Below are 45,331 nucleotides of genomic sequence, written 5' to 3' on the forward strand. Positions count from 1 at the left end.
GAAGGGATGGTATCCGTTAGTATAGAAATTATTTATCTGATCAAAATCATTTTGGACGACGCACACCGATGTAGTGTTTTTTCCAATAGCTGTTTTTAAGATTGGAGACCAATACTTTACCGGTACGTTGGCTGGGAGCGTGAACGAATTTATCATTATTAACATAAATTCCGACATGAGAAAATGACTTGCCGTTAGTATTAAAAAAAACCAGATCACCGGAATGCACGTCATTTTTGGGGATCTGTGGCAAAGATAATGCCATATCTTTTACTGTGCGCGGCAAGGTTATGCCCTGTTTTTCGTAGACATGTTTAACAAAGCCACTGCAATCAAAACCGTCTTCAGGTGAGCTTTTACCATAACGATAAGGCGTACCTCGCAAGCTTAGCGCATAAGTGATCACTCGCGACTGGTTTTGAGCGGCAGGCTTTATTTCAGGAACGCTGGCGCAACCGGAAAATAAAATAACGACTGCCGGCAAAAGCAAACGAATAAAAACTTTGTTGGTGGACGTATTCATAAACCGGTTTTAGTCGCCGTTACAATAACCATTTTTGCTTGAGTTTTTGTTTGTTCAATGCCAGCCACTGAATGGCAATAATAGGAATTGCCGACTCTATTTTATTGTTTTCCAACATAAAATAGGCTTCATCAAAATCAACGGCGCGCACTAATATATCCTCGTCTTCGTGATCCAGTCCATGAATGCCGCCAATATCAGTGCTGTCTACTTTGCCACAAAACAGGGTGATTCGTTCTGCAGCTCCACCCGGTGTCGTGTAAAACTCATTAATGACCATCAATTCCTGAATTTCGCAGCCGGCTTCCTCCAGTGACTCCCGGTAAGCGACTTCTTCTGCGGTTTCACCTTCTTCAATGGCACCGGCAACAATTTCCACGAGCCAGGCTCTATCGGGTTGCAAAATGGCACCGGCACGGAATTGTTCGATTAATATCACTTTATCGGCATGGGGGTCATATAACAGTACCGCAACGCAACTACCGCGCACAAAAACTTCACGACTTATTTCAGCACTCCAGCCACCGGCATACAAGGTATGTTTTAAGCGGTATTTTTCCATACGGAAAAACCCCGAATAAACGGTTTCCTTATCGATAATCTCAAATTGTTTGGTCATTATTTTCCTTGGTATTCTACTTTATAAATAACACCCAGTTTGTCATCACTAATCAACAAACTGCCATCCGGTAACGTTAACATATCTACAGGACGTCCCAACACATTACCTTCTTTGGTTAACCAGCCACTAATAAAGTCCTGTTCGGAAACGGGTTTACCTTTATTAAACCTGATTAAATCAACGCGATAGCCTTGCGGTTCAGTTCTATTCCAGGAGCCATGCTGTGCGACAAATAACTGGTTTTTGTATTCAACAGGAAATTGTGTGCCTTGATAAAACCGTAAGCCTAACGGGGCAATATGGGCTTTAAATTTCCATACCGGAGCGGTAAATTGTGAACATTTTTTATCGGCCGCTAATTCAGGATCAGGAATGTTGCCACCATGACAATAGGGATAGCCAAAATGATCACCTTTAACAGACCATTGGTTAAGTTCATCGGGTGGCGTATCTTCACCTAAAAGATCCCGGCCATTATCGTTAAAAAACAACGTGCCCGTTTCCGGTTGCCAATCAAAACCAACGGTGTTTCTAATACCCTTGGCAATAATTTCAAAATCACTGCCATCAGGATTTAACCTGACCAGCGAGGCATAAATATCTTTTTCAGGATTACAAATATTGCAGGGCGCACCAATGGCTGTGTACAACTTGTTATCAGGACCAAAACGCAGATATTTCCAGCCGTGATGTTTATCAGAGGGAAATTGGTCATAGATAACAACGGGTTTGGGAGGCTTGGTTAACTGCTTGGTAATGCCATCAAAACGGATAATACGATTGATTTCTGCGACATAAAGTGCACTGTCCTTAAATGCGACGCCATTGGGCATCCTTAAATTGCTGGCAATAACATGGTGTTGTTCAGCTATCCCGTCATTATTGCTATCTTGTAGTGCATAGACGCTGCCTTTTGCACCTGTGCCGACAAAGACGACGCCATTATCACCCAAGGCTAGACTGCGTGCATTGGGTACGTTATCGGCATAAATGGATATTTTAAAGCCTTCGGGTAGATGCAGTTGTTTTAATACGGCCTGATGATCACCGGATTCTGCAAAAGCCAAACAAGTATTAAGTAAAAGTAAGGAAAGTAGCGTGGTTTTAAAAAAATACATGACAATGATCTTAATAAATAGACTTTGCTATATATTATCATTCTTATGAGGGTTGGAATGTGTTATTAAATCCCCATATTAGATCGAACATCAACTTATCTGAGGCTATTACCATGATGCGAATTTTTCTTTTTCTGGCGACCAATATTGCAATAATGGTTGTTGTCAGTATTATTTTTAATTTATTGGGCTTAAGCGGTACTTTGGATGCACAAGGCATAGATCTTAATCTTAATGCCTTATTAGTTATGTCAGCGGTAATCGGCATGACAGGTTCAGTAATTTCTCTGGCGATGTCAAAATGGTCTGCCAAACGGGCGATGGGCGTGCATGTTATTGAACAACCGCAAAATCAGACTGAACAATGGTTACTGGATATTGTGTCTAAGCAGGCACGCCTTGCCGGAATCGATATGCCTGAAGTAGGTATTTTCGAAACCCCTGAAGCTAATGCTTTTGCTACCGGAATGAATAAAAACAGTGCGCTGGTAGCAGTCAGTACCGGTTTACTGCAAAATATGAATGCCGATGAAGTGGAAGCTGTAGTGGGCCATGAAATGACCCATGTTGCCAACGGCGATATGGTTACCATGGCTTTAATGCAAGGAGTGGTAAACACTTTTGTATTCTTTTTTGCAACCATCATTGGTCACTTTGTTGATCGTGTTGTCTTTAAAACCGAGCGAGGTTATGGGCCTGCTTATTACATTACTCAAATGGTTGCACAAATTGCCCTGGGTTTTCTGGCGTCAATGTTGGTTATGTGGTTTTCTCGTTATAGAGAGTTTAAAGCCGATGCCGGTGGTGCAAAATTGGCCGGTAGTGAAAAAATGATTGCCGCTTTACGTGCTTTGCAACGTGGACAAGAGGCGCAAGATTTGCCCGGACAATTAGCGGCTTTTGGTATTAATGGCGGTGGCGTAAGCCGATTGTTCATGAGTCATCCACCATTGGAAGAGCGGATTGCTGCTTTACAAAACAATCGTTAAGTCATTTGATTTGGTATTTTACTAACCGCGAACGTTAAACTATTTAAAAGATTATCACCACGAAGAGCACGAAGAAGTAAACTTTCGTGCCCTTCATACTGACGCGTGACGTGGGTTGCAGTCCAGTACACTCATGTCTTGAAAACTATTGCGATTTTTAACTGTTTAGGTCAAGTTTGCAAACCTCGACCGGCATGGTTGCAGCAATAAAAAAAGCTCCGTTAATCTGTTTTAAGTAATATGTCCTGAATATCCGCGCTTTAAATTATTCATTTGTAACCAGTTCGCGTAAAATCAAGCGCTATAAAACTATAATAATTATCTCAAGGAACACCATGAAAAATATTCTTTTCTTAAGTCTATTGTTGTCTGCCGGAACTGCTTTTTCTGATGATGCGAAAAATGAGTGGCATAACACTACCTTATCAGATGCCACTATTGAAAAAATTCAGGCGGTTAAATATGAGTATAAAAAGTGTGTTGGCGGTGAAATGCAAAAATCAGTCTATCAGAAGCAGGACTCACGCCAGGCGACTGATGCCATTATGAAGCAATGTGAAGCTAATTTAGCGAAGATGCGTGAAGTCTATGCTGAAGCAAAAGTGCCGGAAGTTATTGCCGATCGACATTTAAAACAAGTGCGCACACAAACTACGCGCGATGCTTTGCAAGGTATGATATTTTCTGAGGCATCGCGTAAAGCGGGCAATCAATAATAAAAATAGAGGTTCTTTTAATGAATATGATTTACGCAATTGATTTATCGCTTAAACCTACCACCTTTGATTTATGGCATGTCTGCCTGGCGGGTACCGTAGTTTTATTAGCCCTGATTCTTATTGTATTGCTGCTTACCATGCTCGTTAGCTTGGCGCGCTGTAAGAAAAAGCCCGGAGTACAACCCGTCCAACAAGCTGCGCCAACTCCCGCTCCCGAACCTGTCGTAAAAATCGTGGAGAAAATTGTCGAAGTTGAAAAGCTTGTTTATGCACCGGCACCGGCACCGGAGCCTGTGATATTAAAAGAATCTACACCCGATGCCGCATTACAACTACTGGGACTACTACAAAAAGAAGCACGTTTTATCGACTTTATTAAAGAAGATATTACTTCCTACAACGATGCAGATATTGGTATTGCTGCACGCGTTGTTCATGAAGGCTGTAACAAAGCAATTAACGAACACTTTACACTGGCACCGGTTCGTAGCGAGCAAGAAGGTGAAAAAATCACTCTGCCACAAGGCTTTGATGCCGCTGCAGTGCGATTAACCGGTAATATTGTCGGTTCGGCACCTTTTACGGGAACGCTGATACATAAGGGTTGGCAGGTAACGAGCATCAGACTGCCAAAATTAACTCAAGGCCATAATGCCGCTATTCTTGCCGCAGCAGAGGTTGAGTTATGAGTTTGTTTGGGCATATAAAAAAGCAGACAGACAACAAAGAAGAAGCGGTGAGCCAAAAAGTTTCGGCAATACCTGTTTCAGAGCCTTATGCCGATGATAATAAAGATTCGGCAGGTTTTGGTAATGGATTGTTCAACACAGAGCCTCAAAACCAACAGGTCGATAATTCTGTTGATGAAGATTTTTCTGCGTCAGAATCTTCCTCGGAAACAGACATAAAAGAAACCAGTCAAGACAATGTGTCTTTAGCCCCCAAGCGTTTTTCAGTCGGTATCGATTTAGGTACGACCCATTGTGTTTTGTCATATGCCGAGATTACCGATAGTGACGATGGAGAATTTTCCCAGCAGGTCATGGCAATACCGCAGTTAACCTCGCCAGGTGTAGTTGAAGACAGTTTTCAGTTACCGTCATTCTTATATCAGGCCCACCAGGCAGAGCTTGCCGAAGGATCTACGTCCTTACCTTGGAATGTAAAACCGGATTATCTGGTCGGTGAAATAGCCCGTAATTTGGGTAGTAAAACGCCCATTCGTCTCGTATCCAGTGCCAAAAGCTGGTTATGTCATGCCGGGGTAGATTGTAAATCACCGATACTGCCAGCAGATGCGCCCGATGAAGTAGAACGCATTTCACCGTTTCAGGCAACCACGGCTTATCTGCAACATATCCGTGATGCTTGGCAAAGTCTGCATCCTGAGGCACCGTTGGACAAACAGGATTTGGTGATTACCGTACCTGCCTCGTTTGATCCGGCTGCTCGTGAATTGACTGTTGAATCGGCACGCGCAGTCGGTCTTGATCAAGCAATTTTATTGGAAGAGCCCCAGGCGGCTTTGTATAGCTGGATTGAAAAAAGTCAGGGTGATTGGCGTAAACAAGCGACGTGCGGCGATATTATCCTGGTTATTGATGTTGGCGGTGGAACCACTGATTTATCGTTGATAGCGGTTACCGAGAAAGATGGAAATCTCGAGCTTACCCGTGTTGCTGTAGGCGATCATATTTTACTGGGCGGCGATAATATGGATTTGGCGCTAGCCTATACCGTTAAAGCCAAGCTGGAACAAGATGGAAAACGCCTGGAACCTTGGCAAATTCAGGCTTTAACCCATAGTTGCCGGGATGCTAAAGAAAAAATCTTTAATTCAGCTGATATTGATAATATTCCTTTGGTAGTTGCCAGTCGTGGTTCGTCTTTAATGTCTGGTAACCTGCGTACTGAATTAACCCGTGAGGAAGTCAATAGAGTACTGGTTGAAGGTTTCTTGCCTAAAGTAGCGGTTAGTGAGAGACCGGTAAGTCGTACCCGTACGGGTTTAAGAACGACCGGCTTGCCTTATGCGCAGGATGCAGGGATTACGCGTCATTTAGCGGCTTTTCTGACCAAACAGCAAAATGCTACCGACGATCTTAACGATATCAACCTGCCGGAACATGCGACCTTTTTGCATCCCACTGCCGTCTTGTTTAATGGTGGCGTGTTAAAAGCCAATGCACTGGCTGAGCGATTAATGGAGGTGTTAAATTCTTGGTTAGCCGCTGAACAAGCGCCTGAAGCGCGCTTGTTAGCTGGTGCTGATCTTGATTTGGCCGTTGCACGAGGTGCCGCTTATTATGGTTTTGTACGAAAAGGCAAAGGTGTGCGTATTAAAGGTGGCACGGCTGCTGCTTATTATGTCAGTATTGAAAGCTCGATGCCTGCTGTACCGGGTATGGCTCCAGACATTGTAGCTTTATGTATTGCGCCCTTTGGTATGGAAGAAGGGACACGCGAAGAATTGCCGGATGATGAATTCGGTTTGGTGGTAGGCGAACCGGTACGGTTTCGTTTCTTTGCTTCCACTACCCGTCGTGATGATAAAGTGGGCACTCGTCTGGATTATTGGACGAATGAAGAGCTGTCAGAACTGGATGAACTGGATATTACTTTGCCGGAAGAAGGCCGTAGATCCGGTGAAGTTGTCTCTGTACATTTGTGCGCAGCGGTAACCGAAGTGGGTACACTGGAATTACAAGCGATTTCATTAAAAGACAGTAGCCGCTGGAAAATTGAGTTTGATGTCAGGGCAGGGGATTAAAGCGTATTAATGGATGTCCTTCATCCTCGAAAAAATCATTTGATCCATTAAATACATACATCACAATTTATCGGGTTACGCTGTCGCTAACCCGATTTACGCGGTTGTAATGACAATAAAGTGTAAGTCGAAGAATAAATGACGCCTTATTTAACCGCCGGATTCTTGGAGTCGCTATAATGGTAAAAGCTCAGTAATAGCTGTCTGCCATCAGTATTTAACACTACTATGTGTTTGTAAAAATATTCGGATTCCACGCTATAAAATCTTCAAACAGAAAGTTCAACGCGGAAAATCTCCTATCGATTGCTTCTATGGTTTTAAATTGCATATGATTGTTGATGATTGTGGTGAAATTTTGTCCTTTTCGAATACAAAAGGTAAAGTTGATGACCGGAAACCGGTGTCAAAACTGGCTAAGAATCTGATTGGCAAGATTTTTGGCGATAGGGGGCTATGTTTCTGAGCTATTGGGAACTGATGGCGTTGAATTAATTACAACACTCAAAAAAATATGAAGCCTAAAATTATCGCCGCTTTTAATGCAATTTTACTGAGAAAACGCATTATTATTGAAACTATCAATGATTATCTCAAAATATTTTTCAGCTTGAGCATTCCTGGTAGCGTTTTTGCCGGTTAACATATTCATAATTACTCGATATCAAAATGTACTTCATTGCGACGAAGAAACGGCAAAGTCCAAGGTGGGTCATAAGCGGCAGAACGAGAGGGAGAAATAATTTTGTAATCGTGATTGGTTAACCAGGTTACTAATTCATCCGACTTTATTTTAATGCCTTGTTCAGATAACCCTCCCGAATATTGAATTACAGCGACTTTTTTTTCAGGTATAGCTTTAATTAATACCTGAGCATCTCCGGGTATCGGTGCTGTTGCTAACGTATAGTCTTTGGGAAGTACAAAAGCCATTAGCCAGACTTCGTCCGATTTTTGCTGAAGGACAGGCGCTGTCATGGCCATTTTTTCAGCTGATTGTTCCTGAAGAACCGGTGCTGTCATGCTTAATTTTTGCTGTTTTTGGTTGTTACCAAAAATATACCCGGCAAGGCGTTTAAATCCCTCATTACTGCTGTTTTTATAATCGCCAGTAATTTCGGTTTGAGCCACAACCAGAGCGGGGTAGTGTCTTATTTGGATGTGTCCGTAATCATTAAGCACTTGATAATTTGGCTGATCTGCAGTTCGTACACCAAACAGACTACAGCCGGTGAGGAAAAGGGTAGTTATAACAGTGATCAGTTTCTGCATTGGATATCCATGTGAAGGTTGTCAATCAATTTAGCACTAGCGGACTTTGAAAAATCATTATAATCCGCGAAGTGAATTTCAAGCCACTGTTGTTTATCGAACAATAATACAGCGTAGAGAAATCCGTTAAAATAGTTTGTAAAAGTAGTTTTTAGATGATTAGAAAATGGATAAAAAGACAAGTATAAAATGTACAAGTTATAAAATTACCATTCCTTAATAGCATTCTTGTTTATATTGCCCTACTATGACAGATTTTTAGCTACAGCTGATCGGCATTAACTCAAGTGACAGAATTGGAATCATTTTTTAGCGATAATGGCGCGTTATCGACCGTTATATCAGGTTACCAGCCACGCTCGGCTCAGCTTGAAATGGCGACAGCCATTGCTGATGCAATTAAACAAAAGCAGAATCTGATAGCAGAAGCGGGAACCGGAACGGGTAAGACGTTTGCCTATCTGGTGCCCGCTATTTTATCCGGCAAAAAGGCTATTATCTCGACCGGAACCAAAAATCTTCAAGACCAACTGTTTAATAAAGATTTACCGGTTATTCGTAAAGCCATAAAAACGCCCTTTATTGCTGCGCTGCTAAAAGGCAGAAGCAATTATTTATGTACCTATCGACTACAAAATGCACTAACGTCCAGTTTGGGATTTAGTAAAGAAGATGCGCTCGCCTTAGGTAAAATAAAAGCTTGGGCGCAACGTACCAAAGCGGGTGATATTTCTGAAATGTCCGGTGTTACTGAAGGTGATCCGGTTTGGTATCAGGCAACATCTACCCAAGATAATTGCTTGGGACAGGATTGCCCTGATTATGCTGAGTGTTTTTTGGTTAAGGCACGTAAGAAAGCTCAGGAAGCTGATGTCCTGGTGGTTAATCATCATTTATTATGTGCCGATTGGTCACTTCGAGATGGCGGTTTTGGTGAGTTATTACCCAATGCCGAAGTGGTTGTTATTGATGAAGCCCATCAATTAGCCGAAACCGCATCCAATTTTTTAGGGATTAATATCGGTGCCAAGCAATTGAACGATCTGGCGCAGGATGTGCTGGTGGAATATTACAAAGATGCGACTGATATACCGGCTTTGCGTACCGCCTGCGAAGATCTGGATCATGAAATTAAAGATTTGCGCTTGGCTTTTGGCATGGAGCTTAAGCGGGGCGAGTGGCAGGATATTGAAAATAACCCAAAAATATCGGGTGGATTAAATGCGGTTAAAGAGCAATTACAGCGTTTGACTGATCAATTAATGCTGGCGTCTGTTAAAACCAAAGCCTTGGACGCCTGTTTTAAACGTGCAGAAGAGATGGTTCAGAAGCTGGATTTAATTCTGAATGATCATAGTGGTAAATGGATACGCTGGTATGAGATACATAGAAAAACTTTTACGTTAAGTCTTACGCCGTTGGATATTGCGGCAGAATTTCATGGTTTTATGCAACAACACAAGGCAGCATGGATTTTTACCTCAGCGACTTTAAGTATTGCCAACAAGTTTGATTATTTTGCCCATAATCTCGGGCTTAATAATGCCGCCAGTGAAAGCTGGGGCAGTCCTTTTGATTATCCTAATCAATCTCTCTTTTATCATCCTAAAGGCTTACCACAGCCAAATGACCCAAGTTTTATTCCCATGATTGTTGACTTCGCCTTGCCTGTGTTGCAGGCCAGCAAGGGCCGGGCATTCTTTTTATTTACCAGTCATCGCGCTCTTAATCAAGCGGCAGAAATACTGGAAAAAAAATTAACTTATCCCTTGTTGATTCAGGGCAGTCGGCCTAAGGCGCTGTTGTTGGAACAGTTTAAAGAAGCCGGGAATGCCGTTTTGTTAGGGACATCCAGTTTTTGGGAGGGCGTGGATGTCAGAGGGGAGGCATTATCCTGCGTTATTATTGACAAGCTTCCTTTTGCATCCCCCGGTGATCCGGTGTTAAAGGCGCGTCTGGAAGCGATGACACAGCAGGGCAAAAATCCGTTTTTTGAATATCAACTGCCTACTGCGGTGATTGCCTTAAGGCAGGGTATCGGTCGGTTGATTCGTGATGTCACTGATCGGGGTGTATTGATGGTATGTGACCCACGCTTATTAAAGCGATCTTACGGGCAGTTATTTTTAGACAGTATTCCGGCCATGAGACGGACGCGCGATATAACGGATGTACAAGCATTTTTTCAAGAAGAGAAGCAATCATGAAATTATTGGCAGTAGAAACATCAACTGAAGCTTGTTCAGCCGCATTAATTATTGATGGTGTTGTCAGTGAGCGTTTTGAATTGGCACCTAAAGAACATACCCGACTGATTTTGCCGATGATAGATGAATTAATGTCAGCAGCAGGGTTAAAACCGCAGCAACTTGATGCGCTGGCATTTAGTTGTGGCCCGGGTTCGTTTACCGGCGTTCGGATTGCCACTGCGGTGATTCAGGGTATAGCTTTGGGTGCTGATTTACCGATAGTGCCGGTATCGACTTTGGCGGCAATCGCCCAAGATTTTTTTGATAAAAATAATGATAAACCTCTACGCGAAAGTTTAAAGATAGCACCGACAAATTGCAATCTTGCTTTTACGGCAATGGATGCCAGAATGGGCGAGATATTTTGGGGAGTTTATCAACGTAACGAACAGGGTTTTGCCGAATTGATAGGCAAAGAATCTGTTACGACTGCGGTTGATGTCGAGTTTCCCGATTTGATCGGTGCCGGTGTTGGTTCAGGATGGGGGGTTTACCATGATGAGTTAATGGCTCGGTTGGCCGGTCGGGTTAGTTACTGCGAAATCGACAATCTACCCAGAGCTGGTGCGATTGCAATATTAGGCGCGCAAGGCTTTAAGCAGGGTCTGGCAGTTACGGTTGAACAAGCAATGCCGGTTTATTTACGCGATAAGGTCGCAAAAAAAGAATCAGAGCGATAAGTTGTATGCATTGATGGTATTTAAAGTGGTATTTAAGTATTTTTACCGTTATGGCAAGTGGTGAAAAGATTTGTACATTGGACATATTCTGCACAGGAAGTCGCGTGGGGGTTGCGTAACTAAAATCTATAGGTATAATAGCGGGCTTGAAGTAATAAAACTTCAGGCGCGTAGCTCAGCTGGTTAGAGCACCACCTTGACATGGTGGGGGTCGTTGGTTCGAGTCCAATCGTGCCTACCAACATTAAAGCACTGCTAAAGCGGTGCTTTTTTTATTGTAGCAACCAGAAAAATATAAACATGCCCGTAATTACTCTTCCTGATGGTTCCCGTCGTGAGTTTGACCACGCTGTTACAGTAATGGATGTCGCTCAATCCATAGGTTCAGGATTGGCCAAGGCAACCCTGGCTGGTCGGGTTAATGATGTATTAGTCGATGCCAGTACCTTAATTGACCAGGATGCTACTTTAAAAATTATTACCGCAAAAGATGAAGAGGGTGTTGATGTCATTCGTCATTCCACTGCACATCTATTGGCGCAGGCCGTAAAACAATTATTTCCTGATGCACAAGTCACTATTGGGCCGGTTATCGAAAACGGCTTTTACTATGACTTTGCCTACCAACGGCCGTTTACGCCTGATGACCTGACAGCTATAGAAGCAAAAATGCAGCAGCTGGTCTCTGAAGATCATGCGATTAGTCGCACGGTATTAGGTAGAGATGACGCGGTAAAGTTTTTTAAAGGTCAGGGTGAAAGCTATAAAGCCGAACTTATCGAGTCTATACCGGCAGATCAGGATTTATCTCTTTATCAGCAAGGTGGCTTTACTGATCTTTGTCGTGGTCCACATGTACCCAGTACCGGTAAAATAAGCGCTTTTAAATTAATGAAGATTGCCGGCGCTTACTGGCGTGGTAATTCTGACAATGAAATGTTGCAGCGCATATACGGTACGGCATGGGGTGATAAAAAAGAATTACAGGCTTATTTGCATCGTCTGGAAGAAGCAGAAAAACGTGATCACCGTAAGTTGGCAAAAATACTGAATTTGTTTCATACCCAGGAAGAAGCGCCCGGGATGGTATTTTGGCACGAGAAAGGCTGGATTATTTATCAACAGATTGAGCAATTTATCCGTGAAAAATTACGGGTAAACGGTTACGGCGAAGTTAAAACGCCGCAATTGGTAGATCGATCCCTTTGGGAAAAATCAGGTCACTGGGATAAATTCGGTGCCATGATTTTTACAACGCATTCGGAAAATCGCGATTATGCGATTAAGCCGATGAATTGCCCGTGTCATGTGCAAATTTATAACCAGGGCATTAAAAGTTACCGCGATTTACCTGTTCGCATTGCCGAGTTTGGTTCTTGTCATCGTAATGAACCATCAGGTACATTGCATGGGCTGATGAGAGTCAGGAATTTTGTCCAGGATGATGCGCATATCTTTTGTACAGAAAGCCAGATTCAGGACGAAGTATCAACTTTTATTGATATGTTGTTCTCGGTTTATAAAGACTTTGGCTTTGAAGAAGTCATTATGAAATTATCGACACGTCCTGAAAACAGGGTGGGTGATGATTCGGTCTGGGATAAAGCAGAGAATGCCTTGGAACTGGCGCTGAACAACAAAGGTTTGAAATGGGATTTACAGCCGGGTGAGGGTGCTTTTTACGGGCCTAAAATTGAATTTTCTTTAAAAGACTGTATTGGACGAGTTTGGCAATGCGGTACGATCCAGGTTGATTTTTCCATGCCGGGTCGCTTGGGCGCAACTTATATTGCTGAAGATGGTTCCAAACAGGTTCCGGTTATGCTCCATAGGGCCATACTGGGTTCGCTAGAGCGTTTTATCGGTATTTTGATCGAAGAATACGCTGGAACCTTTCCTGTTTGGCTAGCTCCCGTACAAGTTATGGTGATTAATATTGCTGGCCGACATGCAGAATATGCGTCTAAAATCATGAACGATTTAGAGCAACAAGGCATCAGGGCAAAAATAGACTTGAGAAATGAGAAGATCGGGTTTAAAATTCGCGATCACTCTATGCAACGGGTGCCGTATCTTGTCATTATTGGTGATAAAGAGTTAGAAGATCAAAATATTACGGTACGTACGCAAAAAGGTGAAGATTTAGGTAGTCTGTCAATCAGTGAATTTGCCGAACGGCTAAATCAAGAGATTGCGGACAGAAAATAATAGTATTTTTGGAGGATTAGGGTATCGCTGCTAAAAAAGATGAAACGCGCCTGAATGATGCAATCACTGCAAGAAAAGTGAGGGTAACAGGTGCTGAGGGTGAAGCATTAGGTATTATCTCGCTGGATGAGGCCAAACAGATTGCTTATGCAGCAGACTTGGATTTAGTAGAAATATCGCCAAACGCGGATCCACCCGTTTGCAAGATAATGAACTACGGCAAATACCAGTTTGAGCTTAATAAAAAACTTCAAATTGCCAAAAAGAAACAAAAGCAAATCCAGGTTAAAGAAATTAAATTCAGACCCGGTACTGACGAAGGCGATTACCAAGTTAAGTTACGCAGTTTGGTTAAATTTCTTAACGATGGTGATAAAACCAAAGTTACCGTACGTTACCGTGGTCGTGAAATGGCGCATCGGGAAATCGGTATGGATTTGCTAAAGCGTATAGAAAAAGATTTGGAAGAAATAGCCATTGTCGAGCAGTTCCCAAAAATGGAAGGCCGACAAATGATTATGGTTATGTCACCAAAAAAGAAAAAATAACTACGACTAAATCACATTGTTCGCACAGTTTATAGCTGTTTATCAGCGCTGTGCCAACAATGGTAATAATTGTCGAGTCGTTGCCTTGCAACGTCTCTGCACAAGGTAGCAAAGGATATGCTATTTAAAGGCATCATTTATGATGCCGGTAATTCTTCAGGGCCATGCATTTTGCCTTGTCGGGTTATATCTCAGGGACTTTTTTTATATTATTGGAGCAAACAAATGCCAAAAATAAAAACTAACCGTGGTGCTGCCAAGCGTTTTAGACGCACTGGCAATGGCGGTTTTAAGTGTGGACAGTCGCATCGTCGTCATATTTTGACCAAGAAATCGACTAAAAGAAAAAGACAGTTACGCTCGCCCGCAACTATTCATCCATCAGATGTGCGCATGGCCGCACGTATGATGCCTTACAGTTAATAATAGAGGAGAATAGGAATGCCTAGAGTTAAACGCGGCGTAACAGCCAGAGCAAGACACAAGAAAGTATTAAAACAAGCAAAAGGTTACTATGGTGCCCGTAGTCGGGTTTATCGTGTAGCTAAACAAGCGGTAATCAAAGCGGGTCAATATGCGTACCGCGATCGCAAACAAAGAAAACGTCAATTCCGCGCCTTGTGGATTGTCCGTATTAATGCTGCTGCACGCATGTATGGAATATCTTACAGTCGCTTGATCAATGGCTTAACAAAAGCCAATGTAAAGATTGACCGTAAAGTTTTAGCGGACATCGCAGTACGTGACATTGAATCATTTGGCAAAATAGCAGAAATCGCTATAGCCAATCAAAGTCAGCCTTAAGAAAGACGCAGTTTTTCATTTCTGAGGCATCTTTATGATGCCACTCGTCTCTTGTAAAAGAGGCGAGTGTTTCAGGATCGTTATCCTGAAACTTATTTAAAAATTCTCCTACCCCTAATCAAAGCGAGCAGTGCAGTGTCGGCTATCCTTGAAGAGATTCTCGCGCAGGCATTACAAGAGCTTGCGGCAGTAAATGACCTTAATCAATTCGATAAGGTTCGTGTCCACTACCTTGGTAAAAAAGGTTTGTTTACCCTACAGATGAAAGAGCTTGGCAACCTTGAGCCCGAGCAGCGACGATCTGTTGGACAAATAATCAACCAAGCTAAAGATCAGTTTCAGCAACAGCTGGAAACTTGCAAAAATCAGTTGGAAAATGTCGCGTTAGCTGAAAGACTAGCTGGCGAGCGTATTGATGTGAGCTTGCCTGGACGCGGTCAATCAGTGGCAGGATTACATCCTGTGACTACAACGCTTCGGCGTATTTCTAAAATATTTGCCAGTGTCGGCTTTAAAGTGGTTGAAGGTCCTGAAATCGAAGACGATTATCATAACTTTGAAGCGCTTAATATTCCCAGTTCTCATCCGGCCAGGGCAATGCATGATACGTTTTATTTTGACGCCCATACGCTCTTAAGAACACATACATCCCCGGTGCAAATTAGAACGATGGAATCCGAACAGCCGCCATTAAAAGTGATTGCGCCTGGTCGGGTTTATCGTTGTGATTCAGATATTACGCATACCCCCATGTTTCATCAGGTAGAAGGCTTTTTGGTTGATACCGATGTCAGCTTTGCCGACTTGAAAGGTGTGGTTTACGAATTTCTTCGCGCATTTTTTGAAAAAGATATTCAAGTACGTTTTAGACCTTCTTACTTTCCCTTTACCGAGCCTTCTGCGGAAGTTGATATTGAATGCGTTATGTGTAATGGCGAAGGCTGTCGCGTATGTAGTCAAACCGGATGGTTGGAAGTGATGGGTTGCGGCATGATTCATCCCGAAGTTTTTAAAGCGGTTAATATTGATAGTGAACAGTACGGCGGCTTTGCTTTTGGTATGGGTGTCGAACGTCTCGCAATGTTGCGCTATGGCATTAATGATTTACGGTTGTTTTTTGAAAATGATCTTAAATTTTTAGAGCAATTTCATTAAGTTGTTGTTACACAGGAAAACTTGAATCATGCAAATTAGTGAAGCCTGGTTAAGATCGTATGTTAATCCGGCAATAAGTACCGAAGAACTGGTTGAACAGTTAACGATGTCAGGACTGGAAGTTGGATCTGTAGAGCCCGCCGCTGCAAAATTTAGTGGTGTTGTTGTGGGTGAAGTCATGTCCATGCATCAGCATCCTGATGCCGATCGCCTGCGTATTTGTCTCGTGGCTGTAGGTCAGGCAGAGCCTTTACAAATTGTCTGCGGTGCAAGTAATGTCCGTGTTGGCTTAAAAATCCCTGCGGCGTTAATCGGTGCCATCCTGCCGGGCGATTTTAAAATAAAAAGATCAAAGCTGCGTGGCGAAGAATCCTTTGGCATGTTGTGTTCAGAAAAGGAATTGGGGTTGGCGACGGATGCCAATGGTTTAATGGAGTTGGCCGACGATGCCCCGGTTGGCGTTGATATTCGTGATTATTTATCACTTGATGATAATATTATCGAAGTTGATTTAACGCCTAACAGAGCCGATTGTTTATGTGTTGAAGGTTTGGCGCGTGAAGTCGCGGTGCTAAACAAGATGGATTGGACCACCACTCAAATTGACAGCGTCACCATTGGCTGCCAAGACGTCTTAAGCGTATCAGTAGAAGCGACAGAAGCCTGTCCTCGTTACTTGGGGCGCTTGATTAACGGCGTCAATGCTCAAGCGGTAACGCCACTCTGGATGCAGGAACGTCTGCGTCGTTCAGGCTTAAGAAGCCTCGGGCCTTTAGTCGATGTTACTAATTATGTATTGATAGAACTGGGACAGCCTTTGCATGTATTTGATACGGCAAAGCTGTCTGGTGGTATTACCGTCCGTTTGGCTAAAGCCGATGAAGCTCTAACATTGTTAAATAATCAGGTTATTAAACTTGATAATGAAGCTTTGGTTATTGCCGATGACAAGCAAGTTCTGGCACTTGCCGGTATTATGGGTGGCAGTGATTCTGCTGTTAATAACGATACCCGGTCAGTATTTTTGGAATGTGCGTTCTTTGCACCTCATGCGATAGCTGGCAAAGCCCGTCGATTTGGTTTACATACCGATTCGTCACATCGTTTTGAGCGAGGCGTTGATGCTACTTTGCAATTAAGAGCCATTGAGCGTGCTACGCAATTAATCATTGATATTACTGGCGGCGAGCCAGGTCCTATTACCGAGGTAACAACTGACGTGGCTTTGCCACAACGCCAGGCGGTCTTGTTAAGGCGAGAACGCATAGTGAAAACGCTGGGTATTGCCTTGGCCGATGAACACGTTGTTGATATTTTTCAACGCTTGGCAATGGTTGTCCAAACACAAACCGATGGCTGGCAAATTAGTCCGCCGGGTTTTCGTTTTGATATTGCTATTGAAGCCGACTTAATTGAAGAAATAGCGCGGATTTATGGTTATAACAACTTGCCTAGCAGCAGTTTGTTAATGCGTTCCGAATTAAGCTTAGTTACTGAAGCATTACTCGACATTGATCGGGTTAAAGATTTGCTGGTTGACAGAGGTTATCAGGAAGCCATTACTTACAGCTTTGTTGATGAAGATATCCAAAAAGCTATCGCTCCTGAAATGGATGTTATTCGCTTACAAAATCCGATTTCTTCAGAATTGGCGGTGATGCGTACGACGCTTTGGTGTGGCTTATTAAAAGCGGCTCTTTACAACACCAATCGTCAGCAAAACAGAGTTCGACTATTTGAAGCGGGTCTGCGTTTTATTAAAAAAGACGGTGAAACACAGCAACAGAAAATGCTGGCAGGTTTGGTTTTAGGTGATGTTTATAGTGATCAATGGGGCGATAAAGCCCGTAAAGTTGATTTTTTTGACATGAAAGCCGATATAGAAGCGATTTTTGCATTGACTGGTTGTCAGGTGAGATTTTTATCAGCACAGCAATCGGCATTGCATCCTGGGCAAACCGCTGAAATATTGACATCCGATGGTGAAACAGTCGGATGGATGGGTATGTTGCATCCAAATCTGGAAAAACAATTAGGCTTTGATACTCAGGTTTTTCTATTTGAACTGGATCAAAACCGGTTACTTAACAAGCGTATTCCTGTCTTTAAATCGTTATCAAAGTACCCATCCGTAAAGCGTGATTTAGCCTTAATCGTTAACGAAGACGTCTCTGCGAGTGAAATCGTCAACTGTATAATGGGCAGTGCAGAGCCGACTTTACAAGAGGTCGTTATTTTTGATATATACCGTGGTAAAGGTGTCGAAGAGGGCAGCAAAAGTATCGCCTTAACGTTAGTCATGCAAGATTACAAACAAACACTAACAGACACTGAAATAGATGCTATCGTTGGCAGACTGTTAACCCTATTGAACACTGAAAAAAATGCAAAGCTGAGGGATTGATTTATGGCATTAACAAAAGCAGATTTTGCCGAAAGGCTGTTTGACGAGCTAGGCTTAAACAAGCGCGAAGCAAAAGAAATGGTGGAGCTGTTTTTTGAAGAAATCAAAAGTTCCTTGGAGCAGGGTAAGCAGGTAAAAATTTCTGGTTTTGGAAAATTTGAACTTCGTGATAAAACCAGTCGTCCGGGTAGAAATCCAAAAACCGGCGAAGAAATCCCGATAACTGCCAGGCGTGTGGTAACATTCAGGTCTGGACAGAAACTTAAAGCCCGAGTAGAAGCCTATGTTGGAGCCGAGCAATAACAACGAATACCCAGCCATACCTGAAAAGCTTTATTTCACGATAGGTGAAGTGAGCGAGTTGTGTGGTGTCAAACCACACGTACTCCGCTATTGGGAGCAAGAATTTACCGAGTTGAGTCCGGTAAAAAGACGTGGTAATCGTCGTTATTATCAGCGTCACGAAGTGCTGATGATACGGCAAATAAGAGCGTTGTTATATGAGCAAGGCTACACAATCGGTGGTGCCAGAGCACACTTAATAAGTGATAATGCAAAAGATGACGTCAACAAGTCAAAGCAGTTAATACACCAAATGATTGCCGAACTTGAAGATATTTTGGAATTACTCAAATAGGCGCTTACAGTTAAGCGTATTGTGTAGTATAATTTCGCACTTAGTTGTTAGGGGTTGTGTTCATAATCCTTTCAGTTTTATACAATTATTTCAATGTCGGGGCGTAGCGCAGCTTGGTAGCGCACTTGTCTGGGGGACAAGGGGTCACAGGTTCAAATCCTGTCGTCCCGACCAATTGAAACAATGACTTACAAAATAAGCGATTTTGAAAAAAGTAAAAATAGCGATTTCGGGATAGCAATCGGGATAGCATTTTTAAATCATTGCAGTTTCTAACGAATTTTAAAACATCGGCAATCATTGCCGTTGACCAATAAGCACTTGGTGCAAAAAGTTTCATTGCTGCGGTTCTTTAGGGTGACTGCTGGCAGGTACTGGTATTTCAAAACAGTGCTAATCAAATTTCCAGTATTAACCTGTACTATTTCGCCGTATCGCCCGCATATCAGAACATCTAGGCAGGTACTATGTTTCTTGTTGATAATTGACTGTTCTTCCCGCATGGAAACACGCATAAAAAACTACTTTAACTCTATGTGGCTTTAGCTTTTAAAGTCCATTCTGAGCGATCACAATCGGCCATTGACAAAAGCCGTTTTTCTATCTGAACTCGTAATAGACACTTAATCCGGCCAATGACATTAAGCAACCTTCAGTTCATACAAATGCTTCTGAAATTCTATAAACAACGAACTGATAGTAGCAACAGCCCCCAGCACTTCTTTAGCGTCTTCCAAAGAATGATATTTAATATTCAGCAAGGTTGCCAATTTCTCTTGGTCCAGTTCTTCCACGCCTGTTTCTATATATTTACTCAGTACAAAATCAATAAATTCTTTTTGTTGGGCATTTAAAAAAGCAAATATGTTGGATTGGGCAGCGGCTACTCGTGCTTCTCGGGTGATGGGTTTAATATCACTATTAAAAACATATTCCAAGACATCAAATAAGTCACTTTTCTCGGCATCAATCAGCTTTTGTAACGAAGTCAGTTCTTCTTTGCCATAACCAGCATCCGCCAATTTCTCAAGCAATATCTTGCGAGTCATGGGATGGCTCCAAAGCGTCCGTAATTCAGCTTCACTTTTAAACAAACCGGGTAATTCACCAAACAAATTATTTAAAAATTCTTCGGCTGAAATAGGTTTGCCATCTGCACTCCAGAACGAAGTGGACATCATGTGCTGAATCTCTCGTTCTTTTCCGTCTTTCAGCTTAATTTTAATCTTTTGTCGTTTCTTGCAAATACAGGGCGTTTCACCACAGGTGCCACAATTTTCAGGGGGTTCTTTTTCGCAGATACACGGTTGCTGATCACATACTTTACAGGGTTGGGGTAGTGGTTTAGGTTTGGTCGGACATTCACAAAGCGTGTTCCCACAAATTTCGCAAGGCAGTGCTTCTCCATCCCACTCCGGGTCGGAAAAATGATGATAAGCATCGACATAATCATAAATGGTGAAAAATTCCTTTCCATCAAATAAACGCGTGCCACGACCTACTATTTGCTTAAACTCTATCATTGAGTTCACCGGTCGCATCAATACAATATTTCGAATATTCCTTGCATCAACACCTGTTGAGAGTTTTTGTGACGTAGTCAATATCGTGGGAGTTGATTTTTCATTATCCTGAAACTCACGTAAAAACTGCTCACCTATTTCTCCGTCATTGGCCGTTACACGCACACAATAGTTTGGACTGGTTGATTTTTTATATTGATTAACCAAATCACGAACGGCGGCGGCATGTTCTTGGGTAGCGCAGAAGATAATGGCTTTCTCGTTTTGATTGGCATCATCCATATAAACCTGCACACGTTTGGCTTCACGGGCTTTTATCTCGATAATTCTATTAAAGTCGGTTTCGGTATACAGCTTGCCTTCTTCAACTTCACCTTCAATAAGCTGGTCATCACTGGTATAGATATAATCATCCAGCGTTGTCTGAATGCGTTTCACTTTAAAAGGCGTTAAAAAACCATCGTTGATTCCTTCCTTTAATGAATAGATATAAACCGGTTCACCAAAATATTTATAGGTATCAACATTGTCTTTACGCTTGGGTGTGGCAGTTAAACCCAACTGAACCGCTGGAGAAAAATATTCTAATATTCCTCGCCAGTTTCCTTCATCATTGGCACCACCACGATGACACTCGTCAACGATAATAAAGTCAAAATAATCGGCAGGATAAGCATCAAAATAAGGGGCGGGCTTACCCTCTGCATCCGTACCCGTCATAAAGGTTTGGAAGATGGTAAAGAAAATATTGCCATTGATTGGCACGCTGCCTTTTTTACTGATTTCTTTGGGGCTGATACGTACCAACGCATCTTCAGGAAACGATGAAAACGAATTAAACGCTTGGTTAGCCAAAATATTGCGGTCAGCCAAAAACAAAATACGTGGTCTGCGACCACCGTCACGGTTTAAATTCCAGCGGGTTTGAAATAATTTCCAGGCAATTTGAAAAGCAATGGCTGTTTTTCCGGTGCCGGTAGCAAGGGTTAACAAAATGCGGTTCTGGTTGTTGGCAACGGCTTCCAAGGTATTATTGACGGCTATTTCCTGATAATAACGTAACTGCCATGTGCCACCTTTATCTTCATACGGCACGGCAGAAAATTTCTCTCGCCATTCGTTCTGTACCGCAAAGGTTTTAGCCCATAATTCATCAGGTGTCAGGTAATTGGCAACCAAGCCTTCTTGCCCTGTTTCCATACAGATACTATAGATTTGTTTACCGTTAGTGGCATAAGTGGTTTGCAGGGATAATTTTTCGGCATACTGTTTTGCCTGTGCAACCCCTTCGCCCACCGCTAACTGATCACTTTTGGCTTCTACGACAGCCAGTTTGATGCCTTTATACACCAACACATAATCAGCCGTCAGTTTCTTACCTTTGATGCCACCCGTTTGTATTTTACCTGCCGTGATATGGTATTCACGCAGGATTTTAGAATCTTCAATTACGCCCCAACCACAGGCTTTTAAGTGGGGGTCTATCAGTTCGGCTCGGGTTTCTGCTTCGTTCATAACTTAAGATAACAACCATTCGTCTTTTTCAGAAATTACCTGATACATAGTGTCAGGAGCAGGAGCAAGATCAATTTCATCATCCCCCCATGAAACAAAACCGTCCGTGACTTTTATTTGCTTAAAAAAATCAGGGTTTTTCAGCTTTTCAAAAACACTGTATAAATAAGACGGCAAAAATTGAACTTTGCCCGTTAAACCATCGGCAAAACGCACGCTAAAAGACAGTTCGTCTATAATTTGAGCTTCAAAAACATCGTAATACATAAAACCCCGCCTTTAAGGTTATAACCTATTTGCGCTAAATAATGCTGATCTTGGCATTATTCATAATGTGTCCACATCATCATAACTTTTATCGCCTGTTCTTCTTCTAACACTTCGTAAACAAGTCGATGTTGCTTATTGATGCGTCGTGAGAGTGCGCCTTTTAATTCCCCTTTTAGAACTTCAAATTCTGGCGGATAAGCATAGGGCTGTTCAGTGATTAAGTTCAACAGTGCTTCAACTTTGCTTTTTAAGTTAGAAGATTTTATTAACTGCGCATCTTTTTTAGCTCGACTGGTGTAATAAATTCGATACATTACCAGTCCAAGGACTCGGAACATTGATCCAGCGGGGTATTTAAACCGTCAATAATCGCCTGCTTGCTGTCCGCATTGTTTGATAAATAATCTGTGTCTGTTTGAGTGTTAATCCGATTTTTTAAAAACAAGACAAAGTCTAGCACCTCTTTTTGTGATATTAATGGCAGTGTATTAATTTCTTGATTAATGATGTCTGGCAAGGTATTCATGATACTCTTTCCTTTTTAAAGGTATGGGTCACAAACGGTAACATAATTCACCGGCAAAGGCTTTTTGCAGGATGGATTTTTTCAACTCGTCCAAGTCGTTTATTTTTTGCTGGTAAATGGCTTCTAATTGTTTGGTTTCTACTAACAGGGCATCCAGTTTTTGGACGATGGTTTGTTGTTCGGTTATAAGTGAAATATTGAAGATTTTAAAAGCCCTAATATCTTTCATATTAATATGTTCAACCGTTGCCCCTGTTGAATGTGATAATAATTGTTCTTGTACATCCTTTGAAAGGATTAAATATGCTAAGAACTTAGATATTATTTTGTTCTTTTTAGGTCTGATTAATACTGTTCGTTGACCTAAACAAACTTTAATGTTTTCTGGGATTACACCAATGTTTCCAGCTGGCGCCTCTCTTGCTAAAATTAAATCGTCTGTTTGGGGGATTGCACGTCTTGTCCATTCATTATAAGTTTCCTCTGAAACTCTATTTACGCCATCTAAAATCAAGACACCCTTTCCAATATTAGGTGTCCGAATAGATGGATAACCTGTTTCTTGTATCGGTGCTGTTTTGTGTTCACAGTCAACTATAAGCTCGCAAAGACTATCTAATGTTTCAAACTCGGAACCATGTAATTTATTCTCAAAAACACTCTGCAAATAACTCTCAAACAGTTCTTTGGCATTTTTGAGATTCTGTTCGGCATTGGTTTTTGCTTTGGCTATGGCGGCAAAGGCTTCATCTAATATGGCGACTATACGTTGTTGTTCTGGGAGTGGGGGCAGTGGGATTTCAATTTCTTTTAAAATTTTCACTGAAGCAACATTTTGTATTGCTGCTCCTTGTGAATATTTTTTCAAACTATCTTGAAAATTTTCACTTTGCATCCACAATTTCAAAAAAATATTTGATACTTTTTTCGATGGACTAAGGATTAATAAAGCTTGATTAATTATTCCCTGCTTGATATTTTTGGGAACAACTGCAATTTTCCCCATAGTGCCTGAACAGCTCATAATCAAATCGCCAGAATTCAATTCAAATCTTTTCATTTCATTAAATTTTTTTTCATCAATAAAATATCTGATTTTATCAAACTGATCATAAATAGCATGTTGTTGCTCATAGACAGCATACCCATCTTCTTTGAAAATATTCTTCTTTAAACTTCCGCCAAAAGGCCCTCGAATAAAGCTACAAACCTCCCCCAACCTCTTAACTTCCCACCCCGATTTCATCCTATCACCTTAGTATCTTCCCGCTCATAAATCACCAGTCCCACCCGATCAATATGTTCAATCAATGCCCGATTTTTTATGTCGCTGTAATTTTGCAAATCGACGGTATAAGGCAAATCGGTATCGGCTAAATCCAATAACAGGTCTGCGACTAAATGCCGGTCGATGCCTGTTCCCACCAACACTAAATCAACATCACTACGCTCATGAAAGTTGCCTTTGGCGCGTGAGCCATACAGTTTTACTGCGTCAATTTCAGGATGTTTCTTAAACACCTGTTGTAAAAGTGCCAGTTGTTCGGGCGTTAAGCCGGTTATACTCATGGCTCGTTGATTTCCGTCAACAACTGCAAGTACCACTCTTGCAGCATCGGTAAATAATCATCGGCTATCGATTGAATGACGGCTTCAAATTTAACAAAATCGTAGGTGTGGCTCATTAAGTTTCTATCCCCGATCATTTTTAACCAGGTGTCAGGATCGTTAATGTATTTTGCCGTAAAAGCTTGCCTGATAACGGCTTTGGGCGATATTTGATCTAATACGATGCCGTCATTTTCCATTTTATCTTTTAATACTTTCCACGCCAGTTCAAACGTATATTCAAAGCGTTGGATAATGCCTTCTTTTTCTAGCTGGCTGAGTGTTGCCATGTCATTTTCCATGGCTTCGCGCAGCAATAAAAACGCACGGTTAAAATTAGCAAAGCGTTGTTTCCAGCGAACATCTTGCATGGTCTTTTTCTCCTGTTAGAGCAGCGTTTTGATAGTCGCCAGAATTTTGGTGCTTTCTTTATCCAATGCTGCTATGGCTGCCAGAATATCTGCTGGTTGACGCAGTGCGGCTTCTGCTTTTTTATTGGGATTTTTGGCACTTAAATCAAAAGTGGTTTGGTCTATGTCTTTTACGGCAATGCTCCAAGAATTTTCACTCTCGGCTTTGGTCTTTTGCAATTCTACAAACTCTGCCAAATCCTTTTCATTCAGGGCATTGGTTTTGCCCAAGTTCCTGTCCAGATTGAGTTGATAGAACCAGACGTTTTGGGTAGCACTACCTTTTTCAAAGAACAACACCACGGTTTTTACACCCGCACCGGTAAAAGTTCCGCCGGGTAAATCCAACACGGTATGCAGGTTACAGTTTTCCAGTAACAATTTGCGTAGGCTGACAGACGCATTATCGGTATTGCTTAGAAAGGTGTTTTTAATGACCACACCACCTTTGCCACCAGCCTTTAGGATTTTAATAAAATGCTGCAAAAATAAAGAAGCGGTTTCCCCCGTTTTTATCGGGAAATTTTGCTGCACTTCTGCGCGTTCTTTGCCACCAAAGGGCGGATTAGCCAATACAATATCGTAACGGTCTTTTTCTTGAATATCGGCAATATTTTCAGCAAGGGTATTGGTATGCACAATGTTGGGTGCTTCCACGCCATGCAAAATCATGTTCATAGTGCCAATAATGTACGCCAGTGATTTCTTTTCTTTACCGTAAAAGGTTTTCTTTTGCAGGGTTACCACATCCGTGGTCGTTAATTTTTTGCTGTGCTTTAAATATTCAAATGCTTCACATAAAAATCCGGCAGAACCTACGGCCCCATCATAAATGGTGTTGCCAATCTCGGGCGCAACGACTTTAACAATGGTTTTAATCAAGGGTCGTGGCGTGTAATATTCACCACCGTTACGCCCTGCATTACCCATGTTTTTAATCTTGTCTTCGTACAGATGACTCATTTCATGCTTTTCTGCATGTGTCCGAAAACGTAGTTCATCAATACGATTAATCACTTCCCGCAGGTTATAACCACTTTGGATGCGATTCTTTAACTCGGAGAATATCTCACCAATCTTGTATTCAATGGTATCGGCACTATCCGCAGACGCTTTAAATTTTTTAAGATAAGGAAATAACTCAATGTTAACGAAATCAAGAAGGTCATCACCCGTCAAGGCATTGTGGTCAATGGCACCATTTTCTAATTTGGGTGCTGCCCAGACAGTCCATTGATATTCAGATGCAATAATAGGTATGTACGTTTTGCCGGAAAGCTCTGCTTCAGTCGCTTTGTCCCTTTCCAAATCATCCAAATACTTTAAAAACAACACCCAAGACGTTTGTTCAACATAATCCAGTTCACTGCCACAACCGGCATCTTTGTGCAGGATGTCATCTATATTTTTAAAAGTCTGTTGAAACAAAGTGGTTTTTCCTATTGATGATTTTGATTATTGTTAAGACAAAGACCGGCAAAAAATGAAATGACATGTCATCTTTTTCATATTTTTTAATGGCACGGCTCTTTTGATATAGTTTAATCTTTAATCCATCATACCAAATAATGCTTCCATAGGTCGGTTTGATAGCCACGCCCACACGAAATGCGTGTCTTGGTTTGCTGTTTCCAGACATTGTAGATCGGGATGGTGAAGTCAGTGATGTGATTTGCGGCGGTTTTATGGTTTTGGTTTTCCAGTACCGTTTCCACAAAAGTATTACAAATATCGCCTACTACAGTTCTATTCAATCCCACCGCTTCCCCAATTTGTTCCTGCGTGTGGCAAGCCAGCCAAAGATCGAATATCTGTGCATCCCGCTTTACTTTCGCGTCTTTGACGATACGGGATAACCAGTCAGATACCTTTTTTATTTTGTTGCCAAGTGAGTCATAAACAGCATTTTGCCAAACTTTTATGCGCTCAGAATCGGTTTTTAAGCCGGTTAAAAGCGGCGTTAAATGACTTTCTGTTTTGGGTAAAAAGTGCAAAAATTTTGCACTTTTTATCTCTTTTAATGCTGGATTATTATTTTGCTGAAAAGCTATTTTTTGTGCTAAATCGGCGGAGTCCATTAATTGATAACTGCGCCTTTTCCTAAAATACCAACGGTCCCTTATGTAAGCATCAAAAGTCGTCCATTTCGATTTTTTGCAACCATCATCACCGCGTATCTTTACTTCCTTATATAAGCCAGTATTGCGTATCTCCATCAATAACAAACCGTTTTAACGTCCTGATTATCTCGTTTGCGTCAGTTTGGTTATCATCTTTTAACTCATCGCGTATGACTTCACGGACTTCTGGCTCAAAGGCTAAGAGTAAAACTTCGGTGTTAATATCCAAATGGAAACTCAAGTTTCCATTTGACTTGGCAATACTCATATACTTTCTGCATTGCTGTACGGTCATAGGAATATTGGCTTCAACCCATTTAATAAACTGGCCATGGGGTTTCTTTGCTTTAATCTGGTTTAATTCATTACCAAAAGCAATAAGGCTACTACCCGCTTGGTTTAAGTACATCAAAGCCCTGATTTTGTGTTCTTACCGGGTTACCATCTCATTTTCTTCCTTGCTTACCTGGTCCCATATCTACTTCTTAACGTCATCGGGTACTTGGATCAGTGGGCGTAGTTGACCTATAACACGCACGAATTCTTACACTCGCTATCTGAACGTTTGTGCAACAAAGCATAACCTTAAGCTCCAGTACCATTATTTTGAATTCCAACTATAATTTGTAGGAAATAATTTTTTGCTTCCTTAAAAAAGCGCATAGATCAATGTAAAAGGAAAATTAAGTCGAATGAGCTACGATGTTATCGTTTTGGCATGTGAACAGCTGAGTTATAGAGATAAATTGCGCCTTGCACAATTGTTAATACAGGCAGCTAGAAAAGAGGAAGAAAATACAAACCCTAAAAATCGTACTGAGCCAGAATCAGTTAAGAAAATTAAAAGCACGCCAGATTCTCTGAAAGAAAAAATCACTATCGAATATGTCATAGAAAGGCTGCTAAAGCTAAGGCCCGTAAAGAAAACATCACTGTCTAATTCAATTAAAGCGATGTACCAATTCCAAGGTGGAATTTCTGATTCTGACATAGAGAAAATCATGTCTGAGTTGCAAAGGCTTAAGTACATAAATATTGAAGAAAATATTGTTCGCTACCTGTAGCGCTATATTTTTTGGCAACGTTTTTTCAGAAGAAACTTTATTTGGCCGTAAATATTATGCTGCGTTACATGCCTTTATAAAGATTAACCCCCGTTAATAACGAGAAAAACCATGACCGAAAATTCATTTTATTACCTTCCCCATCCTATTGCCGAACTATTCCCATTAATGTCTGGTGCTGAATTTTTGGAATTGAAGGAAGATATTAAAGCGCACGGACTGTTGATTCCAATCATCTTGTACGAAGGCCTAATATTAGATGGTCGTAACCGTTTTAAAGCCTGTCAAGAAACAGATATTCCTATACGCACAGTTGAATATACCGGTTTAAATCCTGTATCCGATGTTATCAGCATGAATCTCAAGCGGCGGCATTTGAATAGCGACCAAAGAGCATGTATCGCCGTAGATGCTTTGCCTTTTTTTGAAGCGGAAGCAAAGAAACGGCAAGTGGAAGCGGGAAAATTGTATGGTGAAAACCATCCACAAGAGGTTAGCCAAAAAATTGGCAAAGCTCTTGTTACCGATGGTACTAAACAAAAAAACAAAGTTAATCATGCTAACTGTGCCAGCCAGCAAGCCGCAGAACAATTTAGCACTAATCGACAATATGTAGATGATGCCAAGAAGCTAAAAGCAGAAAATCGTGAATTGTTTGAACAAATAAAGTCCGGTAGCGTAAAACTTATCCAGGCAAAGCGAGAAATAAAAGAGACAAATAGGGAGTCGGCCCGTCAGGAAAACAGGAAAAAAATAATCGCCAATATGGAAGATAAACCTATCATGGAATTGGATATTAGGTTTCCCACTATCGTGATTGACCCGCCATGGGATTGGGGTGATGAAGGTGATAAAGACCAGCTTGGACGTGCCAAACCAGATTATCACACGCTATCTTTTGAAGAATTAATGGCATTACCGGTAAACAATTTAGCCATGCCGGATGCACATATTTATCTTTGGATTACTAATCGTTCCTTACCTAAAGGGTTTGATTTGCTGAAGCAATGGGGATTTCGTTATATAACCTGCATTACCTGGGTAAAGCCGAGTTTTGGTATGGGTAATTATTTTCGAGGGCAGACAGAGCAGGTGTTATTTGGTGTTAAAGGTTCGCTTGGTTTAAAAAGAAAGGATGCGTCAACGTATTTTAATGCGCCGCGTGGTGAAAACGGACACAGTTCAAAACCAGTCGAGTTTTATAATTTTGTAGAATCATGTTCGCACGGACCCTATCTTGAAATGTTTTCACGGCAGAATCGGGTGGACTGGACTTCGTGGGGTGAAAATGGATACCAATAATGATGATAAGCAAAATGGTTCTTTTGATTTTAATACTCAATTAGAAATGAGCCAGGGTGTAGTTGAATGTTCAGCTATTGAATCTATTTTATTATCACAGATAAGCGGGGCGCTTAATGTTCATGCAATCCATGAAGTTAATGATCGAAATGGTGTTGATTATTGAGTTGAGCATGCCAGTGGTAAGTATATCGGTGTTGATTGTAAGGTTCGTTCGCAGGAATACAGTCTAAAAGGGTGCGCTCAACAACCTGACCGAGTATAAAGATTTATGCGTGGAGCAATCCTTACGCGCATCCTACATAATGCAATAATATAGGCAAATTATTACATTATGTAGGTTCGTAAAGGTTTACACCTTAGCTAATATTATCTACAAAGAGTCCATTCAAAATAACTCAAGCTGAATTATAAATCGCCAATATATGTGATGTACTTCTGTCAATGAACGGCCAGGCTTGAATGACAACTGTACAGCAGGATGAAGTTCCGCTCACGACCCAAACCAGCCATAGAGATTTAGTTTTTCACTCCCCTAAACCTGCCATTCGCGAAGATCAGTAAGCGACCTACGAGAGTCAATCTTTCCAGATTTTTCAAATAGCAACATAACACCAGAAAGCCGACAGCCGATTCTAGAAAACCCTCTAATACATGTCATATAGAGTCCTTCGCAATTACGCTACATAAAACTGCTTGCCAATTAGCTCATACGTTTGCGGTGTCGTTTAATCAAATAGTCTTCTATTAAATAGTTTTCTCTCACCACTAATTTTTATTAAGAAGCATCAGAGAAGGTAAAATTAATGCCAACTCAAACTTTTCGGGATAAATTGATAAATAAGTTCCCTGTAAGGAAAAAATAGTGATATACTTCTTTTCGTCGGGACATATTTAATCCTGCGTTCATTTATAGGTGAGGTGAGTTATGGCAGATTTGGCAAAAATAACAAAAGATGATGCAAAAGAAGCTGCAATAAAGTTTTTGGGTATTTTAGCTATGTGGACAGATTGTCTTTTTGATGGGAAGGCAGGTGCTCGACTATTAAATATTGACCAACTGAGTTATGAGGGTGGAGATATTCATTACGATGGATCTACAGAAGCTCTTGAGTCGTATATATTGAGTAGCAATTTAGCTGAAGCTGTTTTTGTAACAAAAATCGAACAGATTTTCGAATTTGCAAAATGGGGGACTGGGTCAATAAAAAATGAACTTGGTGATCACTTAATAGATGGAAATCACTTAATAGATTTGTTAACAGAATTTGGATCGTTCCGTAATGTTTTTGAGCGTAAACCTGGTCGTAGATTAGGACAAATGACTCTCCCATCTCTATCTTTTAAAAATGATGGAGTGAATAATCTTGAAGCATTTAATATTAAAGGGAATTTTATTTTAGATATTTTGCTGACCGTTACCGATGCAGCCTATGCAAGGTGGAAACTTACGGATTATCATCAATTGACGCTCGAAGAAATAGCATTACTTGCAGGAGTAGGTATAAAAACTGTTAGAAATGCAGTGAGCTCTAAAGGACATGATCGATTAGTAATAGCTGCAGGCGAAAAAGACATTGATCCTGAGGAGGCTTATAGGTGGTTGCTCACAAAGAAAGGTTTTACAGGTCCATTTTCATACGATGCGGAACCTAGTTATGAATCTTATGAAACATTAGGGCAATTTAGACACCATTGTTTTATTTTACGAAAACTATCAAATCTTGAAATTGCTGATTTGTCTAAAAGTATGAATTGGGATGAGCCGTTAACCGAGGCTTATATAAGACTTGAAAACTTAGACCCTACTGAGTCGTTACATTTGTTGACGCCAACTATCTTAATGGCGCTGGGAAATTTTTATCAATCAAAATACCTAACGACATTTGTGGTTGAAGGAAGCAAAATATTAGCATCAGTAGTCGCTGAACTTCGCGCTAAAACATTATTTAACTGACCTAAATAAATTAAGGGAACTGTCATGATTTTAACAAAACACACAGAAGTCCGAATACAACAACGCTGTATACCAGAGCTTGTTTTGGATTTACTCCTTCAATATGGAGAAGTTGAGCATCAGTATGGAGGGACGGATTTGGTTTATTTTAAATCTAAAAGCTTTACCAAGGCACGCAAACACTTAGAAAATATGCTGAAGGAATTCGATAAAATGAAAGACACCTATTTGGTTAGGAGCAAACAAGATGAAAACAATATCATTATTACGTCAGGTTATCTACAGGGCAGTCCGAGGACAAAAACCAAGTGAATGTTAAAAATCTTGTTATCAGAATAACCTTAATTTAATCGAGTAGCATATATTTATTCTGCTATCCCAAAATCTAATTTTGTAGTAACAATAAGGAAGATATAGTGTCGTACGATTCAACAACAATAGCTAATGTACTTGGAAAACTTAACAAATCATATTTTTTACCTGATATACAACGTCCATTTGTTTGGGATACCGATCAAATTACTCGTCTATTTGATTCATTGATGCAGAATTATCCGATCAGTTCTTTCTTATTTTGGGATGTGAATGAAAAAAATACAGAAGAGCGAGAAATCTATAAATTTATAATAGATTTTAGGTGTGGCGAAAATCAAGATGAAAAAATAGATTTGCTAAAAAATGACAATATAACTTTAGTTATGGATGGGCAGCAGCGACTAACCTCACTGATGATCGGTTTAATAGGATCCTATTCAGATCGCCCAAAGAATCAGCGTAAAAACCCAAATGGTCCGATTAAAAAGGCACTTTACCTGGATTTACTTAAAGATCCATCGGCAGAAATGGAAGATGACGATAACCCTAAACAGACTCGCTACGGATTTGATTTTTTTGAAACCCCACCTTCACGTTATAGTTCTACTAAATTTTGGTTTAAGGTAAGTGATATTCTTGATTGCAATAAAGATACATATCGAAAACGTCGGCATGCTTTAGTTGAGCAAGCAGGATTACTATCAAAAGAACAACTAGATGTTTTTGAAACTAATTTTGAAAAACTTTATGACGTTATTTGTCAAGATAAGTCAATCTCTTATTACACAGAAACAAGCCCATCTTATGACAAGGTTGTTGAAATTTTCATTCGGGCAAATGATGGCGGCACAAAGCTCAGTAAGTCAGATATATTAATGTCAATGCTTACCAAGAACTGGACTACAAATGCACGGGATGAAATAAATAATTTGGTTCTATATTTGAATTCAGAGCTTGAAAGTAAAAATGATGTTAATCGAGATTTTATTTTAAGAACAAGTTTAGTGTTCTGTTTAAAAACAGATTTTTCATTAAAGACTCAAAATTTTACCCAAAAAAATATCAAATTAATTGAAGCTAATTGGCTAAATATAAAAAATGCATTAGAGCTCTCATTTAGAACAGTAAATTTTTTTGGAATAGACAAGCGTAATTTGACGAGTGTAAATGCGATTATGGTAATAGCCTATTATTTTTACGGACTGCCTAATCTTGATCATGCAAAAAAAATGGCAATTGACCCTGAAAATCAAAAATTAATTAGGCAATGGTTGGGTAGCGCACTTCTTAACGGTATTTTTACTGGTCAAGCTGCAAATACTATTGGTATGGCAAAACGAGTAATTGACGATGAAATAGGCTCGTCTAATTATTTTCCTGCAAAATCATTAGTCACTAAAATGACTTTGAGGGGTCGTCTAGTCTTAGAGTATGACAATGTTGCCATAGGGAAATTTATGGATATCAGTTACAGCAAAAAACTTGGTTTTGTAGCATTATCAACCCTTTATGATAATAACAATTGGGCAAATGACCATTATCAAAAAGTTAGTCTTTTTCCGAAAAAATTATTTGACAATGAAAAGTTGCTCAGTCTGGGTGTTTCTGAAAATGAAATAGACTTACATATAAGTCGTATGCCTAATTTATTACTACTATCGCGGGATGAGATCATCGAAAAAGAAGAAATGGATTTTAGTATATGGATTCAATCACGCAATGATAATTTTTTCGATCAGCATTTACTTCCCAAAGACATGGCTTTATACAGGCCAGAAAAATTTTTGGGATTCATTAAACATAGAGAAGAACGGATTGAAAATCGGTTAAAGTCATTGTTTTAATTGGCAATGGCTATAACTATGTAAAACAGATAGTTCTGCTTATAACTATACATTTTCAGATAAATAATTCCTATGCCAACAGATACCATCCCTTGAATGAATGGTATCTGTTGAAGATTTAAACGACGTTTCATGGAAATTTAATTTCTGAAAAACTATAGCTAAAATATTCTTAATCTAATTATCTTTTGTTTACAAAAAGTCACCTATAAATTTCCTAATTTCAAATAACTGGAGAAAACCGCATGAATACAGCAGATTCAAATATTGAACAGCCAGGTAGAACGTTCTTGAAATCGACCTCACACGTTAGGGTTTTGGTTAGTCGAGGTAATTATCTTCGGTCAGTCGCGGTAGGCTTGCAATTCGGAGTGATTCACTTTCCTGGTGAGATTATTTCCGTAGTTGTATGGCCTTTATTTACAAACATAATAGGCTCTCTTTATATGGCAATAAGCAATCTGACTTTCGTAACTAGAGCTGCAATTGAGGCTATCTATGTAGGGTTTACTGGTCACCTTGATGCAACTGATGAGCCTATCGAGTATGAAGATGAATAACATTCACGCATTGTATTGGTAAGAAATATTTTTAGTTAAACAAATTCAGTGACTTTCGATTATGGTGAAACATCTAAGCAGTAACCAGAACGCTTTCATGGTGTATCTTAGCGCTGTAATTGCGTAACTCAAAGGGTGGCCTATGCCACCTTCTTTTTAAATTGGCTAGCAATTTTAGACGCTAAGCATTTATTATGGAATAAAACATGTTACCTAAGCACGGAAAATTACAATGTAGAGAATGTTACACATCTATGGATAACGAATTAATCCAACCACATCCTGAGTGGAGAATGATTAACGACCCTGGAGCATGGGGGGGTGATATCCCTGAATATTTAGTACTCGGTTTTTCAAAAGGCGCAACGCAAGCAGGTATATATAAAAAAGGTAAATTTGAGGATATAGCCTTTGCAGGAATGCGGCCAAGATTAACACAAGCATTACAAGCTTTAGGTGCCTTAAAGGTTCATGAAACAGCAGACGAAAAGATCAATGACCCTAATTCTAATATAGGATTCGGCTCATTAATTCGTTGCAGTGTATCTCGCATAGATAAAAAAACCTCCGATAAGACAGGAAAAGATGTATATGCTTGCACTGGACCTTTAATTACAAAGTCTTTTAAAGAGATACCACACATAATTAAAAAATGTTCCAATAAGTACCTAACTAGCATTCCTACTTCTGTAAAAGTTGTATTCTTCTTAGGAAATACTGATTCATATGTGCAAAGTTGCCAATCACTTATTAAGGAACTATTCCCTAGAGATTTCATGGCAATAAACCCCATGGCTGTTAAAGCTGATAATCGTTTATGGATACATTTAGCTCATCCATCAGGCTTAAATGGACACTTTAAAACGTGGCTAACTGCAAATACAGGGTCAGGATTAAAGCGCATTCACGCAATAGATGCCATGAAAAATATTTAGAGTAATCAATTAAATTCGTTCGAAAAATGCATGCCAGATGGTGCGCAAAAAACCGCGCACCAATCATTCGTAAAAGTTATCAGCAATATTACATAGTTTGCGCAACTATTATTTATTGTACTCTGACGGTCTTTGAATGACAGTTTTAGAGTCGTATCTGCTGTTTAGTGGAAGCATATATGGATCTCTTCTTGGCATATTGTCGAACTTTATTCTGCTTTATTCATCGCCCTAAAGCGGCCATTCGCGTCCGGCGGCTTCTGGCCGATTTTTGCCCTTCGCAATCGATCGCAACAAGCGTTCGCTATAGGTTAGCCTAAGCAACCAGTTACGTTTTGCGATCAGTTTGTGCGTGGTAATTACACAAGCATTTTCTGAAAATACCTGTTTCAACACTACATTTAAATCCCCCCCAATATTCTTGGGCGTTGATCAGTTTTAACTTCGTTTCTTCTCAGAACTCGGCCTTAATGCTGTGCCTATCGCACTCCGTATCAGTGCATCTACCTCGGCCGCACTTGGCAATTCATCAGGCATGGCACATCCTTGTGATTTGCAAAGTATCTCGATAAATTCGGCAATACCGTCATTAGCGCTTGCAGCCTTGCCTTCCAACTTGGACACTCTTGATTTAACGCTCACCTTAACCCCTCCAATTTCTCAATTCGCTTGGTCAAATCATCAATCTCAACGATCTTGGACTGACTAGACAATGCATTTATTAATTGACTACCAATATCTGGTGCTATCTTACCTGTCACTATGGACCTGATGATTTCGTTGCCTTGATCAGCAAGCGTCTCTTTAACGGGCAAGTGTACCGCCAAGACTTCTGGCTTCAATGCAGGCACGCACCTGTTCAGTAATGTTGCTGCTGCTTGTGTATCGCCAGATAAAGCCGCATCAATCAAGCTTTCGATGATTTCTGGCATGGCTTCACTAATCGCCTTCCTGAGCATCAGTGGTGCGGTTTTATTTTTCGGTCGACCTTTCGGATTGCCAGACTTTCCGGGGGTGAATTTTGATTCTGCCATGCCTGTTTACTCCTGTTAATAACAGGTTTTAACCCATATATTAAACCTTATGGACAAGGTTGAACTACTAATAAATCCTTGTCATTTAGCTAAAGTCAGAATGGGTGAATTACTCATTCACCCGTCCCTGCATGTTCCGCCTCCCAGATAATTACACATAGCCAAAACGCGGATATTGTGACTACGGAATTTAAACTTTTGATGGCGAACGGATGCAGATTTCACCGTACTTCCGAAATTCGTTTTCAAACTTCGCTTTTTCGCAGCCTTTGTAAAAAAATGTCTGCCCTTGCCGCGTTGCCATCACGGCATCGCCATTCTCGAACGCAATTCGGCCTTTGGTAAAACAAACACTGTCACACATTTTCAATAAGCGGTGGAACCAGAGAGTGTCGGATGAGTTGTTGGTGAGTACAATCCATTGGTGCGCATTGGATTCCAGTAGTTTGTCTACGAATAAATAAGTGTCGGGGGAGGAATATGGCGGGTTCAACCAGATGTTACCAGCCCAGTCATAATCCAAGCCATTATCATTTTTCGTGTAATAAGTCGTTGCTTGAACGACCTTTTGCGCGGTGTCAGATGATGCTGGATCAAGGTCTATCTGCCCCATTGTTAGCCTTGCTGCCTCAATAAATCTTTCCGGCGTGTACCACTCGTTTTCACCAGAATTATTACTAACATGCGTATTGCCAGACTTTACAGCTTTGTAGGCTTCGTAAATACTCACTTCGCCAGATAAAACCTGTTCTTTTATTTCTACCGTGGCGTCCTTCCAAACCCTATCAGCCATAGCTACTTTGCCCGTACTCCAGCCTAATTCGTTGGCTATGGTGTCGCGGGTGTTATGCTTTGGAGCGGCGTTGTCAACTATTGACAGCTCCGCTATTTTGTCACCTATTTTGTCACCGCCGTTTTCAGCATGTTTAACCTTACCAACCTCTAGCAATATCTCTTTCTTTGACTGCATTAGTTGATACTTCCAGCCGTCCGTTAAGTTTCTACGCCCGGCTTGGTTTTCGATCATCCACAATTTAGCGGACAAACTATCAGCAAAGTCTTTTTTTACAGTACTGAACGGCAATCCATGTTTGGTGCAAATTTCGTAGCGGTTATGTCCGTCCACCAGTGTGTTGTTAAAAACCACCAGCGGCTCTCTGCATCCGTCAGCAAGGATATTTTTCTCAAGCTGGTTGTATTCCTCCTGTGACAAGGGGGGTATCAGTGCTTTAAATTCTGAGTTGATTAAGATTTTCATTTTCGCGATTCCTGTTGCGTCTCTCGACGGGTAGTTGTTACCGCATTGCCGTTTATGTCGATGATTTCAAAAATTAATTTTGTCGTCATAAGGGTGCGGATTATTGCCGGTGGCAGGATTACCCGCTGCATCCGGTTTCGGTGTCGACTTACGTTTCTTTATGTCGTAGGGCGACAAGCTATTGTTTGTGACGATAGAAAGCCCGTGCTTGGTCTCTCCGGTATTTTTATCAATCCATTCGGTAGGCTTTAGGCTGCCAATGACCGCCAAACTATCACCCTTCTGTAATCTGGCTATCTTTTCGGCTGTATCGGCAAATGCAATACCCGAGATAATGGTGGGTTGATCTTCACCCGTCGCCACTGCTAACAAAAACTGAGTAAAGTGATTACCCGTTTTTCCAGTTCGTAGTTCGGGTGTCTTGATGAGTTTCCCAGCTATTAATGCGTCAATCATGGTGTAATTCCCCTTGGTGGATTCATACGCCGTAACCATTCAGCATGTTCTGGACTGTTTGCCACAACTTCGATGGGTTTTCCGTTTGGCGTAAAACAAGTGACTATTAGTGCATCATCGTTAACGACATAATCTTTATATTCGATTGCAGCATTAAATTTGGTGCATTGGTGTAGGGTTTCGCTCCATAAGCTGTAAAAATTATTGTCCACGCCAACGAGACAATTGCCAGCTCCACGGCCGTGCTGGTTGTGGCATTTAAAATTTAAACATCTTCCGCAACTGACAACGGCGTTGTTATTTTCAGCTTTTAACTCGCTAACGATCTCGGCTTTGTGCGACTTTAAAAACTCCCGCTGGTTTGTTGTTAATTGACTGCTGGGCGTGATTTCAAAACCATCGCCACAAAGAGAAACATCAAAGCCAGCGTTTTTGATTTTTGAAAGCGAAGTCATTAGAAAATCTCCGTATCATCATTGATGATATTTCTTTTTTTTACAAACGAGTTTATGCCATCACTATCATCACTTCCATCACTGGCGCGGGTTTGCTTCATCACTCTTTCATCACCTTTTAACATTTCTTCATCACAAAAAAACTTATTAGTGATGGGCGTTGCGTGTTTAAAGTGATTGTCTTTTCTGATTTGAAGTCCCTGAATCCGCTTCCCTTTGTTGTTGGGTGGAAGCCCTGTTACAATTATTTTAACTTGTTCGCAAACGTCTAAAATGTGACTGCTAAACCGCTGTAAGGCGACCGGATGTATATTGTTGTCCTCGCACCATAACTCATAGTTCGGGTATAGTTTTTCATTCCTAGCAGAGCTGATTTCATTGTCATTTTTCTTGCGTTTCATGCTGCCGCCCACATAATGCAAAAAATCAGGATTGATGATTAAGTTGCTATCAATCCACGCCGCTATTTTATTAGTTTCGACTAGGTGTTCGCGTTGTACCTGGGTAAGTTCGCCATTGATGCCGCCGATGGCTTTATTAACTTCTTCAGCAGTCATTTTCATTACCCAATTAAGCAGCCCCGCCAGTTCGTTGTGCATTGCCTTTTCGATGCCACCTTCGGCCTTCCACTTCGCTTTATCCGCATCAGTGACTTTATAATTGAAGTTGACTGGCATCCTGCGCCGTATCAGGCCACTGGTATAATCGGCGCTCTGGATCGCTTCATTTGATGCAATCACAACGACACCGTCAAATTCGAAACTGCCGGATTGCTGGACATTTTTCTTTTCTAGGCGCACTGGATCACCGCCGGTGATGGCTTTTAAAACCGAAACTTCGCCACCATAGCGGCTTGAATCGTTAATGATCGCCAAGCGTTTTCCATAGAGTGATGCTGCTTCGAAATGGTTGGTTTCAAGGTTCTTTAGATCGGTAACTGTGTGGTTTTTCTTGCCTATAAATGAAACTAACAAGCGTACCAGGGTGCTTTTACCTGTGCCGCCAGCACCAATCAACTCCAGAAATTTCTGAACATCCCCGCCAATCAATGCCATTTTGAAAAATGCACGGATGATATTTACAGCTTCAAGATCATGGCCGCTCGCAAGCCAGAGCCAGCGTTTAATAACGTCAATTCTTGCATCTTTATCGTAGGCATAAGGAAGCTGCCAATTAAAACGGTGTGTTGGTTGATAATCTACTAACGTCATGGTTCTGGTGTCGAGTACACCATTAAGCATCGGTAATAAGTGGTTCGTACTACTCCATTCGTCAAGCAAAAGATAAATACTCAAAAATGATTTTATATTGTTCAGCTTGCACAAGGCATAACCTTCCGATAACTTCGCGTCCAATGACGGCATAATTCTTTGTAATATTTTTTTTTCGGATGTAACAGTCCATAGGCCGTTTTTTTGTGTATACCATTCATTATTTACTTCGTCGAACAAAAGGGAGTCGGTGAAAATGTTCGCTATTTTTTTAGCTAAAATGGATTCTTTGTCATGATTTTCTTCATCACTTTTTTGATTTAGTGATGAAGGAGTGATATCTGCAGGCCGCGTCAGTGATGGTGGTGATGGAAGTGATGAAGATTTTTTAGCTGCCACAATTTCATCATCGTCAATTTTGTCAGGCAACATTTTTAGCCCCCTTTTTCCCGGGGTATATCTGCAAACATTCGCGAATCTGCACAAAAATTTGAGTTTTGGTGTCAAAATAATGGCTATCAGAGTCGTGATCGACAAACAATGGCTGCACACACACGTTTAAAGCACCGGCTATTTTTAGACATCGGACCAAATCTATCACGAGTGATTCAGGCGCGGCTTTTTCCCACTCAACGAGACAGAGACAGCCGCTGACTGGCCATTTCAGGCGATGGGGTTCCATATCAGGCGTTAATACGAGTGCTGAAAAGTTGGCATACTTTTGCCAAATTTTCGCATTTTCCCATGCGTTGGCACCGACTTCGATAAAAACTAATGCGGGGGGATTTTTAAAGCGCATGCGCTCTGCGAGTTGTTTTCCGTAAGCGGGATATCGTGGAGTTTTCATTTCGATAATCCTTTGGCCGCGTCCGTATCTTGTAATTCATCTGCCACACGGGTTAAACTCTCACCCGAGGGAACATCAACAGAATCGATGAATCGTAAAAAGCTCGGCCTAAGTGGGGTTAGGTTGGATTTTTCACGCGCGGTTGTGGCTTTTTTCAATTATCCATATGTCGACTTCTCGTTCGAGAAATCCCATGGCACGTGTTGACAATGAAATTTTTTTAGGGAAGTCGTTGCGAGTGATCAGTGTATAGATGGTTGACCGACTGAGGCCGGTGCGTTTTATCACTTCCGGAAGCCGGATTATTCGATTTGGGGCGCTGTTGCTTTGTTTGATGTTCTTTGGGGCGCTGTTGCTTTGTTTGATGTTCATCGTAATCTCCGAATTGCGTCATCTCGACGTGGGGGAAATTTAAACTTTTGTGGATTTGGGATTCAATATAGCATAATTTATAATTTTGCAATGTTTTATTTTGTTTTTTTAATGCCAATAAGCGTTAATTAGAAATCAATATAAAACATAATGCATTAAAATCAGTCGGTTGTGGTCGTTTTTTTCTCTTATGAAATAGTCAATAAATTAAATGTGTCGCTATATGTAGTGCAGTAGATGCAAATAATTACTACATGTTGATACTCCTTTTTAGGCTTGTTCCTTTAATCGGCAACACTTGCGCTTATTGGCAGGCGTGAACGATAAAAATTAGCTGGTTTTGTTGTGCAGTAAAACTACGTTAGAGTTATCTATTTTTACTAACAAATAAAGTCTGTCGCCTAACACCTGCCATGCTTGAGCCTGTTCCATTTCCAATTTTTGCCGCTGGTAAATACGCTTAACTTTATTTTCTTCGGTATGGTTAAGACATTTCTCGGTGACATCCGGTGCAATACCCAAATCACCCATGATAGTAGCGCCCGTACGCCGTAAATCGTGCGGTGTCCATTTGCCGCCAGTCAAAACCAGTGCTTTATTATCTTTAGAGTGGCAACTTAATATATTTTCTGTTTGACGGCTCCCAAGTTGCTTGGTGATAGATTTCTCGGACACATGGCTAGAGCCGCCCCGATTAGGGAACAACCATATGTTATTGCTGGCGTAACTGGTTAAAACTTTGAATTGCTCAAGTGCAAAGTCTGATAAATAAACCGTGTGAGCCTTGCCGTTTTTGCTGTTTTCTTTGGGGATAGTCCAAGTCTTTAATTCAAAATCAAGATCAGAAAACTTGGCTTTGGATAATTCACCGATACGACACATCGTTGACAGTGCTATCCAGACGGCGCACTCAGTCGATATTAATAAATGTGCATCAGGCATTTGACGCGCCAAGGCTCTAATTTCACTCTCGCTTAAGGTTCTGTCCCTTTCAGTTGGTTTGGTGGTCATCTTTGCAATGCTAAGGCTTGCCGTTGGATCAAACTCAATTAGGTCATAAGTAACAGCAAATCTGAACATTTGTCGAATTAGCTTTAAAATATTCCTAGCAAGATGGTTGACACCGCGCTTTTTTAATTTCCCGATTAATAATGAAACATGCCCCTTGCGTACATCCTCGACGAATAAATCCTCCAAGTCTGGCAATACATCCTTTTCAAACATCCGGGTTATCTCGTTAATATCCTTGCGTGCAATCAAATCAGTCTCGCACCAGTTAACAAATAAATCCCTGACCGTAATACGCGCACTAAGTTTGGCTATGGCCTCCTGTTCTTTTACCTGCTGCTGCTTTGTTCTTTCTAGTTCGAGTGTTCTTTCAAGGCTTGGGTCTTTGCCTTGCTTGATAAGTTCTTTGTATGTATCACGTTCTGCGCGTGCCGCAGGTAGTTCTGCTGATTTTAAGGTCAGCCATTTTTGCTTACCATCAATCCGGTAGAAGAATCTAAACGATATGGCACCGCCTTGAGTGATAGGCCGAACGCGAATATATAGATTTCCACCATCTGGTATTAACTGTTCTTTGTCGGTAGCCTTTACATGCTTAAAAGTCAGTGTTTTTATTCTGTTGATAGTCATTTTTATTTTCCTTGTCTTTTGGAAAAAGGGAATGGTTTGCGAAAATCAATGAGTTAACTTGGTTTTCCGGGATAGCATCCGGGATAGCAATTAAACTGATTTTTAATGTATGTTATTGTACGTTGCTGAACGTTAATATCCAATAACATAATGAATTTAAAGGGGGTTTATGGCTTTATCGGATATCGTTGAATGTTAAAAAACAACAATTTACCGTTCTGGGGGACAAGGGGTCACAGGTTCAAATCCTGTCGTCCCGACCAATTGAAACAATGACTTACGGGTTTTTTACTCTAGTCAATTTTATCCAGTGTAGTAAATTTGTCACAACTTCTTGAATTTTCCGCATACCCTTCCAAGTGTCGACTGGATAGATGAGCGTATCTTAGCACCATACTCAAATCAGCCCACCCTCCTAATTCTTTAAGTATATGTAATGGTGTTCCATTTTGGATATGCCATGATGCCCATGTATGCCTTAAATCATGCCACCGAAAATCTTCAATGCCAGCGCGTTTTAATGCATTACGCCACGATTTGGTGCTCGCATCATTAACTGTTTTACCTTTAAATGTAAATACCCGCACAGCATGCTTACCAATTTGGCTACGAATAACCGTGAGCGCATCGTCATTTAAAGGAACGGCGATGGCTTTCTTGCCTTTTGCCTGGTCAGCATGAATCCACGCACAACGCCGTTGTATATCTATTTGCCGCCATTCAAGTTTGGTGACATTGGATTCTCGTAATCCTGTCGCTAATGTAAACCGCATCATTGCTTGAAGGTGGTCCGGTAACTCCTTCAATAAGTGAGTCGCTTCATCATGGGTAAGCCAGCGGACTCGACCTGACGGCTCTGGCAATAAACGAATACGAGGTACTGAATCAAGCCATTCCCAGTCATTTTGTGCGCGGGTCAGAATAGACCTTAATATTGCAAGCACCCGATTGACAGTTGAATTACTAACACCTGTCTGTTTTTTAGCCTGTTTTATCTGGTCTATCATGATCTTATTTATCTCATCAAGTCGGTTATTTTGCAAATGTTCATTAAGCCATCGCAAGTGTACCTTATCTGTTTCGATGCTTTTTTTGTGGCTTTGTTCAGTTAACCATCTGACGACGGCTTCTTGCCAAGTATGGCGGGGTTTATCACCCAAATTTTTAACTCGCCACGTCTCTGCTTTTAATTGATCATGTAATTGTTGTGCCTCCTGTTTTATTTGAGTCCCAGCAGTTTGTTGTACTCTGCGTCCGTCAGGTGCGGTGAACTGAATCCACCACGTTTCTTTTCGCTTGTAGATTGACATGGTTTTTTATCCTCTTGCGTCGATTTGTCAATCACTTGCAGTTCTCGCCGGGGTTCAGAATAACGCCCGGACACCCAATCAGCAAGATGTTCTTTAACAAAAATCCAGCATTTCCCTGCCTTTCTTCCCGGTACCTGTCCAGCCCTGGCTTTACGGCGTAAGACTTCTGGGTTCATTTTAAGAAAGCTGGCGGCTTCATTTAAATCTAGCGTATTCACATTTTCTCCGGTGCAGTATTGGGTCACACACAGTCTATGATGCTGTCACGTACGATTGGCTAATCAACAAATATCAGATATTTTGCAATCCATTTTAAAACGCCATGATTAATTAAAAGTCTCTATTTGTTTCGGTGACCTTAGTTTTGCAAACACAGCAACGCTCTACATTATATTCGCGTGCATTTAATAGAACCGGTGCGCGACAATGGTGACATTTGATAATATGAGTTATACCGCGTTGCAAATCTCTTACGACTACCCAGGCCGCAGAAAAATCAAGTTGACTGACGGGATATGATTTTTTATAAATATCAAAAGCGTTAATAATGATCCGGATGTCGCTGTTCTGGCTTCTAGAGACGACTTTTTCAAAGCAAACTGCAAACAATGTCACCTCTTTGTACTTTTTGAGCGTCCTGGTCAGTCCTTGCGTTGAATATTTTAATGCGCCCGGATGCGCAGAGCAGCCATGAAACTCCCGATAGGTTTTCCGAAGCAGTGGTTTGGATAAGCCGGTTTCCCGATGAACAATTGAAACTCTGGCATGACGTTTCAGTAACTCCAGTGCCAATAACTGTTTATTGATGGTTTTTAACATACACCACCTTATTAGAGTGAGCCACTTAGACCCAGCAGAACATCCACTACGTCATGGCGTTGGGTGGTCATGCTATGAATAAAGTGAGTTGTAAAACGTGGCGAAAAGCATAACCATCCGGATTGGGCGATATGCCGAATATCTTCAATAGATAACTGAGTAAGAGCTAAGCGCATGTCGTCTTCCCCAATACCCATCGTCAACTCTGCCAGTAGTGAGTTTTCCTTGGCTAATTCACGTGCCTTGATTAACCAGGCTACATTCAGCTCATAAAAATCTACGTCACAGGCCTTGTTTGTAAACAGTGTCCGTTGTTCAGAATAATCATCTGTATTTTTAAATGACCATTGTATACAGGCTTTAATAGAAGAACTGACGTTAGTTAACTGTAATTGCTGATTTAGAAATTCGCTGCCAAATTCTGTCACCAGTGGCTTAATAAAGGCCTGAAAAAATTCCTCAGCAAGGCTGTCAACGTCGGTAAAATCTATCGTTAATGGTTGATGATTAACAAAACATTCACGAGCTAATCGTGCCAGATTACTGCCGTGACAAGGTTGGAGTGTTTGTCGATCTGCGATGCTGCTAACAACGATATACACTTGGGTTCTCCTGGTCGGTTATAAAGATTCACTGGTTAAGCTGGTTAAGCTGGTTAGGCGTCAGTGACCCTGATTTTGTAGTGTTTTTTCGGGGCTTAACGGTCATCCATCGACGTCTTCCTGATTTATCTGCCCAGACCGCGCAGATAGGGCATTGCTGAAAGGGTTTTGGCATATTATTTACCACCACATAACGGGCTTGGCACTGTACGCATTGCACCAGGCTTATTACACCGGCAGTCAATTGTCCGGACAGCTGCCAGGCACGATTGATGTCCAGTAAAACAGCATCGGAAGCATTTGCTTCCAGCTTGCCGGGATTAGGGTTAGTCGTAACGACACGGCAATACAAGTCATAAGCAGTAATGAGCATCTCAGCAGTGCAGGGGACTTGGTTTTGCTGTTGAGAAAAGTCGTGGATAAGGCCAAGGAAGATTGATACATGACAGTTATGTACCGAGGATCGTACAATCCAAAAGGGATCATAAGGTAACATACCTTGTCGGGGTGAGCGCTGGTGAATAGTCTTGTAAAGACGTATGGCTGTTTTTTTGCCTAGGTTCTGTTGACGTTTCACCAATCCGGTAGAATAAGCCATTTTGAATGAAATGAAGCGGATAAAATTAAGTGATGAAGAGTGGACTCGTATTTTGGCAAGCTTAAAAAAATTGCCTGGAGTTCA

Annotated in this window: 50 protein-coding genes, 2 tRNA genes and 1 pseudogene; 25 read left to right on the forward strand and 28 right to left on the reverse strand. The window is 41.1% G+C overall.

What is annotated here, in order from left to right; all coding sequences use genetic code 11:
• Nucleotides 1–46: 46 nt before the first annotated feature.
• The 3 genes from N7974_RS08115 to N7974_RS08125 are packed head-to-tail and all read right to left on the reverse strand — an operon-like array spanning nt 47 to nt 2,263.
• The gene (locus N7974_RS08115; RefSeq protein ID WP_262965124.1) at nt 47–523 is read right to left on the reverse strand and encodes a C40 family peptidase; all 477 of its coding nucleotides are present in this window, start codon (nt 521–523) and stop codon (nt 47–49) included.
• Nucleotides 524–542: 19 nt separating this feature from the next.
• Nucleotides 543–1,142, reverse strand: a complete 600-nt coding sequence (locus tag N7974_RS08120; protein ID WP_262965125.1) for an NUDIX domain-containing protein — start codon at nt 1,140–1,142, stop codon at nt 543–545.
• Nucleotides 1,142–2,263, reverse strand: a complete 1,122-nt coding sequence (locus N7974_RS08125; RefSeq protein WP_262965126.1) for a PQQ-dependent sugar dehydrogenase — start codon at nt 2,261–2,263, stop codon at nt 1,142–1,144. Before N7974_RS08125 ends, N7974_RS08120 begins: the two co-directional genes overlap by 1 nt.
• A 113-nt stretch (nt 2,264–2,376) precedes the next feature.
• Here N7974_RS08125 and htpX point away from each other — a divergent pair, with 113 nt between their 5' ends.
• The 5 genes and pseudogenes from htpX to N7974_RS08150 all read left to right on the forward strand — a co-directional run bounded on the left by htpX (nt 2,377) and on the right by N7974_RS08150 (nt 7,384).
• On the forward strand, nt 2,377–3,252 hold the full coding sequence (gene htpX, locus N7974_RS08130; protein ID WP_262965127.1) for a protease HtpX: 876 nt from the start codon (nt 2,377–2,379) through the stop codon (nt 3,250–3,252).
• Nucleotides 3,253–3,587: 335 nt separating this feature from the next.
• The gene (locus tag N7974_RS08135; RefSeq protein WP_262965128.1) at nt 3,588–3,968 is read left to right on the forward strand and encodes a hypothetical protein; all 381 of its coding nucleotides are present in this window, start codon (nt 3,588–3,590) and stop codon (nt 3,966–3,968) included.
• A 20-nt stretch (nt 3,969–3,988) separates the two neighbouring features.
• Nucleotides 3,989–4,660 carry a DUF2760 domain-containing protein gene (locus tag N7974_RS08140; protein ID WP_262965129.1) on the forward strand — a complete coding sequence of 224 codons (672 nt, stop codon included), beginning with the start codon at nt 3,989–3,991 and terminating at the stop codon, nt 4,658–4,660.
• Nucleotides 4,657–6,741 (forward strand): Hsp70 family protein, encoded by a 2,085-nt coding sequence (locus N7974_RS08145; protein WP_262965130.1) that lies wholly within the window; start codon nt 4,657–4,659, stop codon nt 6,739–6,741. Before N7974_RS08140 ends, N7974_RS08145 begins: the two co-directional genes overlap by 4 nt.
• 265 nt (nt 6,742–7,006) lie before the next feature.
• A pseudogene (locus N7974_RS08150) lies at nt 7,007–7,384 on the forward strand (transposase).
• Nucleotides 7,385–7,395: 11 nt separating this feature from the next.
• On the opposite strand, the gene N7974_RS08155 reads toward N7974_RS08150, so the two are convergent.
• Nucleotides 7,396–8,013, reverse strand: a complete 618-nt coding sequence (locus N7974_RS08155; RefSeq protein ID WP_262965131.1) for an SOUL family heme-binding protein — start codon at nt 8,011–8,013, stop codon at nt 7,396–7,398.
• A gap of 287 nt (nt 8,014–8,300) precedes the next feature.
• Between N7974_RS08155 and N7974_RS08160 the strand changes: the two genes are divergently transcribed.
• The 12 genes from N7974_RS08160 to N7974_RS08215 all read left to right on the forward strand — a co-directional run bounded on the left by N7974_RS08160 (nt 8,301) and on the right by N7974_RS08215 (nt 18,872).
• Nucleotides 8,301–10,220 (forward strand): ATP-dependent DNA helicase, encoded by a 1,920-nt coding sequence (locus N7974_RS08160; RefSeq protein ID WP_262965132.1) that lies wholly within the window; start codon nt 8,301–8,303, stop codon nt 10,218–10,220.
• Entirely contained in the window at nt 10,217–10,942 is a 726-nt protein-coding gene (gene tsaB / locus N7974_RS08165; RefSeq protein ID WP_262965133.1) for a tRNA (adenosine(37)-N6)-threonylcarbamoyltransferase complex dimerization subunit type 1 TsaB, read from the forward strand. Before N7974_RS08160 ends, tsaB begins: the two co-directional genes overlap by 4 nt.
• Nucleotides 10,943–11,106: 164 nt before the next feature.
• A tRNA-Val gene (locus tag N7974_RS08170) sits at nt 11,107–11,183 on the forward strand.
• Nucleotides 11,184–11,242: 59 nt separating this feature from the next.
• On the forward strand, nt 11,243–13,150 hold the full coding sequence (gene thrS / locus N7974_RS08175; protein ID WP_262965134.1) for a threonine--tRNA ligase: 1,908 nt from the start codon (nt 11,243–11,245) through the stop codon (nt 13,148–13,150).
• Nucleotides 13,151–13,173: 23 nt separating this feature from the next.
• On the forward strand, nt 13,174–13,698 hold the full coding sequence (gene infC, locus N7974_RS08180) for a translation initiation factor IF-3 (RefSeq protein ID WP_262965170.1): 525 nt from the start codon (nt 13,174–13,176) through the stop codon (nt 13,696–13,698).
• A gap of 225 nt (nt 13,699–13,923) precedes the next feature.
• Complete coding sequence (rpmI, locus tag N7974_RS08185; RefSeq protein ID WP_006892999.1) at nt 13,924–14,121, forward strand: 50S ribosomal protein L35; 198 nt, start codon at nt 13,924–13,926, stop codon at nt 14,119–14,121.
• 18 nt (nt 14,122–14,139) lie between these two features.
• Nucleotides 14,140–14,502 carry a 50S ribosomal protein L20 gene (gene rplT / locus N7974_RS08190; RefSeq protein ID WP_243217309.1) on the forward strand — a complete coding sequence of 121 codons (363 nt, stop codon included), beginning with the start codon at nt 14,140–14,142 and terminating at the stop codon, nt 14,500–14,502.
• 135 nt (nt 14,503–14,637) lie between these two features.
• Nucleotides 14,638–15,657 (forward strand): phenylalanine--tRNA ligase subunit alpha, encoded by a 1,020-nt coding sequence (gene pheS, locus N7974_RS08195; protein WP_262965171.1) that lies wholly within the window; start codon nt 14,638–14,640, stop codon nt 15,655–15,657.
• Nucleotides 15,658–15,685: 28 nt separating this feature from the next.
• Complete coding sequence (gene pheT, locus N7974_RS08200; RefSeq protein ID WP_262965135.1) at nt 15,686–18,061, forward strand: phenylalanine--tRNA ligase subunit beta; 2,376 nt, start codon at nt 15,686–15,688, stop codon at nt 18,059–18,061.
• A gap of 3 nt (nt 18,062–18,064) precedes the next feature.
• Complete coding sequence (ihfA, locus tag N7974_RS08205) at nt 18,065–18,364, forward strand: integration host factor subunit alpha (protein WP_262965136.1); 300 nt, start codon at nt 18,065–18,067, stop codon at nt 18,362–18,364.
• Nucleotides 18,345–18,698 carry a MerR family transcriptional regulator gene (locus N7974_RS08210; RefSeq protein WP_262965137.1) on the forward strand — a complete coding sequence of 118 codons (354 nt, stop codon included), beginning with the start codon at nt 18,345–18,347 and terminating at the stop codon, nt 18,696–18,698. Before ihfA ends, N7974_RS08210 begins: the two co-directional genes overlap by 20 nt.
• A 97-nt stretch (nt 18,699–18,795) precedes the next feature.
• Nucleotides 18,796–18,872: transfer RNA gene (locus N7974_RS08215), tRNA-Pro, on the forward strand.
• A 467-nt stretch (nt 18,873–19,339) separates the two neighbouring features.
• Here N7974_RS08215 and hsdR read toward each other — a convergent pair.
• The 10 genes from hsdR to N7974_RS08265 form a co-directional block, all read right to left on the reverse strand.
• Nucleotides 19,340–21,736 (reverse strand): EcoAI/FtnUII family type I restriction enzme subunit R, encoded by a 2,397-nt coding sequence (gene hsdR, locus N7974_RS08220; protein WP_262965138.1) that lies wholly within the window; start codon nt 21,734–21,736, stop codon nt 19,340–19,342.
• Nucleotides 21,737–21,739: 3 nt separating this feature from the next.
• On the reverse strand, nt 21,740–22,003 hold the full coding sequence (locus tag N7974_RS08225; RefSeq protein ID WP_262965139.1) for a DUF2442 domain-containing protein: 264 nt from the start codon (nt 22,001–22,003) through the stop codon (nt 21,740–21,742).
• Between the two features lie 56 nt (nt 22,004–22,059).
• Entirely contained in the window at nt 22,060–22,320 is a 261-nt protein-coding gene (locus N7974_RS08230; RefSeq protein ID WP_262965140.1) for a Txe/YoeB family addiction module toxin, read from the reverse strand.
• A complete protein-coding gene (locus N7974_RS08235; protein WP_262965141.1) occupies nt 22,320–22,532 on the reverse strand; it encodes a hypothetical protein in 213 nt (70 codons plus the stop codon). Before N7974_RS08235 ends, N7974_RS08230 begins: the two co-directional genes overlap by 1 nt.
• Nucleotides 22,533–22,560: 28 nt before the next feature.
• Nucleotides 22,561–23,778 (reverse strand): restriction endonuclease subunit S, encoded by a 1,218-nt coding sequence (locus N7974_RS08240; protein ID WP_262965142.1) that lies wholly within the window; start codon nt 23,776–23,778, stop codon nt 22,561–22,563.
• Entirely contained in the window at nt 23,775–24,101 is a 327-nt protein-coding gene (locus N7974_RS08245) for a nucleotidyltransferase domain-containing protein (RefSeq protein ID WP_262965143.1), read from the reverse strand. Before N7974_RS08245 ends, N7974_RS08240 begins: the two co-directional genes overlap by 4 nt.
• Nucleotides 24,098–24,511, reverse strand: a complete 414-nt coding sequence (locus N7974_RS08250) for a nucleotidyltransferase substrate binding protein (protein WP_262965144.1) — start codon at nt 24,509–24,511, stop codon at nt 24,098–24,100. The genes N7974_RS08245 and N7974_RS08250 overlap by 4 nt, the downstream gene beginning before the upstream one ends.
• Nucleotides 24,512–24,526: 15 nt before the next feature.
• Complete coding sequence (locus tag N7974_RS08255) at nt 24,527–25,978, reverse strand: class I SAM-dependent DNA methyltransferase (protein WP_262965145.1); 1,452 nt, start codon at nt 25,976–25,978, stop codon at nt 24,527–24,529.
• A 128-nt stretch (nt 25,979–26,106) separates the two neighbouring features.
• Nucleotides 26,107–26,628, reverse strand: coding sequence for a hypothetical protein (locus tag N7974_RS08260; protein WP_262965146.1), 522 nt, complete (start codon nt 26,626–26,628; stop codon nt 26,107–26,109).
• A gap of 109 nt (nt 26,629–26,737) precedes the next feature.
• Nucleotides 26,738–27,079 (reverse strand): hypothetical protein, encoded by a 342-nt coding sequence (locus N7974_RS08265; RefSeq protein ID WP_262965147.1) that lies wholly within the window; start codon nt 27,077–27,079, stop codon nt 26,738–26,740.
• Nucleotides 27,080–27,362: 283 nt separating this feature from the next.
• Here N7974_RS08265 and N7974_RS08270 point away from each other — a divergent pair, with 283 nt between their 5' ends.
• The 8 genes from N7974_RS08270 to N7974_RS08305 all read left to right on the forward strand — a co-directional run bounded on the left by N7974_RS08270 (nt 27,363) and on the right by N7974_RS08305 (nt 34,647).
• A complete protein-coding gene (locus N7974_RS08270; RefSeq protein ID WP_262965148.1) occupies nt 27,363–27,734 on the forward strand; it encodes a hypothetical protein in 372 nt (123 codons plus the stop codon).
• Nucleotides 27,735–27,845: 111 nt separating this feature from the next.
• Nucleotides 27,846–29,036, forward strand: a complete 1,191-nt coding sequence (locus tag N7974_RS08275) for an MT-A70 family methyltransferase (RefSeq protein ID WP_262965149.1) — start codon at nt 27,846–27,848, stop codon at nt 29,034–29,036.
• A complete protein-coding gene (locus N7974_RS08280) occupies nt 29,023–29,202 on the forward strand; it encodes a hypothetical protein (RefSeq protein WP_262965150.1) in 180 nt (59 codons plus the stop codon). Before N7974_RS08275 ends, N7974_RS08280 begins: the two co-directional genes overlap by 14 nt.
• A 762-nt stretch (nt 29,203–29,964) precedes the next feature.
• The gene (locus N7974_RS08285) at nt 29,965–30,993 is read left to right on the forward strand and encodes a hypothetical protein (protein WP_262965151.1); all 1,029 of its coding nucleotides are present in this window, start codon (nt 29,965–29,967) and stop codon (nt 30,991–30,993) included.
• Between the two features lie 24 nt (nt 30,994–31,017).
• Entirely contained in the window at nt 31,018–31,305 is a 288-nt protein-coding gene (locus tag N7974_RS08290) for a hypothetical protein (RefSeq protein WP_262965152.1), read from the forward strand.
• Nucleotides 31,306–31,409: 104 nt separating this feature from the next.
• Nucleotides 31,410–33,152, forward strand: a complete 1,743-nt coding sequence (locus tag N7974_RS08295; RefSeq protein ID WP_262965153.1) for a DUF262 domain-containing protein — start codon at nt 31,410–31,412, stop codon at nt 33,150–33,152.
• 245 nt (nt 33,153–33,397) lie between these two features.
• Nucleotides 33,398–33,712: a hypothetical protein gene (locus N7974_RS08300; RefSeq protein WP_262965154.1), complete on the forward strand. Its 315-nt coding sequence runs from the start codon at nt 33,398–33,400 to the stop codon at nt 33,710–33,712.
• Nucleotides 33,713–33,966: 254 nt separating this feature from the next.
• On the forward strand, nt 33,967–34,647 hold the full coding sequence (locus N7974_RS08305) for a hypothetical protein (protein WP_262965155.1): 681 nt from the start codon (nt 33,967–33,969) through the stop codon (nt 34,645–34,647).
• 438 nt (nt 34,648–35,085) lie between these two features.
• Here N7974_RS08305 and N7974_RS08310 read toward each other — a convergent pair whose 3' ends face one another.
• From N7974_RS08310 to N7974_RS08375, 14 genes are all read right to left on the reverse strand, one after another.
• The gene (locus tag N7974_RS08310; protein WP_262965156.1) at nt 35,086–35,289 is read right to left on the reverse strand and encodes a hypothetical protein; all 204 of its coding nucleotides are present in this window, start codon (nt 35,287–35,289) and stop codon (nt 35,086–35,088) included.
• Nucleotides 35,286–35,681, reverse strand: a complete 396-nt coding sequence (locus tag N7974_RS08315) for a DUF5681 domain-containing protein (protein ID WP_262965157.1) — start codon at nt 35,679–35,681, stop codon at nt 35,286–35,288. The genes N7974_RS08310 and N7974_RS08315 overlap by 4 nt, the downstream gene beginning before the upstream one ends.
• 190 nt (nt 35,682–35,871) lie before the next feature.
• Nucleotides 35,872–36,939 carry a DNA N-6-adenine-methyltransferase gene (locus N7974_RS08320; RefSeq protein WP_262965158.1) on the reverse strand — a complete coding sequence of 356 codons (1,068 nt, stop codon included), beginning with the start codon at nt 36,937–36,939 and terminating at the stop codon, nt 35,872–35,874.
• 66 nt (nt 36,940–37,005) lie between these two features.
• Entirely contained in the window at nt 37,006–37,395 is a 390-nt protein-coding gene (locus tag N7974_RS08325) for a single-stranded DNA-binding protein (RefSeq protein ID WP_262965159.1), read from the reverse strand.
• The gene (locus N7974_RS08330; protein WP_262965160.1) at nt 37,392–37,850 is read right to left on the reverse strand and encodes a hypothetical protein; all 459 of its coding nucleotides are present in this window, start codon (nt 37,848–37,850) and stop codon (nt 37,392–37,394) included. The genes N7974_RS08325 and N7974_RS08330 overlap by 4 nt, the downstream gene beginning before the upstream one ends.
• Nucleotides 37,850–39,493, reverse strand: a complete 1,644-nt coding sequence (locus N7974_RS08335; protein WP_262965161.1) for a DNA primase family protein — start codon at nt 39,491–39,493, stop codon at nt 37,850–37,852. The genes N7974_RS08330 and N7974_RS08335 overlap by 1 nt, the downstream gene beginning before the upstream one ends.
• Nucleotides 39,483–39,908, reverse strand: coding sequence for a hypothetical protein (locus N7974_RS08340; RefSeq protein WP_262965162.1), 426 nt, complete (start codon nt 39,906–39,908; stop codon nt 39,483–39,485). The genes N7974_RS08335 and N7974_RS08340 overlap by 11 nt, the downstream gene beginning before the upstream one ends.
• 132 nt (nt 39,909–40,040) lie before the next feature.
• Complete coding sequence (locus tag N7974_RS08345; protein ID WP_262965163.1) at nt 40,041–40,280, reverse strand: AlpA family transcriptional regulator; 240 nt, start codon at nt 40,278–40,280, stop codon at nt 40,041–40,043.
• A 330-nt stretch (nt 40,281–40,610) separates the two neighbouring features.
• Complete coding sequence (locus N7974_RS08350) at nt 40,611–41,918, reverse strand: tyrosine-type recombinase/integrase (RefSeq protein ID WP_262965164.1); 1,308 nt, start codon at nt 41,916–41,918, stop codon at nt 40,611–40,613.
• A gap of 293 nt (nt 41,919–42,211) precedes the next feature.
• The gene (locus tag N7974_RS08355; RefSeq protein ID WP_262965165.1) at nt 42,212–43,228 is read right to left on the reverse strand and encodes a tyrosine-type recombinase/integrase; all 1,017 of its coding nucleotides are present in this window, start codon (nt 43,226–43,228) and stop codon (nt 42,212–42,214) included.
• Entirely contained in the window at nt 43,138–43,446 is a 309-nt protein-coding gene (locus tag N7974_RS08360; RefSeq protein WP_243217314.1) for a helix-turn-helix domain-containing protein, read from the reverse strand. The genes N7974_RS08355 and N7974_RS08360 overlap by 91 nt, the downstream gene beginning before the upstream one ends.
• A 112-nt stretch (nt 43,447–43,558) precedes the next feature.
• Nucleotides 43,559–44,047, reverse strand: a complete 489-nt coding sequence (locus tag N7974_RS08365) for a FlhC family transcriptional regulator (RefSeq protein ID WP_262965166.1) — start codon at nt 44,045–44,047, stop codon at nt 43,559–43,561.
• 11 nt (nt 44,048–44,058) lie between these two features.
• The gene (locus N7974_RS08370) at nt 44,059–44,649 is read right to left on the reverse strand and encodes an STAS-like domain-containing protein (protein ID WP_262965167.1); all 591 of its coding nucleotides are present in this window, start codon (nt 44,647–44,649) and stop codon (nt 44,059–44,061) included.
• A gap of 28 nt (nt 44,650–44,677) precedes the next feature.
• The gene (locus N7974_RS08375) at nt 44,678–45,226 is read right to left on the reverse strand and encodes a flagellar transcriptional regulator FlhC (RefSeq protein WP_262965168.1); all 549 of its coding nucleotides are present in this window, start codon (nt 45,224–45,226) and stop codon (nt 44,678–44,680) included.
• Nucleotides 45,227–45,331: the final 105 nt, after the last annotated feature.

This window comes from Methylobacter psychrophilus, assembly GCF_025583945.1.
Taxonomy (GTDB): Bacteria; Pseudomonadota; Gammaproteobacteria; order Methylococcales; family Methylomonadaceae; genus Methylobacter_C; species Methylobacter_C psychrophilus.

Excerpts from the sequence above, each read along its gene's own strand:
- N7974_RS08305 (WP_262965155.1), top strand. The coding sequence starts at position 33,967 with ATGGATAACGAATTAATCCAACCACATCCTGAGTGGAGAATGATTAAC.
- N7974_RS08260 (WP_262965146.1), bottom strand. The coding sequence starts at position 26,628 with ATGGACTCCGCCGATTTAGCACAAAAAATAGCTTTTCAGCAAAATAAT.
- N7974_RS08320 (WP_262965158.1), bottom strand. The coding sequence starts at position 36,939 with ATGAAAATCTTAATCAACTCAGAATTTAAAGCACTGATACCCCCCTTG.
- N7974_RS08155 (WP_262965131.1), bottom strand. The coding sequence starts at position 8,013 with ATGCAGAAACTGATCACTGTTATAACTACCCTTTTCCTCACCGGCTGT.
- ihfA (WP_262965136.1), top strand. The coding sequence starts at position 18,065 with ATGGCATTAACAAAAGCAGATTTTGCCGAAAGGCTGTTTGACGAGCTA.
- N7974_RS08140 (WP_262965129.1), top strand. The coding sequence starts at position 3,989 with ATGAATATGATTTACGCAATTGATTTATCGCTTAAACCTACCACCTTT.
- thrS (WP_262965134.1), top strand. The coding sequence starts at position 11,243 with ATGCCCGTAATTACTCTTCCTGATGGTTCCCGTCGTGAGTTTGACCAC.
- N7974_RS08335 (WP_262965161.1), bottom strand. The coding sequence starts at position 39,493 with ATGTTGCCTGACAAAATTGACGATGATGAAATTGTGGCAGCTAAAAAA.
- N7974_RS08355 (WP_262965165.1), bottom strand. The coding sequence starts at position 43,228 with ATGTCAATCTACAAGCGAAAAGAAACGTGGTGGATTCAGTTCACCGCA.
- N7974_RS08270 (WP_262965148.1), top strand. The coding sequence starts at position 27,363 with ATGAGCTACGATGTTATCGTTTTGGCATGTGAACAGCTGAGTTATAGA.
- N7974_RS08275 (WP_262965149.1), top strand. The coding sequence starts at position 27,846 with ATGACCGAAAATTCATTTTATTACCTTCCCCATCCTATTGCCGAACTA.
- rplT (WP_243217309.1), top strand. The coding sequence starts at position 14,140 with ATGCCTAGAGTTAAACGCGGCGTAACAGCCAGAGCAAGACACAAGAAA.
- N7974_RS08115 (WP_262965124.1), bottom strand. The coding sequence starts at position 523 with ATGAATACGTCCACCAACAAAGTTTTTATTCGTTTGCTTTTGCCGGCA.
- pheT (WP_262965135.1), top strand. The coding sequence starts at position 15,686 with ATGCAAATTAGTGAAGCCTGGTTAAGATCGTATGTTAATCCGGCAATA.
- hsdR (WP_262965138.1), bottom strand. The coding sequence starts at position 21,736 with ATGAACGAAGCAGAAACCCGAGCCGAACTGATAGACCCCCACTTAAAA.
- N7974_RS08280 (WP_262965150.1), top strand. The coding sequence starts at position 29,023 with ATGGATACCAATAATGATGATAAGCAAAATGGTTCTTTTGATTTTAAT.
- N7974_RS08250 (WP_262965144.1), bottom strand. The coding sequence starts at position 24,511 with ATGCAAGATGTTCGCTGGAAACAACGCTTTGCTAATTTTAACCGTGCG.
- tsaB (WP_262965133.1), top strand. The coding sequence starts at position 10,217 with ATGAAATTATTGGCAGTAGAAACATCAACTGAAGCTTGTTCAGCCGCA.
- N7974_RS08300 (WP_262965154.1), top strand. The coding sequence starts at position 33,398 with ATGAATACAGCAGATTCAAATATTGAACAGCCAGGTAGAACGTTCTTG.
- N7974_RS08330 (WP_262965160.1), bottom strand. The coding sequence starts at position 37,850 with ATGACTTCGCTTTCAAAAATCAAAAACGCTGGCTTTGATGTTTCTCTT.
- N7974_RS08230 (WP_262965140.1), bottom strand. The coding sequence starts at position 22,320 with ATGTATCGAATTTATTACACCAGTCGAGCTAAAAAAGATGCGCAGTTA.
- N7974_RS08265 (WP_262965147.1), bottom strand. The coding sequence starts at position 27,079 with ATGTACTTAAACCAAGCGGGTAGTAGCCTTATTGCTTTTGGTAATGAA.
- N7974_RS08145 (WP_262965130.1), top strand. The coding sequence starts at position 4,657 with ATGAGTTTGTTTGGGCATATAAAAAAGCAGACAGACAACAAAGAAGAA.
- N7974_RS08245 (WP_262965143.1), bottom strand. The coding sequence starts at position 24,101 with ATGAGTATAACCGGCTTAACGCCCGAACAACTGGCACTTTTACAACAG.
- N7974_RS08350 (WP_262965164.1), bottom strand. The coding sequence starts at position 41,918 with ATGACTATCAACAGAATAAAAACACTGACTTTTAAGCATGTAAAGGCT.
- N7974_RS08285 (WP_262965151.1), top strand. The coding sequence starts at position 29,965 with ATGGCAGATTTGGCAAAAATAACAAAAGATGATGCAAAAGAAGCTGCA.
- N7974_RS08125 (WP_262965126.1), bottom strand. The coding sequence starts at position 2,263 with ATGTATTTTTTTAAAACCACGCTACTTTCCTTACTTTTACTTAATACT.
- N7974_RS08135 (WP_262965128.1), top strand. The coding sequence starts at position 3,588 with ATGAAAAATATTCTTTTCTTAAGTCTATTGTTGTCTGCCGGAACTGCT.
- N7974_RS08340 (WP_262965162.1), bottom strand. The coding sequence starts at position 39,908 with ATGAAAACTCCACGATATCCCGCTTACGGAAAACAACTCGCAGAGCGC.
- N7974_RS08365 (WP_262965166.1), bottom strand. The coding sequence starts at position 44,047 with ATGTTAAAAACCATCAATAAACAGTTATTGGCACTGGAGTTACTGAAA.
- N7974_RS08315 (WP_262965157.1), bottom strand. The coding sequence starts at position 35,681 with ATGGCAGAATCAAAATTCACCCCCGGAAAGTCTGGCAATCCGAAAGGT.
- N7974_RS08290 (WP_262965152.1), top strand. The coding sequence starts at position 31,018 with ATGATTTTAACAAAACACACAGAAGTCCGAATACAACAACGCTGTATA.
- N7974_RS08210 (WP_262965137.1), top strand. The coding sequence starts at position 18,345 with ATGTTGGAGCCGAGCAATAACAACGAATACCCAGCCATACCTGAAAAG.
- N7974_RS08325 (WP_262965159.1), bottom strand. The coding sequence starts at position 37,395 with ATGATTGACGCATTAATAGCTGGGAAACTCATCAAGACACCCGAACTA.
- N7974_RS08225 (WP_262965139.1), bottom strand. The coding sequence starts at position 22,003 with ATGTATTACGATGTTTTTGAAGCTCAAATTATAGACGAACTGTCTTTT.
- N7974_RS08235 (WP_262965141.1), bottom strand. The coding sequence starts at position 22,532 with ATGAATACCTTGCCAGACATCATTAATCAAGAAATTAATACACTGCCA.
- N7974_RS08240 (WP_262965142.1), bottom strand. The coding sequence starts at position 23,778 with ATGAAATCGGGGTGGGAAGTTAAGAGGTTGGGGGAGGTTTGTAGCTTT.
- rpmI (WP_006892999.1), top strand. The coding sequence starts at position 13,924 with ATGCCAAAAATAAAAACTAACCGTGGTGCTGCCAAGCGTTTTAGACGC.
- htpX (WP_262965127.1), top strand. The coding sequence starts at position 2,377 with ATGATGCGAATTTTTCTTTTTCTGGCGACCAATATTGCAATAATGGTT.
- N7974_RS08345 (WP_262965163.1), bottom strand. The coding sequence starts at position 40,280 with ATGAACATCAAACAAAGCAACAGCGCCCCAAAGAACATCAAACAAAGC.
- N7974_RS08120 (WP_262965125.1), bottom strand. The coding sequence starts at position 1,142 with ATGACCAAACAATTTGAGATTATCGATAAGGAAACCGTTTATTCGGGG.